We start from the raw sequence: 57,671 nt of genomic DNA on the forward strand, positions 1-57,671 counted from the left end.
GCTGCCCAAGGTCTGGCCGACGATCCACGCGATGCACGCCAACACGGTCGAGGTGCCGATCGCGTGGGAGCAGATCGAGCGGACCGAGGGGCAATTCGACTTTTCCTTCCTCGACCAGCTGCTCGCCGAGGCGCGGCAGAACAAGGTGCGCCTCGTCCTTTTGTGGTTCGCGACGTGGAAGAATACCTCGCCCAATTATGCGCCCGCCTGGGTCAAGCTCGACAACGCGCGGTTCCCGCGGATGACGAACGCCAAGGGCGAGACGCATTATGCGCTGTCGCCGCTTCATCGGTCGACGCTGGAGGCGGACAAGCGCGCCTTCGTCAAGCTGATGCAGCATCTGAAGGCCGCCGATCCGCAGAACACCGTCATCATGGTCCAGCCCGAGAACGAGGCCGGTACCTATGGCAGCGTCCGCGATTTCTCGCCGGTCGCGCAGAAGCTCTTCGACGGTCCGGTCCCGGCGGCGCTGCTCAAAAAATTCCGCAAGCCCGCGGGCAGCTGGAAACAGGTGTTCGGCGCCGATGCCGACGAGTATTTCCACGCCTGGTCGATCGCCCGCTACATCGAGGAGATCGCGGCGGCGGGCAAGGCGGTGAAGCCGGTGCCGATGTACGTCAATGCCGCGCTCGCCTCCGCCTTCGGACGGCAGGCGGCAACGACCTATTCGAGCGGTGGGCCGATCCATCACGTGATCGACGTGTACAAGGCCGCGGCGCCGTCGCTCGATCTGGTCGCGCCCGACATCTATGCGCGCGATCATGCCGCGTTTCTCGAATATCTGAAGCTCTACGGCCGTGCCGACAACGCCCTGCTGATCCCGGAGACGGGCAATGCGCCCGAGTTTGCACGATATTTCTATCCGGTGGTCGGCAAGGGCGGCCTCGGCTTCGCGCCGTTCGGGATGGACGATAGCGGCTATTACAACTTCCCGCTCGGTGCGAAGACGCTGGACGCGCCGACGATGGAGCTGTTCGCGCGCAACTACCGCGTGTTCGCGCCGATGATGCGGGAATGGGCAAAGCTGGCCTTTGCAGGCAAGACCTGGGGCGTGGCCGAGCCGACCGATCCGAAGGCCGAGCACAAGCAGATCATGGACCTCGGCAAGTACCGCGCCACCGCGACGTTCGGCCAGTATCAGTTCGGCACCGACAAGCCGACCGGCAACCCCCAACCGACCGGCGGTCTTGCTATCGCCGAGATCGGCCCCGACGAATATCTCGTGACCGGATTCGATACGCGCGTCTCGTTCGCGCTGGCGGATGCGAACAGCGGGCGTTCGATGCTCTACGATCGGGTCGAGGAGGGGCATTACGACGCGCAGGGGCACTGGGTGTTCGACCGTGTGCTGAACGGTGATCAGACCGACTACGGGATCAACTTCACCGATCGCGCGCAGGTGCTCCATGTCAAGCTTGGCAGCTACAAGGGCAATCCGGTCATCCCGGTCGGCAATCCGAATTAGGGCCCACCGCGGTCGTCAGATCGGGGCATGTTCGATGACCGGCCACGAGAGCCGTCATCTTATTGGAACCATGTCATAATCGTTGGATCGAAAGCTATCGTCGGCCAGATCGGTTGTTCAACATCCTGTTAACTGGCAACCATTGAGAACAGCCCAAATGGAGGGCTGTTTTATCATGATTTACCGTAAGATGACGAGCAGGGTTCTGGGCATTGCGGTCGGCATGATCGCGGTGTCTGGCGTGGCGACATCGGCAGACGCGCAAACCGCCAGCGGCACGATCGGCGTGTCCCTGAACATCCTCGCGGCCTGTGCGGTGAATGGCGGCAACAGCGCCGCGACCATGGGGCGGATCGGGACGATCGCCTTTGCCGATCAGTCGGGCGTCTTCGGCAACGCCGATGCGACGATGGTCGCGCAAGGCAGCACGAATGCGGTCACGGTGTTGTGCACACCAGGCCTCGCGCCGAAGGTCACGGTCGGGGCGGGCGCGAACGACGCGGGCAATGTCCGTCAGCTGGCCTATCTGGGGCAGACTGTCGCGTATCGGCTGTATACGGACGCGTCGCGGCAGGACGAAATCACCATCGGCAGGCAGATCAGCCTGGGTACCGCGGCCACCTCGGCGTTGACGCTGCCGATCTTTGCCCGCGCGTCGAGCAATGGCCTGGCACTGCCGGCGGGCACCTATACCGACACGGTACAGGTGACGCTCAGCTGGTAGCGGCGGTGCGCGCCGTCCGGGTTCTCTTCGCGCTATCGGCGATCGCAAGCTGTGCTTCCGGGAGCATGGCCGAGACCAGCCGCACGTTCAGGGTAGGGGCGGTCATCGCCAATGGTTGCGCGGTCAGCGCCGAGACGGGGGGCAGTTGGGGATCGATCGACCTCGGGTCGGTGAACGGGGTCGATGGGGGAGCCGCGCAAGGCAGCCTGGTCACCGCGGTTGCCGCCGGATTGCAGATCGACTGCACCCCGGGAATGAGCGTCACCCTCACCGCGGACAATGGCAGTCAGCCGTCCAACGGGGTGCGCCAACTCGTCCATGCAACCCGGCCTGCCGATCGCATGCCCTATCAGTTGTTCGCGAATGGCAGTCAGACGCCCTGGACGTCGCAGGCGATCGCGCTGGCATTCCCGCTCGGCACGTCGCGACTGTCCGTTCCCGTACAGGCCCGTGCCGTCGTCCAGCGCGGCGTGGCGGCGGGGCGATATTCCGATGTGGTTCGCATCACCGTCACCTGGTGATGCAGCAAGGACAAGTCATGAAGATCCTGCGTATGTTGACCGCCATCGTCTCGCCGCTCCTCCTGCTGCCAGGCACAAGTCGCGCCGCGGCGGTCATCATCTGGCCGGTCGATCCGAAAATCGCCGCCACCGAGCGTGCGACCGCGCTGTGGATCGAGAACAAGGGCAACGAGCCGATCACGATGCAGGTCCGGACTTTGCGCTGGTCGCAGGGTCCGCAGGGCGATCTGTACGACGATCAGGACGAGGTCGTCGCCAGCCCGCCGATCGCAGTCATCCCGGCGGGGGAACGGCAGATGATCCGTGTGCTGCGGCGCGAGCGACCTGCCGCCGCGGCGAACGACCAGTCTGGCCCGGGGGAGCGCAGCTACCGCCTGTTGATCGACGAAATCCCCACCGCCAACGCGCCGAATGCGAGCCGGTTGCCGGCGGCCGAGCTTGCGGTACAGATGCGCTATTCGGTGCCGCTCTTCACCTATGCGGGGTCCGTCAACGCGGCCACGCCCGAACTGACCGCGACGGTGGAACGGAGCGGCAGCGGTCGGATGCTGGCGATCCGCAATACCGGCATGCTGCATGCGCGCCTTGTCGATATCCGGACGGCGGACGACAAGAAGACCAGTCTTGCTTCGGGGCTCGCGGGCTATGTCCTGGCGGGTCAGACGATGCGCTGGCCGGTGCCGGAAGGCGTCCCGGACACCAGTCCGCTGGTGGCAAACGTCAATGGCGCCGATCAGCGCATTGCCGCGCGTTGATCCGTCCGACACGCCATGATCCGCGGTGCGCTCCTGCTGACGACCATGCTGGTCTGCCTGCCACAAATGGCACGCGCGGGTGACCCGGTGCAGCAGCTGTTCGTCGAGCTGGTCGTGAACGGCCGTGCTACCGGTGACCTGGTGCCGCTGCGGATCGTCGGCACACGCATGCTCGTGCCGGCCGAGGCGCTCAGCCGAAATGGCGTGACGCTCGAGGGGGAGGGCGGCGGGACGGAGCGCGACGTCGCGTCGCTGCCGCACACCCGCGCCCGCTATGACGCCGCGCTCCAGACGCTCCATCTCGAAACCGCGCTCGAATTTCTACCGACCACCCGGATCGCCGCGGGTGATAGGCCCCGCGCCGCCACGCTCGCCAGCTGGGGCGCGATGGTCAACTACCAGTTCTATGCGCAGCACGCCGACGGAGGCTCCTTTGCCTCCTTATGGTCCGAACAGCGGGTGTTCGGGCCGGTCGCGACGCTGTCCAATTCCGGCGTGATGCGGGTCGGGTCTCGCATCGGCGGCTATCTGCGCTACGATACGCATGCGAGATTCATCAACGAGGATCGCGCGTTGACCGTCACGGCGGGTGACCTGATCACGCGGTCCTTGCCCTGGAGCACGTCCGTCCGGCTGGGTGGCCTGCAGCTCACGCGCGATTTCAATACGCGGCCGGACCTGTTGACGATGCCGCTGCCGAGCTTTGCGGGCAAGGCGGCCGTGCCGTCGGCGGTGGACCTGTTCGTCGACGGCTATCGGCAGCAGGGCGCAGACGTCGCGCCCGGTCGGTTCGTGCTGCAGGATGTCCCGGTGATCAACGGCGCTGGCGAGGCCGTGATCGTCACGACGGACGCCGTGGGTCGACAGATCGCGACCACGATCCCCTTTTACGTCTCGTCGACACTGCTGCGCGCCGGGCTCACCGATTTTGCAGCCGAAGCCGGCGCCATCCGCCAAGGCTATGGCATCCGCAACTTCGATTACGGCACGCTCGCCGCCAATGGCTCGATTCGACGCGGCATGACGTCGTTCCTGACGCTCGAGGCGCATGCCGAGGCGACCGCTCGGCTTCGGCAGATCGGGGGCGGGCTTGTCGTGGCGCCGTGGCGATTTGGCACCATAGCGCTGTCGGTCAGTGCGTCGCGTTCGGGTCAGGCCGTGGGCCATCGTTGGTCGCTCGGCTACAGCTATACCGCGCGTCACTTTAGCGTTGCCGCACAATATGACGATCGCAGCAGGGGCTTTCGCGAGCTGGCAAGCTTCGACCTCGCAAATCCCGCGACACGGCGGCGGACCTATCGCGCGATCGCCAACGTCAATCTGGCGCGGCTGGGCACATTGGGGGCGGCGTATATTTCGGGGCGAACCTTGGGATCGGTCGACGAACTCACGCTACGTTCGCGCCTGCTGTCCTTGTCCTATGGTCGTCCGGTCGGATCGCGCGCGAACCTGTTCGTGACCGCGGATCGCGATTTCGAACGAGGCGCGACCAGTGCTCAGCTGCGCCTGTTCATCCCGTTCGGACGCAATGCGGCCAGCGGCGGGATCAGCCGTTCGGCCGGGCGCAATCTCTATCAGGTCGGTTATACCCGGGCGACGCCGACCGATGGCGGCCTCGGCATCGAGGCCGGGATAGCAGCGGCGAGCCGGGGGCCCGCATCGGGGCAGGTGACCGGGACATGGCGCGCGCCCTTCATCGAAGTGCAGGCCGGGGGCGCGACGGCCCAGGCGCGCAGCTCGGCCTGGGTTGGCGCATCGGGTTCGATCGTGGCGATGGACGGCGGCCTGTTCGTCGCCAACCAGGCGAGCGATGCCTTCGCGGTCGTCGAGACTGGCGTGGCGGGCGTTGGCGTCAGCTATGAAAACCAGCCGGTCGGCGTGACGAACCGCAAGGGCCATCTTCTCGTGCCCAATGTCGTGCCCTATCTTCCCGTCCGCTTCGCGATCGATACGCTGTCGCTGTCGGAGAACCACGTCGCGTCCGCGGTGGAGCAGCGGGTTGCCGTGCGACAGGGCAGTGGCGCCGTCGTGCGTCTGAACGTCCGCATGACGCGCAACATCCTCGCGGTGCTCGTCGACAGGACCGGGGCGGCGCTCAAGCCAGGCGGTCGCGTCCGGCGTGAAGGGCATCCCGACGTCGCCATCGGCTGGGACGGCATCGCGTATCTGGAGGATGTCGGCGAACAGGTGTCGCTCTCCGCGCTGACGTCGGACGGGACGGTGTGCCAGGCGACGTTCGGCGTCTCCGCAGACGTCGCGGCGCTGTCACGGATAGGACCGGTCTCGTGCCGGTGATCGTGTCGCTGCGGCTGTTCTTCGCACTGGTGGTTCTGAGCATCGTCGCGGGTCCCGCATTCGCCGCCTGCACGACATCGTCCGGGGCACTCACCTTCTCGCCGGTGTCGTCGTACGACGTGCGAGGGGGCACGGTGCCGCAGGTTGCCGGATCCGCCGGTCTTTCCTGCATGGGTTCGGTGCTGACCCTGATCGGCGGCAATTCGGCGCGTGCGACCATCACCAGCCTCAACCAGTTTCGCCTCGTCAAAGGTGCCGACGCGATCGCCTATCAGGTGTCGGCCGATGCCAGCGGCACCACGCCGTTCACGCAAGGATCGACCGTCAACTATATGAGCGGCAGCCTGCTGGCGCTGCAGGGCGGTGGCAGCAGTTTCACCACGCCGTTGTTCGCGCGATTGACCGCGTCTCCCAATATCCCTGCCGGCACCTATAGCGACACACTGACGGTGCAATGGGACTATAGCGTCTGCAACGGGGTGAACGTGCTCGGTGTCGTCTGTACGGGCTATGATAGCGGGAAGGTCGTCGTAACGCTTCAGGTGACGCTGGTGGTTGGCAACGACTGCAAGATCACCGCGCCCGACCTGTCCTTCGGCAGTGCGGCGCTCGTCACGCAGTTCGGTGCGGTGACCTCGGCCGTCCAGATCGATTGTACCCGCGACGCCGTCTACCGGATCGGCTTTACACCCGGCGGTGCCGGTACCGGTGCGGCGTGGCGGCAGATGACCAGCGGCGCGGGTGCGACGTTGCAGTATCAGATCTATCATGCGGATGGCGTCACCGTCTGGAACGAAGCCAACCCGCTTACCGGCGCAAGTCCCGGAACGGGCAGCCTGACCCCGGTCAGGACCTATCCCTATGTCGCCAGGATCAATCAGGCGCAGGTCACGCCGGCGGCGGGAAGCTACCAGGATACCGTCAGTGTGGTCGTGACATTCTGATCGATCAGCCACTGACCTTTGGCGGCAATCCTGCGATCGCGGCATCCTGCATCACGCGGGGCGGATGATCTCGCCGACACGAACGTCCGACAGGCCGAGCCATTGCGCCATCCGCTCCAACTCGACGTGCAGGCGGGGCAGCGTGTCGTCGGGCGCCCCCGGTTCGAGCGTTATGCGTTTTGCCAGCAGCACGCCCGCTTGCCGGTCCGCCTTGAGATCGACCCGCGCGACCAACGCCTCGTCCATCAGGAAGGGCAGCACATAATAGCCGTGGGTGCGTTGCGCCTGCGGCACATAGATCTCGATACGATACCGGAAGCCGAACAGGCGTTCGGTGCGGCCGCGTTCCCAGATCAGCGGATCGAAGGGCGCCAGCAAGGCAGCACCGCGCACCCGGCGGGGCACCGCGGCGTCGCGGTGCAGCCAGACCTTCTGGCTCCAGCCGTCCACGCGGACGGGCACCAAAACCTGATCCTCCACCAGACCGGTAATGGCATGATCCGCCTCGACGGGCTTCAGCCGGAAATAATCACGCAGCTCGGCAGCGGTCGCCATGCCGAGCGCGCGGGCGCTCCGTTCGATCAGCGCCCGCTGCGCCTCGGCAACGCTCGGTGTGGGCAGGGCGAGTACGGCAGGGGGCAGGACACGCTCGGGCAGGTCATAGACCCGCGCGAAACTGCCCCGCCGTGTCGCCGTGGTAATCCGGCCCGACCAGAACAGCCATTCGAGCGCGTGCTTGACGTCGCTCCATTCCCACCAGCCGCTGCGGCTCGTCCCGTTTTCGAAATCGGCGGCGGTCAGGGGGCCCTCGGCTGCGATGCGGGCCAATACGGCGTCGGCTTCGCTACAATGCTTTGTCGCAAAGCGGCGAAGCGCGGCGTAGCCGATCTCGCCTCGTTCAGCGCGGGCCATCCGCCATCGCAGCAGCGGATGAAGCTCGAGCGGCAGCAGCGACGCCTCATGCGCCCAATATTCGAAGAATTGGCGACGCGGCTTTGGACCCCAGGCGGCGCGCTCCAGCAGCGCCCGGTCGTAGCGGCCAAGCCGGGAAAACAGTGGCAGGTAATGCGCGCGGGCCAGCACGTTGACGCTGTCGATCTGGAGAAGGCCCGTCCGATCGGCGACCTTGCGGACATGCGCCGCGGTGACCCGAGACGGCAGTGGACGGTCGAACCCCTGAGCTGCAAGGGCAATGCGGCGCGCATCGGCCTGCGAGATGATCATGCAGTAATGATGGTCGCAAAGGACAGCGACGGTCAATGTTACTTGGCTGCCCGCGCCGGGCTACAGCGTACTCCGTGTGATCCGGGAGCCGCGGGGCGTGCAGGCAATCGCGGAACGCCGCGAGCGCCTTTGTCGCTACTGGTCAGCCACCTTGATCTCGGTGATTTCCGCGTTTGAAAGACCTGGTTTTTCCGTGCGGAGATAGTGAAGGAGCTCCCCAATCTCCCGCGCATCGAACCGGAGGTCGAGATCGTCCATATGGATGGCGACGGAACGTTGCCGCGCCTCCGACAGACCAGCGACGATATCGACACACGACTCCAGCGTTCCGCGTCCGATTTCCGTCGGTGTCGCGCCGGCGGACGATGCGTCAGCGAAGATCCGGGCCGGCTCGCTCAAGGGGTAGGTGGTCATGACTGTCGCGTCCGTCGTCTACGGGGCAGGACATCGCCCGCCGGGGTGAGCCGGCGGGCGAACGTTTCAGGCGTCTTCGGCGTCGATGTTGACGCTCGTCTCGGCGAGCTTCGTCATATATTCGTCGCCACCGTAAATGTCCTTCGTGGCCGCATTCAGCGCCTTGTGATCATCCTTGAGACCCAGCGCCTTGGCATAGGCTGCGGCTGTGCCGAATCCGGCGATCCCGTAATGCGTCATCCGCTGATATTGGGCGATGATCATGACATCGAGCAACGGGCCCTTTGCCGGACCCTCTTCGACGACATGCTTGGTGGCTTCGGCCACAAGCCCTTCCATGCCCTTGCAATGCTCCTTGGAAACCTTCTCGTCGTTCGACGCGATCAGCTCCTTGAGGAGATCGGTATGCTTCTCGATATCCGCCTGCGACTTGGTCAGCATGTCCTTCAGCGCGGCATCGCTGGCCTTCGACGTGATCTTCTTCAGAACCTTCTTCATCTGGTCGTTCGCCGACCACAGGTCCTTCAGCTCGTCGGTGTAGATGTCTTTCAGATCTTCGGGTGCAGACATGGGATGGTCCTTGCTGGACCACCGGATGAAACGTCCGGTGGCGTGGTTGACGTTGAATAAGGGTGTAGCGTGTCGTCCTGGCGTCAGCCGGCGCCGGGCTTTGCCTGTTCGTGCTCATAGCGTGCATCGGTGCCGACCTTGCCCGTCGCCTCGGCCTCGGCGATACCGGACGTCTCGACGACCTTGATCGTGCCATGCTCGGCCGCGATCGAGTGCGGGGTCCGATCGGCATCGGGGTCGGCCGCGATCGTCGTGCCGCCGCCGCCGTGCGAGCCGGCGACGGCGTTGCCGGCGCTGCCCCCGTCTTCACCCGCCTGACCGCCGCCATGATAGGCGATGTCCGTCTGGCCGCCCTGCGACGCGGAGCTGGTATCGGCGTCTGTCTTGCCTTCGTGCGGGTTGGGATAGGCGCCGCCCGCGCTCTCACCGCCGTCGCTGCGACCATGAACGCGGCCGTCGGTATCGCTGCGAGGCGACTCCGAGACGCCATCCGGTGCGCCCTTGCTCGCGGGATTGCCCGGGACGGGGGTATGAACCTTGTCGCTCATGAAAACTCCTCGTGACGGTCGTGGATAGGAAGCGGCCACCCCGATCGGCATGCCGAGCGGACCGGGGTGGGGCAGGGTTACGGCCGCAGCACGACCTTGATGACACCGTCCTGCTTGTCGCGGAACTTCTGGTACATTTCGGGCGCATCCTCGAGGCTTGCAGGATGCGTCACGACGAAGCTCGGGTCGATATCGCCGGCTTCGATGCGCGCCAGCAGCGGCTTGGTATAGGCCTGGACATGCGTCTGGCCGGTCTTGATCGTCAGCCCCTTGTTCATCATCGCGCCGATCGGGATCTTGTCGCCCATCCCGACATAGACGCCGGGGATCGAGACCGTGCCACCCATCCGGCAGCTCATGATCGCCTCGCGCAGGACATGCACGCGGTCGGTGGCAAGGAACGTCGCCGCCTTCACCTTGTCGATCACTGCATCCATCGCGCCATGACCCGAAGCCTCTGCACCGACGGCGTCGATGCAGCTGTCCGGACCGCGGCCCTTGGTGCGGAACTGGAGTTCGTCATAGACGCTGTCGACTTCGGCGAAGTTGATGGTCTCCGCACCGCCGGCCTCGGCCATCGCGAGACGCTCAGGCACTTCGTCGATCGCGATCACGCGGCCTGCGCCGAGCATCAGCGCCGATCGGATCGCGAACTGGCCGACCGGACCGCAGCCCCAGATCGCCACGGTGTCGCCCTCTTCGATGTTCGCATTCTCGGCGGCCATATAGCCCGTCGGGAAAATATCGGAGAGAAACAGCGCCTGATCGTCGGTGACGTTGTCGGGCACCTTGATCGGGCCAATATCGGCCATCGGCACGCGCAGATATTCCGCCTGGCCACCGCAATAGCCGCCGAGCATGTGGCTGAAGCCGAACAGGCCGGCAGGCGAATGGCCCATCGCCTTGATCGCCATTTCGGCATTCGGGTTGGTCCGCTCGCACGCCGAGAACAGGCCCTTGCGGCAGAAGAAGCAATCGCCGCAGCTGATCGTGAACGGCACGACGACGCGATCGCCGATCTTCAGGTTGGTGACCTCGGAGCCCAATGCGACGACAACGCCCATATTCTCATGACCGAGAATGTCCCCGGCCTGCATCGTCGGCTGATAGCCATCGAGCAGATGAAGATCGGAACCGCAGATCGCGCACGACGATACCTTGATGATCGCGTCGCGCGGATGCTTGATCTCTGGGTCCGCGACAGTATCGACCCGAACATCACCTTTTCCATGCCAAACCAGTGCGCGCATTAGAAAGTCTCCGTCTTGTAAGTGGCGTGCCGTACTTTCGAAATTACAATTTGCCTTAAGAACTCATCAGTCATCGGACCATCCTGACGAAGAATAGTAAGCAGAAACAATGACGAGATCGCCGGGCGGCGTCATCGCATCATGTGTCCTACCGTCAAGCGACGCGTCAGGCCCCGGATATTGATGGAGACATAGCGATCTGGATGTCCTCATCGTTCCTGACGATCTTGAATATTCGTCGGGAATATTTCGTATTGATCCTCATCAGTGTGGCTAAATGCCGGGGATCATTGGCAAACTGCCGAAAATGGCCGTCAGGTTGGGCTTCTCGCCGGCGAAAAATCACACCTTCAACCGTTTCACGGAGAATGCGCGCCCCGCCATGCTTGCCGTCGCCGGGGCCAATTCGGACAGCGGACCGTTGGGATGGCAGCAACCTTCGCCGACGCTCAGCGGCGCACCTGCGCGACGCTGGCATGCCGGCTGGCAAACGCGACTTCGATTCGGGAATTAGATATGCAGATCAAGGCCATCCTCTTCGACATCGACGGCACGCTGGTCGATACCAATGACATGCATGTTCTCGCCTGGGAGGAAGCCTTTGCAGTTGTCGGGGCGTCCTTCGACCGGCAGGTGATCCACGATCAGATCGGCAAGGGGACCGACATGCTCGTGCCGACCCTGTTGCCCGGTGCCGACGCGGAGGAGCAGGAGAAACTCGGCGATACGCACGGCGAGATCTTCAAGGCAAAATATCTCGAGACTGCCAAGCCGTTCGCTCGCGCGCATGATCTGCTGGCGCAGTCGCATAGCCTGGGGCAGCAGGTCGTGCTCGCCTCGTCGGCGTCGGGATCGGAGCTCGATCATTACATCGCGCTGCTCGAGGCGCGCGATCTGATCGGCGCAACGACGAGCAGCGACGACGTCGAGCGCACCAAACCCGCCCCGGACATTTTCGCCACCGCGCTGAAGGCGCTGCCGGGGATCGATCCTGCAGAGGTGATCGTCGTCGGCGATACGCCTTATGATATTGAGGCGGCCGCCAAGTGCGGGATCGCCGCGGTTGCGGTCCGATCGGGCAAGTTCAGCGACGAGCAACTGAACGGCGCGGGTGCGGTCGCGATCTATGACGATGTCGCGGCCTTGCTTGCCGATTACGCCCAGTCGCCACTGGGGCGCTGATCGCCATGGTCCTCACACTGAAACCCCTTCGCGATCAGGTCATCGTCGTTACGGGCGCGACCAGCGGCAACGGCCTCGCAATCGTCGAGGCCGCCGTGCAACGCGGTGCGGCCGTCGTCGCGACCGCGCGGAACGACGCCGCGCTCGAGGCCCTCCGCGCCCGTCTGTCGGCCGATGGCGGACGCATTGCGGTCTGCGTCGCCGACGTCAGCGACATGGCCGCGGTCGAGCGTGTCGCCGCCGTTGCGCTCACGGCGTTCGGCGGCTTCGACAGCTGGGTGAACAATGCCGCGACAGGCACGTACGGCACGCTCGATCAGGTGCCGGTCGCCGATCACCGGCAGGTGTTCGACGTCAATTATTTTGGCGTGCTGCACGGATCGCTGGTCGCGGCCCGCCATCTGCGCGAGCGAGGCGGCGCGATCGTCAACATCGGCTCGATCCTCAGCGACCGCGCGATCGTCGAGCAGGGGCCCTATGGCGCGACCAAGCATGCGGTGCAGGCGCTGACGGACACGTTGCGGATGGAGCTCGAGCAGGAGGGGGCCGGCATCTCGGTCACGCTGATCAAGCCCGGCGCGATCGACACGCCATTTCCCGAACATGCGCGCAATTTCATGGATCAGCCACCGCGCCTGCCACCGCCGCTCTACACCCCCTCCGTCGTCGCCGACGCGGTGCTGTTCGCTTGCGAGACGCCGCGGCGGACGCTGTATGCTGGCGGTGGCGGGCTGCTGGCCTCGCTTCTCTCGCGCTCCGCACCGCGGGTGAGCGACCGGATCATGGAACTGGTCGGCACGTTCGCGCAGCAGAAGCCCGGGGATCCCGGTGATCCGGCACGCCGCGACAATCTCTATGATCCGCGGGCCGATGCGCTGCGCGGGACCCAGCATGTCCACGCGCGCACATCGAGCAGCGTGCTGCAGGTGCAAAAGCTTCACCCCGCGGTTGTGATGCTGGGTGTTGTCGGCGCTGGTATCGTCGTCGCGCTCGGCCGACCAAAGGGTGGACGCCGGTAATATCAGGCACGGAAAGGGTAGGGAGCGTGCGCGGCGTCGACACGTGACCATCCTTCCGCGCCATTTTGAAGTCTATATCAACCGGACGCCGGCTGCGCGGAACTGCGCTTCAGCCACGTCGACTGTCGTTCCATCACCTGCCGGCATCGCGATCGCTCGCGTGTAGTCCGTCAGGATAGACGCTTCGAAGCCCTCGCGCCGCGCATCGAGTGCCGACCAGGCGACGCAGAAATCATAGGCCAGCCCAACGAACACGCACCGCCGGACCTGCTTGTCCCGCAGATACCCGGCCAGCCCCGTTCTCGTCGTCTTGTCGTTCTCGAAAAAGGCCGAATAGGAATCAATTTCCGAATTATACCCCTTACGAACGATGACGTGAGCGCGGCGGATGGTGCCCTGCACGTCGGGATGGAACTCGGAACCAGCGGTTCCCTGGACGCAGTGATCGGGCCATAGGACCTGCTCGCCATATGGCATCGGCACGGTATCGAACGGCTGCCGACCGGGGTGGCTGCTCGCGAAGGACTGGTGTCCCGCAGGATGCCAGTCCTGCGTTACGACGACATGCCGGAACCGCGGAGCGAGCCGTTCGATCCCGGCCATGATCTCGTTCCCGCCCGCAACGGCCAGCCGGCCGCCCGGGCAGAAGTCGATCTGCGGGTCGACGACGATGAGCGCGTCCGACCCCGTGATCGCTGCGTTGCCGGTGAACTGCTCGATATCCAACGTCATCTCCTGCAAAGCCGACAGGTCGCGTTAAAGGCGGCCGATGACAAGAATGATCCTATTGCCGAGCGCCTATTTGCGAACACTGGTCGACGGCTGGGCCAGGTCCGGGAAGCGATCGAGGATCGCGCTGGTCACGCCGTTGGTCCAGCCGAACCCGTCCTGGACCGGATATTCGCCGCCCCCGCCCGGTATGCGCTGTTCGATATTATACTTTTCGAGCATCTTGCCGGTGTCGGCATAGGCCGCGCCGACCGTCCCGAGCCAGCGTCTGGCGATGTCCTTGGCCAGCGCCGGTTCGCCGTTTCGCTCGAGCCCAGCGACAGCGACCCATTGCAGCGGTGCCCAGCCATTGGGTTCGTCCCATTGCTGTCCGGTGTTGAGCGTCGTCGTGCGCAGGCCCCCCTCGGCGACCAATGATTTGCGCACCGTCGCGGCGACGGCCTTCGCCTGGGCCGGCGACGCAAGCCCGACGAACAGCGGGTGCAGCATCGCCGCATTGATGCTGGTCGTGGGCATGCGCGTCGACAGGTCCCAGTCTGCGTAGCGCGCGGTCGTCGCCTGCCAGAGATAGCGGTCGATCGCGGTCTTGCGCTTGGTCGCCAGGGTCGTGAATTCGGTCACGCAGGGGGTGTCGCCGGCGGTCTGGCAGCGCGCGGCGATGCGGCGTTCCATCGCCCAGATCAGGCTGTTGAGATCGACGGGCACGATGTCGGTGGTGTGGATTGTGGCGAGCGACCGCGGATCGCGGAGCCAGCGCGAGCTGAAATCCCACCCGCTCTCCGCGCCCGCGCGCAGGTTGCGCTGCGTATCGGCGGCGGCGCGGGGTGCCGCCCTGGCCGCGGTCTCGACATCCTCGGCATAGGATTCGTCGCGCGGCGTATCGCGGTCGTCATAATAGCGGTTGAGCACGCTGCCGTCGGGCATCCGCACCACGCGGAGACAGGCCGGATTGCCGTCGAGACAAGTTCCGCCCTTCATCCAGAAGGCGTGCTCCGCGCGCAGCGCCGCCAGTCTACGCTTTGCGACAGCGGGATCGGTGTTGGTCGAGAGATCGAGCATCAGCGCATAATAAGGCGGCTGCGACCGGCTAAGATAATAGGTCCGTGTCCCGTTCGGGATATGCCCGTAGCGCTCGATCAGGCTGGTGAAATCGTCGAGCATCGCTTCGACGAGCGGCTGCTGGCCATCGACCTTCAGCCCGAGCATCGTGAAATAGCTGTCCCAGTAATAGATTTCGCGGAAGCGTCCGCCCGGCACGACATAGGGTGCCGGCAGCGGCAGTGCGGAGCTGCCTGCGACGGGGGCGACCGGCTGACGGGCGAGTTGCGGCCACAGGGCGCGGACATGCGACCGGAGATCGCTCGAGCCCCGGTCATTCTCGCCGGGAACCACGAAGTTGGCGAGCACGAACGCCTTCAGCGCAGGGCCGGCGGGTCTGGTCCGCGCATAGTCCGCCATGATCGCCGCGGCGGCGCGCTTGGGGACGGCATCGACGAACGTCTTGCCGTCCGCGAAGACGTGACCCTGCTGCACGGCCTGGAACAGCGGGCCGTAGATATCGGCTGGCGATTGGGCCTTCGCGGCAGAGAGTGCGGGAGAGGCGGTCGGTCGGGACGGAGCGGTCTGGGCAGGCGCCATCGCGGCGACCGAGGCCAGGGCGGCAAAACGGCAAAGGGTTTTCATGAAGATCGCAACCATTTCGCCAGGGTGATCGATCCCCCGACGGGGCGGGATCGATCACCCTGGGCTGTGTCAGAACTTGAACGCGGCGGCGAATCGGATCGAGCGACCCACGATCGGCCTTGCGAGGATCGTGCCGCTGCCCTGCGATCCGAGCGTGCGCGGATTGCCCTCGGTCAGCCCGATCTCGTCGGTCAGATTGTCACCGATCACCTGGAACTGCACCTGCCGGTTCAGATCGAGCGTGATGCCTGCGTCGAGCTTGTAAAAGCTCGGCAGCACCTGCGCGTTCTGGACGTCGGAGAACCGGTCGCCGATATAGCCGATCGTTGCATAGACGCCGGCCTTCGCATCGCCGCCGAGCTCGAGATCATAAGCGGGGGTCACGCGCCATTGCCATTTCGGCTGGCGCTGAACTCGGTTGCCGGTGAGATCGGTCCGGCCGCCATCGGTGAAGAAGTCGCGATAGGTCGCGTCGAGATAGGTCGCCGACCCGCTGAGCGTGAAGCCGCCGAACGGCCGCAACTGCCCCTCGAACTCGACGCCGGTCGCCTTGGCGCCGCCGACCGACGCGATCGGGGCGCCGCTGGTGATGACCGTCGTCGCAAGGCCGTCGAACGTGTTGTGGAACAGCGTCGCGTACAGGTTGGCGATACCGGTCGAGACCTTCACGCCGCCTTCATAGCTGTCGACCTGCGGTGCGACGTCGATCCCGTCGCGCAGATTGTCGAAGAACGGAAAGCTGTTGCCGCGGCTGTAGCGGACGAACGCACCGATCTGCCGGGTCAGGTCGTAATTGACGCCGCCGGTCCACGACCAGGCATCGCCGCGATAGCGGATCGTGCGGAAGGTGCCGTTCAGCTGCGCATCGCCATTGTCGTAGAGCGTCAGCGGATTGCCGTCCGTACCCGCCGCCGGAACTGTCGCCGCAAGGTTTTCGAGCGTGCCGTCGACCGAGTGATGCTGCCACCGGATGCCGCCGTCGATCCGCAGCTGGTCGGTGATCTGCAATTCGTCGACCGCATAGCCCGCGACGTCCTCGCCGGTGTAGCGCGCGTTGACCTTGAACGTCGATCCGCCCGAGAAGCCGTCCCGCGTGACGATCCGGCCATCCGCCAGCGTCAGATTCAGCCGCCGGGCGTTGGGTTCGGCGGTGAGCAGCATGCTGTTGCCCAGATTCCACCGGTCGCGCGACTTGTACCGCGTGTAATAGACGCCGCCGGTCAGCGTGTTGCTGCCCGTTTTCCATTCCAGCGCGAAATCGTTGACGAAGGCCTGGATGTGCTTCTCGACGCTCCAGAGGCCGGCCTCGACGACCGCCTGATTGGGCGAGGCCGCCGCACCGCCGGTCGCGAAGGTGAGCGATCCGATCGTCCCGCCCCGGCCGGCCGCATAGGCGGCGGCGGTGACCGGCGCGGCGCCGCCGGGGACGAGACCGATCGTGTTCGCATCGCCCTCCATCCAGCTGCCGCGATCGCGAACCGTGATCCCGCTGCCGAGTTCGTAATCGAAATTGCCGCCCAGATTGTAGATCTTCGCGCTGCGTCCGTCCGCCAGATCCACCCGGCTGCCGTCGTTGCGCACGCCGATCCGCGTGTCGCGCCCAACGAGCGTTCCGGTGCCTGCATCAAAGCCGGGATATTCGCGGATCTTGTCGCCGTCCTGGACGACCGGGATGGGCAGCAGCCACTGGCCGCGATCGTCGAGATAGCGACCGAAGAGCAGGATCGAGCCCTTGTCGAAGTCATGGCGGATATTGCCGGTGATCTGACCACCGCGCTCCGCCTCGAACTGCGCGTCGCGGATCCCGCGCGAGGTCGAGTAATAGCCGCCGAGCATATAGGTTGTGCTGTCGTCGATCGGCCCCGAGACATAGCTGTCGACGCGGAACTCGCCGAAATCGGTGCCGCTGAGTTTCAGCAACCCGGCCGGCGCCTGCTTCCCCTCGCGCTGGACGAGGTTGACGGTCAGGCCGGGCTGGCCGTTCGAGAACAGTGCGCCGGTGCCGCCGCGCACCGCTTCGACACGCTGGATCGTCTCGTCGATGCGGATCAGCTGCGTGTTTTCGAGGAACGACAGCGTCGGCGGCGGGAAGAAAGGCACGCCCTGCGTCTGGAAGGTGACATATTCCGCATCGCCCCCTGATGGATAGCCGCGCACGAAGATGTTCGCGCCGGTCTTGCCGCCCGAGCTTTCGGTGCTGACCCCCGGCACCGCACGAAGGACTTCGGCAGTGCTGGCAGTGCCGAGCCGCTGCGCCATGCTGCTGTCGATCGTGGTGACCGCAAACGCCGCATCCTGGCGCCGGGTGCCGGCGCCCGCCGTGCCGATCACGACGATATCGGGGGCGGTTTCCTCGGGCACCTGCGTCGCGGCGGGATCAGCGGCCGCCTGTGCCGGGGCGACCTGAACCGCCGCTGGCGTGGCTTCGGCCGCCTGAGCATGCGTGTCGATGATCAGATAGGCCCCGCTCGGCGTCAGTCGGTGGCCGAGCCCGGAGCCTTTCAGGATCGTCGTCAGCGCAGCGCCGACGTCCATCCGGCCGGCCACCGCGCGCGCGGTCTTGCCGCGGACGAGGGTGGGGGAAAACAGGATCTGCCTGCCGCTCTGGCGCGAGAAGGCGAGCAACGCGGTGCTCATGTCCTGCCGCGCAATGCGGATGCCGATAGCGGCCTGCGCGGTGACGCCGATCGGGATCCCGCCTGCGCCCAGCACCAATGCGGTCATCATTACGCCGCGTATCAGCACGGCCCTGCCTGTGGATGTCATGCAACCCTCCCTGTTCGTGCGATCCCTCTGCCGGGGTCGATCTGACAGTAAAGACGCGGGACGTTGGAAAACCCGAACCGGGTTTTGCCCTCGGGTCGATTATTTTTTCGAGGCGATCGTGATGCTGCCGTTCGGGTGCCGATCGACGCTGACGGGAAAGCCCAGTTCGAGCGCGTCGAGGAACGGCTGGACCTCGCCCGTCCGGAACGCGCCGCTGATCCGGACCCGGCCCGCCGCGGCGTCGACGATCGCGATCTGCTGGACGCTGTAGCGATTTATCTCGGCGACGGCCTGACTTAATGCCTCGTCCTCGAACACGAGCCGGCCTTCGCTCCAGCTTGCCAGCCGCTGAGCGCTGCCGGGCATGTGGCGAACCGACACGCCGCTGGCCGATGCGGTGAGGACGTCGTCCGGCACCATGGCGACGGGCTTGCCGGGCGCGCCCTTGCCGGCGACGCTGACGAGCCCTTCGAGCAGCGCGACGCGCACCGCGCTGGTTTCGAGCCGCACGTCGAACGCGGTGCCGTGCGCTGTCACCGCCTGCGCGCCGGCAGTGACGACGAACGGCCGGGCCTGATGCTTCGCGACCTCGAACAAGGCCTGTCCGCGTTCCAGCACCAATCGACGCTCGGTGCGCGTATAGGCCATCCGGACCCGCGTGTCGGTATCGAGAGTCAGCCGCGACCCGTCGGACAGCGTGACCATGAGGCGCTGACCCGTCGCCGTCCGGTACACGGGTGTTTCGGCGACCCGCACGGCGGGCGTATCATCCGCGAAGCGCCACAGCGCCAGCGGCGCGACCACCGTGGCACAGGCGGCGGCGGCCAGTATCCACGGCGCGACTCGTCGCGGCTCGCGGCGTAACGCAGCGCGCGCCACGGCCGCGTGCCGCAATGCCAGGAGGTCGGGATGGTCCGCCAGCGCTGTAGTCGCAGCCCGTGCTTGGGCGATCACCGCCCAGGCTGCAGCGTGATCCGGTCGCGCATGCCAGTCTTCGAACCGCGCACGCATTACGGCGCTCGGGTCGCGGTCGAGCCGTTCGGCCCATTCCGCGGCTTCGATCATGACCGGAGCGCTCACCGATGCCAGTCCTTCAGGCGTTCCGCGACATGCGCGAGCGCGCGTGCCTGGTGCTTCTCGGCGGCACGCGTCGAGATCGCCATGGCATGCGCGACATCGGCCATCTTCAATCCCTCCAGCATTCTGAGCACGAACACGTCACGTGTCCGTTCGGGCAGTTCGGCAAGCGCACGACGCAACGCGTCCGCGATGTACTTACTCGCCAAGACGCGGTCGGGCGCGAAATCCGAACCTTCAAGCGAAAGATCGTCGATGGGATCCGACAATCCCGCGCCTCGCGCCTGATTGCGCCGGGCCTGATCCTTCAGGACATTGGCTGCGGTGACGAAAATGAAGCTGTCGTGCTGGCGAATGCCGTTCGGGTCTTCCATCCGACTGAGTCGCAGGAAAACCTCCTGGACCAGATCGGGGACGTCGTGTGGCGCGGACACGCGCCGCGTGAAGTACCGGCTCAGCGGCCGGGTATAGGTCTCGACCAGCGTGCGAAGGATCGTTGTCCTTTCGCCAAGGCCGGACACTTGCTCCCCCTCCATCGCCATGACCGGTTTCTAATAGCCGGGTCTGTTACGTCAATGAGTCTCGCTGGTCGGTATTTGACGCGGTCAATCTTGCGGCATTCGAAATCTATATTGATGCAGGCGAACGCGCAGTGTTTTAGAAGCCGTGAACACGGTTTTCTGGACCGCTCCACGAGGCGTAGCTGGTCAGCGCTGCTTCTTTGTCGTCGTCGCGGTGAAATCAGGATCCTTCTTGGCGACCCAATCCACGAATTTGCGGACCGTGGGATCGGCGAGCAGCGCGTCGACATTCATGCCGTGGCGTTGCAGTTCGGAATTGGTGAAATTCGCCATCAGGGTCTGCTGGCAGATCGGATGCATCGGCACGACATCGCGACCGCCCCGGCTCTTGGGCACGGGATGATGCCAGACGATGGTCTTGCCGAGCGCGCGGCCGCAGAGCCAGCACGGCGCGACCGGTGCCGGACCTTCCTCGTCTTCGAGATCGGGCTCCTCATACGGGGCGTGTTTCGAATGTTTGCGGGCCATGTCGCTGTATAATCTCTCGGTGGATGTCTGCACGCTGTAGCGGCGCGCCCGGCACCACTACACCTGCGACAGGCAGAATGACCACAGTCACGGATGTCGGGATTGGGTCGGGTCGATCTGGAACGCCACGGCGGCGGAGAATGGCTCGCCGGGTTCGAGGAGCGGTTCATGCTGTTGCCCTGGCCGCGCGCATCGCGGTCGCGACGGTCTCGGACCAGACGCTGCGCATCGCACGGAGCAAACCCGCACGCGCGTTAAGACAGAGATCGTCGAGCGGCAGATCGGCCGTCGCGAACGCCTGGGAAACCGTTCGTTTAAACTTTCGTGGCTAAGACGACGCGATGCCGACGTCCTCCCCAGCGCCCATGACGGCACCATCCGACCATGGGCATAATGCACTGGCGCGTGCCGTCCGGAGCTGTCGACGGCATCTGGTCTTCGCCGGTCTGTTCTCCGGGCTGGTGAACATCCTGTACCTCGTACCGTCGATCTTCATGCTGCAGGTGTATGATCGCGTCGTGCCCACGCGGGGCGGGACGACGTTGCTGCTGCTGACGCTGATCCTGGTGCTCGCGCTGGTCGTGTTCGCCATCCTCGACGCGGTGCGCATGCGGTTGCTGTTGCGCGCCAGCATGCGGCTGGAGCGTCAGGCGGCGCCTGGCATCCTGCTGCGGATCTTCGGCACCGATGGCGCGACGACCGGGCAGCGCAGCCAGGCGATGCGCGATTTCGACACGGTGCGCGGGACGCTGACCGGGCCGACGATCATCGCGCTGTTCGATGCGCCCTGGGCGCCGATCTATATCGGCATCGCGTTCCTGCTCCATGTCTGGATCGGCGTGCTGGCGCTCGTGAGCGCGCTGCTGCTCGGGGGGATCGCGATCCTCAGCGACCGCGTGACCGCGGGGGCCGCGCGCGACACGCAGGCCCGCGCGGTTCTCGCGACGCGCGAACAGGACGTGTCGATCCATGGGTCGGAGGTCGCGCGGGTGATGGGGATGCGCAATGCGCTGATCACCCGGCATCTGCTGGAGCGCGCCGAACTCGTCCGCCGTCAGGCCGCGCTCGCCGGTACGTCGGGGCAGTTTCTCGCGATCACCAAGTTCCTTCGCCTGCTGCTCCAGTCCCTCGCGCTCGCGCTCGGCGCGCTGCTGGCGATCCGGCAGGATATTTCTGGCGGTGCGATCTTCGCGGCGTCGTTGCTGCTGGGGCGGGCGCTCCAGCCCGTCGAGCAGATCCTCGGGGCGATGAAGCCGCTCGCCGCGGCGCGCAACGCCTATCGCGATCTCGATGCCTTCTGCCGGATGCCGGGGCCCGCGATCGACGCGACGACGCTCCCCGCGCCGACCGGCCGGATCGACGTCCGCGGTATCACGGTGCGCGCGGAAGGCAGCGATCGCGCATTGCTGTCGGACATAAGTTTCGCGGTCGCGCCCGGCGAGATCGTCGCGCTGGTCGGCCCGAGCGGCGCGGGCAAGTCGACGCTGCTGCGCGTGTTGTCGGGTGCGCTGTCGCCGGATGCTGGCGAGGTGCGGATCGACGGTGCGAGTCTGACGGACTGGAACCGCGAGCAGCTCGGCCGGCACGTCGGTTACATGCCGCAATCCCCGTCGCTGTTTCCGACCACGGTGCACACCAACATCTCGCGGTTCCAGTCGGTGCTGGCGGGCGAGAGCGAACAGCTCGACGCCGCAGTGGTCGAGGCGGCACAGGCGGCGGGTGCGCATGAGGTGATCCTCGGCCTGCCCAATGGCTATGCGACGATGCTGAGCATGGCGGACGGGGCGGGGCTGTCGGCGGGGCAGAACCAGTCGGTCGCGCTGGCGCGCGCGCTGTTCGGTACGCCGACGATCCTGTTCCTCGACGAGCCCAACGCGCATCTCGACAGCGATGGGGAGGTGCGGCTGGTGACGACGCTTTCGGCACTTCGCGCGCGTGGCGCGACGGTGATCGTGTCGACGCATCGGACCGGGCTTCTGCAGGCGGTCGACAAGATCATGGTGCTGCGCAACGGCACGATCCAGCTGTTCGACGACCGCACCAAGGTGTTGCGCCCGGCCAGCGCGGGGCCCGTCGCCGCGACCGGAGGCGCCCGATGATCCCCGCCGAACTGGCCAGCCCGGTCCCCGCCGCCGGCGGCCCAAGCCTCGCGGATCGCCTCCGCCTCGACGACTCCCCGCGGCATGCGATCCTGGTCGGCGGGCTGGTCGCGATTCTGTTCTTCGTCGTGGGGCTCGGCTGGGCGGCGTTCGCGCGGCTCGATGCGGCGGCGGCGGGCGAGGGGCAGGTGGTCGTCGCGGGCAATCGGCAGACCGTCCAGCACCGCGAGGGCGGGATCGTCGCGGCGATGGCGGTGCGCGACGGCCAGCACGTCCGTGCGGGCGACGTCCTGTTCCGGCTCGAAGGCGCCGAGGTCACCGCAGCCGAGCGTGCGCTGGCCGCCAGCGTCATCGACCTCCAGGCGCAACGGGCCCGGCTCGAAGCGGATGTTCGCGGCGGCGCGGTCGTCTGGCCCGCGGATTTCGCGTCCGCACAGGGCGACGACCTTCGTCTTGTCGAGCGGGCGAAGTCGCTCCAGCTTGCGCAGCGCACGGCACGCTCGGCCGCGCTCGCCGCCAATGGCGCGGTCCTCCGCCAGCAGGAGGCGACCGTTGCGCAGCAGACGACCGGCTTCAATGCGCAGGCGCAGGCGACCGCCCGGCAGCGCGCCTCGCTCCGGCAACAGCTCGACAGCACGCGGGCCCTTGCCGACCAGGGCTATGTATCGCGCAACACGGTCCGTGCGATCGAACGCTCGATCCAGCAGCTCGAAGGGACCGACGCCGACTATGTCTCACGCTCGGCGGCCGCGCGCGAACAGATCGGCCAGACGCGTGCGGAAGGCGTTCAGACCCGCCGGAAATATGTTGAGGAGAGCGCGACTTTGCTGCGCGACACGCAGTTCCAGCTGAACGAGGTCTTGCCCAAGCTGGCCGCGGCGCGCGAACAGCTGGCGCGCACGATCATCCGCGCGCCGGTGGCGGGCCGCGTGGTCGGGCTGCGCGTCTTCTCCGTGGGGGGCGTGATCCAGCCGGGCCAGGCGATCCTCGACATCGTTCCCGACGCCGCGCCGCTGGTGGTTCGGGCGAACTTCACGCCGGGCGACATCGACGGGGTGTTTGCCGGGCGCGAGGCGGAGGTGAAATTCCTGTCGCTGCACGAACGCGACCTGCCGATCCTGCTCGGCACGGTCCGCACGGTCTCCGCGGATTCGCTCCGCGACGAGCAGACCGGTCGCAGCTATTTCAGTGCGGAGGTCACCGTGCCGCGTGCTCAGATCGCCAAGATCGAGGCGGTGCGCGGTCGCGACACGGGCATCCGCGCGGGCGTGCCGGTCACCGTCCTCGTCAAGCTGCGGTCGCGGACTGCACTCGACTATCTCCTCGATCCGTTGACCGAGGCCTTTTCACGGTCGCTTCATGAACGCTGAGAGGATCTGCCTCGCCGTCGCAATGCTGCTGGTGCCTGCCATGCCCGCGCGCGCGCAGACGGCACAGGAGGCAGCAACCGCAGCGCCCGAGACGCTGGGGCAGGCGATCGCCGATGCCTATCGCAGCAATCCGTCGCTGGAGGGACAGCGCGCCCAGCTTCGCGCGCTCGACGAGCAGATCGTCCAGGCGGGGGCCGCGTACCGGCTGACCGCGGGCATCAACATGACGCTGCAATATCAGTCGCAGGACCAGCGCGGGCTGCTCGGCGATTTCGATACGGCGCGGGGGCGGACCCTGGGGGCGTCGCTGACCGCGTCGCAGATCCTGCTGAACGGCGGGCGGACCGCCGCTCAGGTGTCGGCGGCCGAGGCGACCGTGCTTGCCGGGCGCGAACGCCTGCGCGAGGCGGAGAACGCAATCCTGCTCGAAGTCGTCGACGCGTTCGTGTCGGTGCGGCGCGACCAGGCGCTGGTGGCGATCCAGCAGCGCTCGCTCGACTCCTATGGGCGGCAGGTGACCCAGGCGATCGCGCGCGAACGGGGTGGCGACCTGACCCGCACCGACATCGCGCAGGCCGAGGCGCAGCGCGAGATCATCCGCGCGCAGCTGGCGGAGGCGACGGTCAATCTCCAGGCAAGCCGCGGCCGGTTCGCGGCGGTCGTCGGGCGTAATCCGGGCACGCTGCTCGTGCCGCCGACGCTGCCCGGCCTGCCGCGCTCGCTCGATGCCGCGTTCGCCGTGGTGGAGAAGGAGAGCCCGAGCCTGTGGCAGGCGATCCTCGCCACCAAGGCGGGGGACGCGCGGATCGCGGCGCAGCGCGCCGAACGTGCGCCGATCGTCGCGCTGTCGGGAAGCTATGGCTATGGAAGCCCCTATTCCTATCGCCTGCGCGATGCGGGTGCGCAGGCGACCGGCGGGGTCACGGTGACGATGCCGTTGTTGACTGGCGGCGTGATCGGTTCACGCGTCCGCGCCGCGGTGGCCGAACGTCAGCAGCTTGGGTTCGAGGTCGAGACGGCGCGGCGCGCCGCACTCGCCAATGCGCAGAACGCGTGGAACCAGGCGGTGGCGGGTGGCGAGCAGATGGCGGCGGGGCAGCGCGCGACCGAGGCGGCGGAGTCGGCGCTGACCGGGGTTCAGCGCGGCTTCGCGGAAGGATTTCGCTCGAATTTCGAGGTGCTGGATTCGGAACAGCGCCTGCTGACCGCGCAACTCGTCTTCGTCAACGCGACCTATGGAGCCTATGCCGCCGAGGCGCGGCTTTTGGCGACGCTGGGGCGACTGCAGGCTGTGGCGATCGATCAGGCGGTGCCGGCCTATGATCCGGCGCGGAACACGCGGGTGGTGCGGGCCAGGACATTCGGACCGTTCGATCCGGTGCTCGCGCCGATCGACCGTGCGCAGAAGCCCGCTGGCACCGCCCCGGCTGCACCCGTAATCGCGCCCGCCACCGACGCGCGGATCAGGCCGGCGGCCGTCCAGGCCTTGCCAGGGCCGATCGGCAATGTGCTGCCGATCACGCCGGTTCCGGTACTTGCGGGTCCGGTCGCGGCCGATCTGAGCGATGCGGTGGTCACGAGCGGGAGATGATCCGATCCGGCCCACTCGCGTCGGCTACCGCTGGATCAAGGTTTCGTAGAGTTTCGCATAGGCCCCGATGATCGTGTCGTGATCATAGTCGCGGCGGACGCGTTCGCGCATGGTTTCGCCCATTGCCGATCGCATTGCCGGATCGCCCGCGATCGCGAGGATCCCCGCCGCGGTCGCTGCCGGATTGACCAGCGGCGTGACGATGCCGCCATGGCCTAAGTCCGCCCCGCCGCGTCCCTCGATCATCTCGCGGCAGCTGCCGACGTCGGGCGCGACGACCGGAATCCCGCAGGCGCCGCCTTCCAGGATCACCAGCGGTTGCGCTTCGGAAAGGCTGGTGAGCACGAGCAGATCGATCTTTGCCATCCAGTCCTCGATCCGCACGCGCCCGGCGAAGTGGAAGACCGGCGACAGGCCCAGATCCTCGACCAGTCGCGAGCATTCCGCGGCATATTCCGGGTCCTCGTCCTCGGGGCCGAGCACGACGAAGCGGATGTCGGGGCGTTCGGCATTCGCGATCGCGGCGGCGCGGATGAACGTCTTCACGTCCTTGATCGGGACCACGCGGCCGAGCAGCGCGACCAGCGGGTGTGCCGGATCGCGCTGGTCGGGGAGTGCGGCGAACCGCTTCGAATCGATCCCGTTGGGAATGACGCGGACCCGGTCGGCGGCGGCACCCAGCCGGCGCTGGACCGCCGTATTCTCGCCGTACAGCGCGACAATCGGATCGCAGCTGTCATAGCAGGCGGTCGCATAGCTGGTGAAGGCCCGGACCCAGAGGTCGCGCAGATCGCGCACGCTGCGTTCGAGCTCGAGCCCGGTGTCGACCTGATCGCCGATCCAGTCCGCCATCATCACCTCGATCTGGCGTTCGAGCAGGTAGATGCCGTGTTCGGTGATGAACGCCGGGCGCCCGGTCTCGCGCGCGGCGCGGGCGGCGAGCAGGCCTGCGAAGCCGGTCGAGATCGTGTGATAGGCCTTGGCGCGCGGCAGGGGCGCGGTCAGCACCGCGAGCAACCCGCCGAGCAGCACGCGCATCGCCCAGAAATAATGGTGGAACGAGGCCTTCGGCAGCATCGCCTGATAATGGCGCCTGAGCCGCGCGAAGACGGCCGGGTGCGACAGTATGTCACCGGGGGCAAGCGGTCGCGCGATACCGCCGATCACGTCGATCAGCGTCGCTAGCCGCTCCGCGCCACCGGTCGCGACGAACGCGACCAGCGCGTCGGCGATCGGCACCGCGATCCGATCCGGGATCGCGCGCGGCATCGCCGGCGCGGGCGCCAGGCCGATTTCGACCACCGCGACGACGTTGGGCGGTGGGGCGAGCTGGAACGCGAGCAGCCCTGCACCCGGCTTGATCGCGGCGATCACGAACCGGACGTCGGGCAGATGCGTGATCAGATCCTGCAGCCAGCCGGATACGCCGCCGATCACATAGGGATAGGCGCCCTCGACGATCAGGCACATGTCGGCGTCCGGAACGTCGAGCGGCGCGTGCCGGGACGTCTCGGTCAGGGCGGACAGCGGGATCATGCCACCGCGCCCGTCAGCCACCAGTTCGCCAGCGTCGATGCGCCGCGGTCGTTCGCGCCGGTCGGACCATCGGCCCGGTCCGTCGACGCCTGGATCGCGGTCGCCATCCAGTCGATCGCGTCATAATCGCCCGCAGCCCAGAACGCCTCGATCATCAACGCATCGCGCGTGTCCGCATGCCGTTCGTCCGCCCCGTCAGATACTGCAGCGGCCATCGTCGCAACCGCGTCCTCGCGCAGGTGGAGGCGCTGCGAGTCGGACAGCAGCACGTCCGAACGCGCGTGATCCCCGAGCAGCCGCGCCAGATTGGTCGCAGCGTCCGGATCGCCGCCATCGGCAACGCGGGCCGACAGCCGTGCACGGGCGAGCACCAGATTTTCCGCGACCCGCGCCGACGCGGCCGCCGCAAGCGCGCGGATCGTCTGGTCGCTATCGGTCAGCGCCAACGCGATGAGCGGCGACAGCGCGGGCTCGAAGGACCGCACCACGGTCTCCAGTGCGCGCCGCCGCTCGGCGACCGCGCCGTGACGCATGATCGTGACGAGCGAGCTCAGCGTATCGGGGGTGGCGTGATGAACCCGCCCGTCGAGCATGCGTGCGACCGCGAGACGCGCGCCGCGCTGTGCGGAACGCCCGGCAACAGGGCCGAACATCTCGTCGTCGCTCCGGTAGGCGGCGGGTCTGACGAAGCGAGCAAGGGGCAGGGCAACAAGCAGGCCAAGCGGGCCCATCACACTGAGCATCGCCGCCGCAAAACCAGCCACCGCACCGCTGCGGAGCCACAAAGTGAGCCCAATTCCGCTAGCCACGGCATGGACTGCGAGCGCCCAGCCGGCCGCAAGTTCGGAAAGCCAGCACGCCGTCAGGACGACCATCTCCAGCAGCGCGAGCGCAGTGAGGCGGCGGATCACGCGACCAGCCCGGCGGCCCTGACCGGCCGCTGGGTCGCGTGCAGCGTATCGGCGAGCAGCGGCGTCAGCCAGGCGGCGATCTCGGTCAGTTCGGCGGTACGGCTGGCGTTCAGCGTCTCGAACGGCAGCGCGTGGAGGACCAGGCACCCGACAAGCTTGCCGGTCTTCGGATCGGGCAGGGCGATCGCGGCGACGCCGATACCATCGAGCACGATCCTATCGGTGCGCCTCGCGACGTGCAGCATCCCCTGCGACCGTGCCATCCGCTCCATCAGGGGAGCTGGCAGGGTGTCGCGCCGTCCCGCGGTGACCGGTCCGCGGATCCATGCGCGCGCCTCGTCACCGGTCATGCGGTAACAGGTGAAGTCGGGGGTCCGCGCGGCAAGCGCGATCAATTCGCCGATCGCGCCACGTCGTTCAGCCAGGTCCTGCGAACAGAGTCGCGCGGCCGTCTCGATCGCATGGCCGACGGTATGCGCCTCGGTCGCGATCTGCACCTGCAACAGCCGGTTGGTCCGCGACAGCGCCGCAAACGCCTCGGTCAGCCGCGCCAGGTTCCGCGCCGCGACCCCGCCGCGCTTTTCCAGCCGATCGTGCCGTGCGGTCCGCATGATCGTCACTTCGCCGATGACTCCGGCAGCGACGAACCACATCAACGGCTGGAGTGAGAGATGGAACAGATGGTCGAGATAGTCGCGCGCGCCCGTGTCGTCGTGTACATGCGCGAGCCATAGCCCCGACGCGATGGCGGCGGCGAGGACGCCGGGGCCGGTGCCATAGGCGAGCGCCATGACCAGCACCGGCAGCCAATAGGGGTTGGGCTGGGCGCGCGTGAACCCGGTTTCGCCCGTCAGCCACCAGTCGAACGCAGCCAGCACGGCGAAGGTGAGGGTGATCTCCAGCGCGATGCGCACGGGGCGTCGCCACCGGGTCTGCCATTTTGGCGCAGAGTCGTCGTGCGTCACTGCGTATCCCCGAGGCTGCGTGTCAGCAGCGCGCGCGCATAGAGCTGGCGGCCGGCAAAGCCCTGCCGTGCGATCGACGTGATGCCGCCGCTGCCCTCGACCCGCCACGCGACCGCGATCGGGGCGGCGAGACCCAGGCTGGCGGTGGGGCCATCGCCGCCGAACCGATCGACGGTCCAGCCGACCAGCGCAGTCATCTGCACCGCGCCGACCGCGCCGCTGGCAAGGCCCTGGATGGTGTGGTTCTCGCGGGTGGCCAGCGGAATGACGGCAAGACGGTCTGCGCCAAGCTGCATACGCTGAACATATTCCGCGTCGAAGCGGTAGGTCAGCCCGAGCGCCGGGAACTGGCGGCGAATGAGATAATCCACCCCGGCGCTCGCGACGATGGTGTCGCTTGCACCGCTACCGGTTGCGAGGCCGTACCGGTAGGCGCCGAAATCTCCTTGCGCGACCACGCCCGGCGTCAGGCGGTAGGTGACGCCGACCAGCGCGCGCGAGAGATATCCTCCCGCCAGCACCTGCGCCGGGGTCGAATAGTCCGGCATGTGGCGGCTCAAGGTCGCGCGGAACTGAGCGTCGGCGGCCCCTGCCGTAATCCTGGCACCGCCACCCGTCACCGCATCGTCGAGCGCGGCGGAGGCGAAGAGCTGGATGCGGACCGCGCCGTCGAACGCTGCGGCCAGCGAGGCGTCGACGACGGTGTCGCCGGATCGCACGGTCGGCGCGGCGGTGGCGACGTTGCTGACGAGATGGCGAACGCCGCCTCCCCCGTCGAGCGTGCCGCCGACCGCTGTGTCGATCCGCGCGGCAAACTCTGTCTGCGCGAGGTCGCTGCCGTCACGCGCGGTGACGCCGATGCTGGCGGTCCCCGCCGCGGCGGCGATCGTACGCCGTGCGGTCAGGTCGTCCGCCGCTAGCGCGCGGTACGCGCGGGCCGCGCCGCGCACGTCGCCCTGGGCGAGACGCGTCTCGGCCAGCAGACGGGCGGCGCGTCGGTCGGCCGGATAGCGATGTGCGAGCCTGGTCGCCGCGCGCAGGGCCGATCCCGGATAGCCGGCAGCCACGTCCGCCTCGATTGCGGCCAGTGCGGCGTCGGACGCGCTGTCGTCGGCGGCTTCGAGCAGCGCGCCGTCCGCGGGCGGAGAGAAGGCGAGTGCGACGACCGGGCCCGTCTGCCGCCAGCGCATCGTCCATCCCGCCGCGGGACGGAGGACCAGGCTGTCGTCGTTCCAGCGCAGATCGCCGATCGCGTCGCCCGCCGCCTCGCGGAACGCGGCGAGCCGCGCCGGCGCGATCGGTCGATCGAACCGCGCGACCAGTTCTCCGTCACGATCCTCGATCCGGACGACGGCATCGTCGGGCCAGGCGAGCCGGGACTCGGGCGTGACGATCCGGCCATCCGCAAAGACGGTCCGGGGTATGGTCAGCACCGGCGCATCCGCGAGGCAGAAAAACAGGATGATCACTGCGCCAGCACCGTCCGCGCCCGGCCCGGCTGGCCTTGCGTGATCAGCAGCCGGGCGTGGAGCGCGGCGAGCGATCGGTCCTGCGGCGTTTCGGATCGCAGCGTCTCGACCAATCTTACTGCCTCGTCCCGCCGACCGAGCTTCTCGAGCACTTCCGCGCGTGCCCTGCTGTCGGCGGGCGACTGGGCGAGCGCGCGTTCAAGCCAGGGGCGTGCGCCACGCACGCCACCGATCCGCGCCTGCACGTCGGCCATCAAGCGCAGCGCGGGCAGATCGGTCGGGGCGGTCGCGAGATGCGCGTCGAGCCATTGTCCCGCAGCCTTCGCATCGCCCGCGTTCCACGCTGCCCAGGCGAGATCGAGCTGATCGCGCGGCGCAGCAATCCCGGCCGCGACACGGCGTTTCGTGATCGTCGCCGCCTGTGCCGGATCAATCCGCGCGGGCGCCGCAGCGGACACGGCGCGGACCTGATCGGGGGATAGCGCGCGGCCGTCGAGCAACGCGGTCAGCACCGTTCGACCGGCGGCGTCATTGCCAGTCGTGCGCGCCAGCGACAGCCGCATCAGCATCACATCGGTCTCGTCCGCGAGCGGATGCCGGGACAGGAACACCAGCGCAGCGCCCGGTTGATCGCGTTCGGCATAGCTGGCCAGCCAGCTGCGCTGCCGGGTCGCGCTGCCTTGCAGGCTCTGCTGTTTCAGCCAGGCGAGATCGTCGGATCCGGGACGCGGACCCATCAGGTACAGCAGGCGCTGCGCGGCCGGCGCGGTCGGTGCGAGCCCGGCCGCCGCACGCCGCAGCACCGCCGTCGCATCCCCGCGATACCCGGCCGCGACCAGCCGCTCCGCAATCTGCTCGAGCGGCGCACCGGGCGCGGCCGCATCTGCGAGCAACTCGGTCCGCAGACCGGCGCGGTCGCCCGCTTCGGTCAGGATGGCCTCGCGCGCCGCCTGACGCTGCTCAACCGGAAGATAGCCGGCTGCCCGCAAGCCTGCGGCGGTATCCTTGGAACGCGCCGCCACCCGGATGGCGAGCCAGGGGTCTGCGGCGCGCCAGTTCGCGGTCGTCGCGGTGTCGAGCAGCGCGATAAGGTCGCGCCGTCCCGCCTTGTCGGCCCGCCGCGCGAGATCGAGCGCCAGCGCGGTATCGGGCGGCGGGATAACGTGGTTCGCCGCCGCCACGATCACCAAGTCTGGCCGATCGATCGCATAGGCCGCCGCGACGATGTCCGCGGCGGGCAGGGCGCCTTGCTTCTCCGCCGCCCGCGCGACCAGCGCGGCGGCGTTCGCATCGCGTCCGGTCCGGTGAAGCAGGTCGATGCGGAGCCGCCACGTCGCTGCGGTCGCACCATCCGGCCGGGCCGCAAGATAGTCGAGCGCGACCTCCGGTCGCTTCGCAGCGACCAGATCATAGGCGACCTGCAGCGTGGACACCGGCTGGCCCTCTGCGATCAGCCGCGTCGTGAGCGCGGCGAGCGTCGCTGCGTCCGCGGTCGCGATCTGCGCCGTGATCGACGGATGCGCAGGCGGCAGCACCGGCGATGCTGGCGCCGGCATCGAACTGCGCGTGGCCAAAAAAGGCACCGGCTGCGCCCGACGAAGGGCGGGAAGGATCTCGCGCTCCTTCGGCAACAGCATCAGCCCGCCCGCGAGCAGACCGATCCCGGTCAGCGCAGGCAGGAGGAGCGCAAGCCGTGCGCGGTGGCGGTCGATCCTCACCCGGCAGGTTCCGGCATGAGGCGGTCGAGCGCAAGGGTCGCGACATAGGGGCTGAACCCCGCCGCCCGCTCGCGCGCATACAGCGCCGCGACCTGTTTCGTATCCGCCGGATCCCAGTAATCCAGCGTCATCAGCGACAGCGCCGGGTTCCGCGCCTGTGCGGTGCGCAGGCGACCCGCTTGCCAGGACCAGTCCGAATCGCTCAGCAACTCATAGTGTTTGGCAGCAAAATTCCACCGCGACGCCATCGCCTCGCCGAGCAGATAGTCGATCTTCGGCGCGACGTCGGGCAGCAGCGCATAGCCGCGGTTGAGCATGATGCGGATCTTGGGGAAGCGGGCGCGCACGGCGGCGATCAGCGATACGCCTGCCGCTACCATGCCCTTGTTGGCCACCGGATCCTGTTGTTCCATCGCCTCGGCATTATCCATCGTATCGATGAAGATTCCGTCATAGCCGAGCGCGAGGATCGCGGGGACGAGCCGGTCGAGCACCGCTGCCCGCCACGCCGGATGACGCAGGTCGGCGAGCCGCGCATCGGGCCAGTTGGGGTTGGCGGCTTTGAGCGCGCCGGCCTTGTCCAGCCCGGCGAAATAAGGTCGGTTGCGTTCGACTTCCCCGAAGCTGACATAGCCGAGCAGCGTGCTGCCAAGGCCACGAAGCGGCGCGATCGGGCGCGCATGATGCGGCTCGAGGACCAGCAGCGCGCAGCCGCGTGCCAGCACGGGATCAGTCGCGGCACCGTAATCGACGCCCCAGCGCACCGCAGCGTTCGCGGACGGTCCGGGCGCAGCGTCCGACTGGTGGCGGCCGCCCAATGCCCAGCCGGCTGCGCCGAGCGCGAGGAGCCTCTGGACCACCCCGCGGCGGCGCATATCCGTAAATCCCGTCACAACAGACGTCCTCCATGCCCCACGACGGAGGGATTGTTGCCGACGAACAGCAGATAGGTGAGGTTGACCGTGGCTTCAGCGACCAGCGCGAGGCCGACTGACGCCCCGACGACGGCGCCGGCCATATAGCCCCAGCCGAACGCTGCGAACCCCGTGTCCCATTGGAGAAGTGTCGCAAGTCCGCTGCCAATCGCGAAAGCGGTCCAGGTCACGAGGATCCGCCCGAACAGGTCATAATAGGCGAGCACGACCGTGGCCGCGATCACCACGAGGTGGAAGACGGTGCCGAGCGCGGTCTGGCGAAACGCGAAGACCGCGCGTGCGTCCGCGCCGATCAGCTCGAACAGCGGCACCGCGAACACCCAGGCGAGCGCCGCGACGAGGGCCTGTACGAGCAACATGATCCGCAGCCCGTCGAACATCGTCCGCGCGAGGTCACTGCGCGCCTCCTCGATACGCTGCAGCGTCGAGGTGCCGGTACACCGGACGATCATGTCGCCGAATGCGCGATCGAACCGCGTCTCGGCGACGATCAGCAACAGCGTCAGGCCCGGCACCATCGTCAGCAGCCCCAGAAAACTGCCCTGATCGTTGATCGGGTTCAGCCGGAGCAGCCCGATCGCGCGAATGCTCTGCGGCCCCGTCCACAGGAGCCATTTGTCGATCCAGATCGCGGCGACCCCGGCAATGCCCGCCGCGGCGACGATCCATGCGAGGCGCGGCGCCATCGCGTCCCGCAACGGCAAGACGGGCGTGGCGGAGAAATGTCGGCGGATCACCGCCAGGATCGCGGCGAGCGCCAGGCCAACGCCCCCGGCAATGACTGCAAGCACGGCAGAGACGTCGGGCCTTGGCAGGAGCGCCAAGAGCAGCGTCGCGACGCCGATGCCGAGCAGATAGGTCAGCGGAATCGCACGGTACCGGCGCAGCGCGGTAAGCAAGGGCGCGGCGATCCAGACCTGTGTCAGCCAGGCGAGGATCAGCGTCGCGAGCGCGGCCTCGCCAATTGGAAGTCCGGCAAGGGTTCCGAACACGATCGCCCCGATCGCCAGCGCGATCCCGCCGCCGGCCGCGAGCGCGACCAGCATGATGCCCGATACGCCGCCTGCGTCCCGCGCGAAGATCCGATCCGCGGCCATCCGCGTCGCGAGTATGCCGACCGGCGCCGCGGCCAGCGCGGACAGGCTGAACGCATAGACAAGGATCGTCTGGACGGTCCGCGCGCCGCGCGCGCCGAGATGCGTGCCCAACCAGTGGGTGAGCAACGCCATCGCGACCGCGGTGATCAACCACGGTCCCGCGCTGATCACCGCACCGAATGCAGCGGCGCCGACGATTCCGCCGACACCGCCCTCGCGCGCGGTTTTCGCTAACTGGAAGCCTATGCCCGCCATAACTTCGCCGGCCTATGGCCCAGCTTACATGAAGAAATCGTTCGCGGTCAGCACGTGTTGACCGGCCAGCGCGATCGAGAAATCAGCGCCCGCACCGCTGTCGATATTGCCCTCGACCACGGTGAATTCCTTCCCGCCGATCATCTGGTAGCTGTAGCGCAACTGCCCCGGCGCGGTGAAGCGCGCGCTCGTGCCGATGAAGCTGAACGCCTGATCGCCGCGCGCGAACAGCGACGTGTTGGCGTCGATCATCGACAGGTCGATCTTGTCCTGCCCGACGGTGAAGTCGGTGATCACGTCGCGCGACGCCGATGCTAGGCTGTCGCCCCTGGCCTCGAACCGGAAGATGTCCGCGCCGGCACCGCCGGTCATCATGTCCAAGTCGTCGCCACCGATCAGGATGTCGTTGCCGTCGCCGCCGCTCAGGATATCCCTGCCATTGCCGCCGATCAGCGTGTCATTGCCCGCGCCGCCGTTGAGCGTGTCGTTGCCGAGCCCGCCAATGAGCCGGTCGTTGCCGCCGAGCCCGTTGAGCACGTCATTGCCCCAGCTGCCGTCAAGCACATCCTGCTCGCTGGTGCCGTTGATCGTCTCGGAGAAAATCGTCCCGGTCTTCGTGATGCCGACCACGTCCGTCACGCCGATCGTCAGCGTCTGCGTATCGATCGCGCCGCGTGCGTCGGTCGCGACCACCGTCACGCCGTATATATTGTCGCGATTGGCATCGGTCGGTGCCTCGAAATCGGGCGCGTTGACGAACTTGAGCACACCGGTCGTCGCGTCGATCGAGAAATTCGCGCCGTCGCCGCCCGCACCGATCGAATATTTGATCGAATCGCCCCAGACGATGTTGGCGTCGGTCGCGGTGATCGTGGTCAGTGCCGTGCCGTTCTCGGCGATCGACAGCGATCCCGTCGTCCCGCCACCGAACGACGTCAGTACCGGATCGACATTGGCCTGATGACCGATCTTCACATCGTGAACGCCGATCGCGCCGAGGTCGATGGTCAGGATCTCGCCGATCTGGCTGGCGATCGTCCCGCCGCTCACCGTCGTCCAGTCGGTGCCGGGCGCCTTCAGATCGACGGTGACTTTGCCCTCGCCCTCGACCGTGAACGCCAGGTCGCGTCCGTCGCCGCTCAGTGTCGTCAGCGTCGCGCGCATCGGCAGCGCGGTGATGTGGGTCACGTCGTCCGCCACCGCGCCCATCGTGATCGCATAGGTCCCGCCCGCCTTGGGCAGGAACACGGTGTCCGCGTCATAGGCGTACCAGCCCGCGACACCCTTGATCACTTGGCCGCTGCTCTGGCCGTCGACGTCGAGCGAGAAGCTGCCCGTCGTCGCGCCGACCGTCGCGGTGATCGTGTTGCCGACGACGGTCGAGGTGATCGTCGTATTCTGGAACGCGCTGACCCGGCCTGCCAGATCGGCAAGCGTCACGAACTCCACCCCCGCCGCCGCGGCCTGCGCGATGAAGGTGGTGAACATCTGCTTGGTGTACGGGCTGGTCGCGCCGTCGCTCGACCACATGGTCGGGCCGTAATCATGCCACGGCCACACCACGACCGGCGCATCGCCACCGGCGGTCAGCGCGGCGAATTCCTTGGCCCAGATGGCGCTGGCTTCGGCAACGGTCTTCTTCTGGAACTCGATCAGCGAGAAGTCGAACGACGTGTTCGGCGCGATATAAACCTTGTCGTCCGCGGCATTCTGCGGGGTCATGTACCCGACCGCGTTGGGATAACCCGCACCGACGCCCGAATAGCCGCCGCTGAGATAGGTCACGTATTTCAGGATTTCCTGGCTCGTCGCGATCTGCTCGGGCGCGCCCGGTACCGCGGCACCGCCGACCGTCACGGTCTTGCCGAGATACGCGCTCAGCTGCTTTTCCAGCTCGGCACGCGACTGGCCGAACTCGAACGCGATCTGCGCATCGGTCAGCAGATTGGTGTTCTCGGGATGCGTGTAGCTGTGCGAGCCGACCTCGTTGCCGGCATCGAGCAACGCCTTGTAGACGGGCAGCGAGACCGCCCAGTCGGTCGACTGACCGTTCGCGGCATCGTTGCCGACATTGACGTAATAGCTGCCGACGAAATTATAGTCGGTCTTCCATTCGGTGAGGATCGGCAGCAGCTTGTCGTAGATGCCGGGCGCGGTACCCGCCGGATTGACCTCTTCGCGCTCCTGGCTCTGATCCATATCGACGCGCGACGCGAACAGGCCGCTCTGCCGCGTCATCTGCAACCCGACCGACAGACCGTTGCCATGGACCGAATAATCGATCGCCTTCTGGAGCAGATTGTCGTCGGCCATCACCGCTTCGCTCGAGAACAGCACGTTGCGCCCGCCGGTCTGCGTCGCGATCGCCGCCGCATAGGTCTGGCCGTTGACCGTCTCGGTTGCGATCGTCGTGCCGGTTCCGCTGACGCTGGTGAACGCATTCCAGCCGATGCCGGTATATTGGCGGATGACCTGCCCGTCGGCATAGCCGTCGAGCACCAGCTGTGACGTATCGCTCGCCTTGACCGTCACGTCGGCCGGAAAGCCGCCGGTCACGCGCGTCGCGTCGAACAACAGCTTCATCCGCGAATAGGAGTCACCGGCCAGCGCGGCATTGTCCGCGCCGTTGGTCATGAACTCGCCTGCCGCGACCAGGCCGATGCCGAACTGCGTGGTCGCCTGTTCCAGCGTCTGCGCGATCTGGTCGGCCTTGCCCGCCTCGACGTTGCGGAACGACGGGAAGACGATCGTGTCGTATTTCGCGAGCGTCGCCAGGTTGGTGAGATCGCCTTCGGTCAGGATGTCGAACGGCACGCCCGCCTGCATCGCCTGGCTCTGCGCCGCCATGAACAGCTGCGAATAAGCGGTCTTGCTGAAATAGGCGTTGGCGGTCGTATCGGACCAGACGATCGCGATGCGGTGCGAGGGATCGGCAACCACGCCGGTGTCGTTGAACACGGTGAACGCGGGGTTCGAATAGCTGCCGGGCAGGAATGCGGTGTCGTTGACGTCGTATATCGTGTCGATCGCGTTCGGATTGCCGATCGCCGCCTTTGGGACCTTGAATTCGACGGTGGTGCGATCCGCCGACCACGCCGCCTGCAGGCCGCTGGCGATCAGCGTCTGCCCCGCCGCGCCGCTGTACAGCGAGACCGTGCCGTCGGCGGCGAAATTGACGTTGAATTCGGCACCGCCTGCGAACCCGAACACCTGATAGCCGTTGGCGGCGTTGCGATCGGTGTTGAGCCACGCGGTGGTGTTTGCGCCGATCGCGGTCGGCGCGGTCATCGCAAAGGCAAAATCCGCGCCGTCGCTGCGGGCATAGATCGCGTAGCCCGCATCGAGGCCACGGTCGATCCGGTCGCCGGCGGTCCAGTCGTTCAGAGTGCCATCAACGGTCACCGGAGTTGCGTTCGCCATTCTTTGTCCCCGCTTCGGTCACGGGCTTCATGCGAGGGCCAGGCCGCTCGTCATCAAGCTCGAGCGTCAACTAGCGAAGACCGTCGGTCTTTCGAACAACTTAGATGAATGGTTAACGTCGAACTTGTATCACGATGGTACGCGATTACTGGTGGTATACCGGAGCGTCGGGGCGGCGGCGTCATGCGGGCGAAACCGGAAGAATGGCAAAGCGGTGTCAATGGTAACGAACATTGATCACGTGCGCCTATCGGGTCAGGTTAACCCAGTTTAGTCGAGGTGAACTCAATCCGCTGCATGCGAATGACTGGCCACGCCTTGTCGGCCTTGTCCTTGGCCGGTGCGTATCGATAATGCTTTATCATCGAAGAACAGGCGCCGGTATCGAATGGCGCAGAGCCGCTCGACGTTATAACCGAACAGCGTCGGATCGCGCCGTCTTCCCCGACCAGATAGGCCAGGGTGACAGCAACGGACCTCTGCCCCGCCGGCAGCTTCGCGACTTCCAGCACGATGTCTGCCGGCACCTTGGGTGTAGGGGTAGAAGCATCGAAGAAGAGCTCCATGTGCCACCGAACCCGCATCCGGTAGACACCGTACATGGGCGACCCGGTCTCGTCCGTAGCGGGTGCATATTTACCCCGCAGCACCCCGGCTGCACACGCCTTCAGGTCCAGATCCTTGGATCCGCTGGTCGAGACAAGGCCGCACGTCTGAGGTTTTCCAGTCGGATCGATCAGGATCTCGACCACCGTGTAGCCGCTCTTGCCCGTACCGACTGCGCGCGAGACGTAATCGTCGGACGTGAGCATCTCACTCGCGTTGCGGACGATCACGGGCGTCAGCGTGCCCTGTCCCCCCAGCACGAGCATCACCAGCCAGAACATTCGCCTCTCCCCGTTGCGGATAGTGCTTCTTTGTAGCTGGAACCCCGGGCTGTTGACGCTTGCCTCGCTGGTAGGGTCGCCCACCCGACCCGATGCCCGCAGGTGATATTCTTCCCGGCATCGCACCCAACGGCGATCAGGGTTCCGGCAACTGAAGCATGATCATCTGACCCTGCCGCGACCCCGTGGCTCCGCCGGACGAACCGATCGCATTCAAAGGGGGGCCCGTCAGGCGCGGGCGGCATGGTGCGGCGTCCCGTAGCGGCGGAAGACATGGCTCTGTGCGACCCGAGACCGGCGGCTACAGACGCCCCGCTATTGGCGTTTAGGCCCAACGGCACGTCATGGGGCCGGATGACCGTGCGCCATCATGACGTCGAGCTTGCTCTTGGGCATATTGATCAAGAGCCCGTTCTTGTTTTTTGCAAAGGACGGAAAGTCCACCTCGACGCTGCCGATTGCGCTCGACACGACCGCAAAGCCTTTACCGACGGTCTCGATCTTGCCGACGACGAGTCCCTTTGCGTCATGAACTTCCAGCCCCTGCATGATGTCCTTGGGTCCGGCCGGGACCGGCCGCATCGTCAATCGATTGGTGTCGGTAACGCTGACTGCGAAATCCCGGAAATTTTGCTGACGGTTGAATTCCCCCGTACCGCTGTCGTTCGCCCCGACTCCCTGCGCCGAAGGAAATTGTTGTCCCTGGGCTCCGGTTGCCGATGCGAGAACAGATGCGATCATGCCAAGCAAAAGCCCCCGCATTTCATCCCCCCATTATCTTATGCCATCAACTTATCCTGATTTCATACCGCGGACAATAAATCGAGTCGGTTTGGTAGTAATAAGAAGTAGGGCATTCAATACAAAAAAACTGGCAGATTATAACGGCAATCAACTATCGAAATAGGGTTGGGATGGCGAAGTATTTGAATTGGCAAATGAACCGGGAATTGCTGAGACGTCCTGGCAGCGGCCGACCTTTGGCTTAGCGCCGGTGGCGGGAGAAGAACGCCCACATTGCCTCATTGTTGACGACCGACCAGCTATGCGGCCCGCCGCGCGTCACACGCGCCGCGACGCTCGTGCCGTGCTGACAGCGGGCATAGCCCTGTTCGTAAACCGTCGCGCCGAGGTTGCGGGCATAGGGATCCGAGCAGCCGTTCAGCACAGCCCAGCGTTGCAGCGCGGCGGCCTGTGAATATTGCCAATAAGGAGCGCCGCCGCCGGTGATGGGGTTGGTGGTGTCGGCATCGCCGGCGAAGGCGAGAACGGGCAGCGGCGCTGTCGAGCGACACGTCGCGGGATCGGCGAGTGACACATCGGATGCGAGGGGGCGTCCGGCACGCAGTCCGACCACCGGCGCGATCGCGGCGAAACGTCGTGCGCCGACGCAGCCGAGCCAGGACGTCATCCGTCCACCACCCGACAAGCCGGTCGCGTACACCCGCGCGCCGTCGACGCAACCGGTTGCGACAAGCCGGTCGATCAGCCCCGTCAGATACCGGACATCGTCGCGTGCGTCGCGTGCGGGCATGCTGCCCGTGACGGTCGGGACGCCGGGGATGTTCCAGACAAAGCCACGATCCGCGACGATACCGCCATCGGGCGCCGCGACGACGAAGCCGTGGCGATCCGCCGTGTCTGCAAGGTGGCTGTCGCGCAGCATCTCCGCGCCCGTGCCGGTGCTGCCGTGGAGCAGGATCACGAGCGGCACGGGCCCGGTCATGCCCGCGGCAGGAAGGTGAAGCATCGCGCGTTCAGGCAGGGCGTCGATGCTGCCAGGACGGCACTCGGCGCGCGCGACACCCGCAACGAAGCAGAGGGCAAAGGTAATAAGCAGACGAAATACCACCATGTGTCCAATCTCCGACATCAGCCGTTCGCGCTGAAAAGTCCCTGTAATAGCAAGGGACGCGTGTCCAACGCGCATCACCTCCTACGTCGTCGGTGGAGCGAGACCCCAGCGCTAGGATTGCGGCAGGTTGGCGAGGCGGCGTTCCACGCCGTTCCAGAACCGCTCGAGCCGATCGAGCGCGTGTCGCTTGATACGGTTGACCTCGTCGTCGGTCATGACCTGTACCCCGGTTGCGTGAAGGCTGCCGAAATCCTCTAGCATGCGATGCGCCGTAGCCTGACAGGCCCTGACCGGATCAGCGTCGCTGGCGAGCAGCAAGGCATACAGGTTTTCCAGCACGAAGCCCTGTGCAGCCAGAGCGCCGGCCACGGCTTCGGCAAATTCGTCGTCCACTGGGTATCTCCGTCCGCCGTGCCGCGGTGTGTAGCGAAGCGCTAAGCGTTCGGAAACCGCGCAGATCGAGTGTGTTGCAGCGATGACGTCGTCGTCACGACCGCCGCGGAGGATCAGGCGGCTGATGTGGGCGGTGGCAAAGGGCAGGGGGCCTTCTCAGATCGGGTGTTCCGGTGACATCGCGCCGCTAATCATCACCCGCGCGGCTGACCAGCATCCGGCAGAATGGCTCGACCGTGCGCACGACCCGCACCACGGGTTCGTCGCAACCCCGCGCTACCCAGTCGCGCGCCACCGCGAGCAGCCCGTGCATGGCGCCGGCACGGCACAGCGGCTCGATCGAGCCGGGGACATGGGTCGGCACCAGCGTGCCGGCGATCAGGTCGGCGAAGCTGGCCATCGAGCGTTCGAACAGCTCGTCGACGTGCGGGTCGATGCCGGACAATTCCGACAGGAAGACGCGCGCGCTGGCCGGTTCGTCGCGCAGCAGGTCGTAATAGGCGGTCAGCAGCGCGATCAGCCGATCCTGCGGCGTCCCCCCCGCCGCATCGGCCGCCGCGGCGACCCGTTGCGTCACGAACTGCGTGACCTCGCCGAATGTCGCTAGAAGCAGCGCCTCGCTATTAGCGAAGGCTTCGTAGAAATAGCGCGGGGTCAGCCCAGCCGCGCGGCAGACCGCGGTCACCGTCGTGTGCCGATAGCCCTGCTCGCCATACAGCGCGATCGCGGCGCGGATCAGCCGGCTGCGCCGTTCGAGGCGCCGCTCGCTTGCCGATGCACCGCCATAGCGCCGTCCGCCCTGGCTTGCCGCCCTCGATTTCAAGTGATAACTCCTGTTTCCAGATAACGGCGGTTGCTGTCGCACCCTTCTATCGGAGCACTCCGGCATGGCAATTGAGACTGCGTCCATCCCCTCCGGCTCCGGGACCGCGGAAGAGCTCGACATCGTGATCGTCGGTGCGGGTCTGTCGGGGATCGACGCGGGTTATCGCTTCCAGACCGAATGCCCGGGCAAGAGCTACGCGATCCTCGAGGCGCGCGATGCGATCGGCGGCACCTGGGACCTGTTCCGCTATCCCGGCATCCGTTCAGATTCGGACATGTACACGCTCGGCTTCCCCTTCCGCCCCTGGCCGAGCGACCAGGCGATCGCCGGCGGCGACGCGATCCGCGACTATATCGCCGACACGGCGCGCGCATTCGGGATCGATGCGCATATCCGCTTCGGCCGCCGCGTCGTTCGCGCCGCCTGGTCGTCCGCCGATGCGCGCTGGACGGTCGAGATCGAGCGGGACGGCGCGGCGCCCGAGCGGATCGTCTGCCGCTTCCTGTACATGGGCAGCGGCTATTATGATTATGACGCCGGCTTCACGCCGCCCTTCGAGGGGGTCGAGGACTACGCGGGGCAGCTCGTCCATCCGCAGCACTGGCCCGCCGACCTCGACTGGACCGGCAAGCGCGTGGTGGTGATCGGCAGCGGTGCGACTGCGGTGACGCTGGTGCCGTCGCTCGCCGAAAAGGCCGCGCACGTCACGATGCTGCAGCGCTCGCCGACCTATATCGTCTCGCGCCCGTCACAGGACGGCTTTGCGCGGTGGACGCACCGGGTGCTGCCCAAAAGCATTGCCGACAGCGCGACCAAATGGAAGAGCGTCGGACTCGGCATCGCCACCTACGCCTATGCGCGTAAGCGCCCCGATCACATGAAGGCGCTGATCCTGAAGGGCGTCCGCGCGCAGTTGCCCGAGAATTACGAGGTCGAGCGCGATTTCGAACCGCGCTACGATCCGTGGGACCAGCGCATCTGCCTCGTCCCCGATGCCGACCTGTTCGAGGCGATGCGCGGCGGCAAGGCGGAGATCGTGACCGATCACGTCGCCCGCTTCACACCGACCGGCATCGCGCTTCGATCGGGCCGCGAACTGCGCGCCGATATCGTCGTTACCGCCACGGGCCTCGTCCTGCGCCTGCTGGGCGGCGTCGAGCTCGTCGTCGACGGGCAGGTCGTGAACCCCGCCGACCGGTTGATCTACAAGGGTATGATGGTGAGCGACGTGCCGAACCTGGCGCTTGCCTTCGGCTATACCAATGCATCCTGGACGCTGAAATGCGATCTGTCGGCCCGCTACGCCTGCCGCTTGCTGCGGCACATGGACGCGAACGGCTATGATATGTGCACGCCCACGCACGACGACCCCTCGGTGACACCCGAGCCGATGCTCGGCTTCACCTCGGGCTATGTCCAACGCGCCAACGCCATCCTGCCACATCAGGGGTCCAAGGCGCCGTGGAAGGTGCATCAGAACTATGCGCTGGATCTCGCCGCGCTCAAATTCGGCAAACTGGAGGACGGAACGATGCGGTTCGACAAGGCGCGCGGTGCCGCCACTCCGGTGCCGGCCGCGACGCCGCGCTCTGCCGTTTCGATCGGCGCGGTGACGGCCGCGGCGGCGATCGCGGCGGTCGGCGGTCTTGCGCTGTTCGCGAAGCTGAGCCAGCGGCGGACCGAGCGAATGATACCCGCCGACGGCGCCTTCATCGACGTCGATGGCCGCCGGATGCACTATCTCGATCGCGGCACCGGACCGACGATCGTGATGATCCATGGCCTGGCCGGGCAGATGCGCAACTTCAGCTATGCGCTGCTCGACCGCCTCGCGACGGATTACCGCGTTATCCTGGTCGACCGGCCCGGCTCCGGCTATTCGGCGCCCGGCGAGACCGCGAATATCCGCGCGCAAGCCGCCCAGATCGCGCGCTTCATCGCGGCGCTGGAACTCGAGAAGCCACTGGTTGTCGGCCATTCGCTTGGCGGCGCGGTGGCGCTCGCGCTGGCGATCGATCACCCGGAAGCGGTCGGTGGCTTGGCGCTGATCGCGCCGCTCACCCAGCCGCAGGACAGCGCGCCGAGCGCGTTCGCGGCGCTCGCGATCGTCTCCCCCGCCGCGCGCAAGGCGGTGGCCTGGACGCTCGCCACACCCGCCGCCATCCTGGGGGGTGAAAAGGGCGCGGTGGCGGCGTTCGCGCCCGAGCCCGTACCCGCCGATTTCGCGACGCGCGGCGGCGGCGCGCTGGTGTCGCGGCCGGCAAATTTCGAGGCCGCCTCGGCCGACCTCGTCGCCGCGAATGACGACCTGCCCGACATGGTCGCGCGCTATCACGGCCTCTGGCTCCCGGTCGCGATCCTCTATGGCCGCGACGACCGGATCCTCGATCCCGAGGTGCATGGCGCCCGCTTCGCCGACATGGTCCCCCACGCCGCGCTGACGCTGATTGACGGCGGCCACATGATCCCGGTGACGCGGCCCGACGAGACCGCGGCGTGGATCAGGACGCAGGCCGATCGTCTCGGCTGATCGAACCAGTCGAGGACTCGCTTCGACCTCAGAACAGACCGTCGCAGTCGTCGTCTTCCTCTGACATCGCAGCGACCTCGGCTTCGGGCTGGTGCTGGGATGGCGAAAAGCGGGCATGCACCTGGCGTTCGCGTGCCATCGTGTAGAGTGCGTTGATCGCGTGAAAAAGCTGCTCGCCGGTGGTCGAGATGCTCTGGCTCGCTTCGACCAGCGGCATTGCCAGTGCATCCAGTTTCGCGTTGATGCGCGCCAGCGGCTCGGCAAAGGCGGTTTCACAGTCCAGCGTGCTGGTCATCTCCGCGACGATGTCGTGGATCGCCCCCGCATCACGGTCGAGGCCGGACATGCCCTGACGCGTGAGCAACGCCCCCGCGCGAATGACCGCGAGCGCTTCGGGCAACGACCCTGCCGTCGCTTCGTCGCCATCGGGGGGCGAGCCGATCGCGTCGGCGGCGTCGCTCAGCTGTTCGAAGGCGCTGGCGATCGATGCCGAGACAGCCTCTAGGGTGTTGACGGCACAGCGGATCTCGGTCGCGATACGGGCCAGCCCGTCGCCCTCGCGACCCATGCGGAACGAGCGCAGATCGGAATTCCACGCCATGATCCGCACGCCGCTCGTGACCCGGTGGATCGTCGTCAGCCGGTCGCCCAGGCGTCTGACGGTGGAGGAGGCTTCCGATCCCAATTGCGTCGACCGCATGTCGGCGTCGCGCAACTGCGCGGTGACCGCATCGACATCGGCGACGCTTTGCTCGAGCAGTTGCAGGAACGCGCCATCGCTCGTCCGCTCGACGCCGCTCGATTCATGCGGTGCCACCATCGTCGCGACCTGCGTTGCGATCGCGCGGAAATTGCCGCCCAACAGACGCGATTCCTTCTGGAGATCCGCGGCCGCGTCGGCGACCTGTGCCGCGAGCATCGCCATCACTTGGCCTTCGAGCGCGCTGGCGGCAGCCGGGTCGCCCGCGCGATTGAGATCGTCGACCGCCGCACCGAGCAGGCTGCAGGCCTGAGCAACATGTTCGAGCCGCTGCCGGGTGATGTCGCCGATCTGCAACGCGCCGTGCGCTGCAGACAGCTTGCTGCGAATGTCGCGGGCAATCGTTGCGATCGTCTCGGCACGCCGCGCGGCCTCGATCTGGTTCTGCTGGAGTCCGATCGCGTCCGCGGCGAGTTTGTCGGGAACATGCGGGCACAGGCGCGCGCATTCGGACGCCAGCACGCGGTTCACCTCGACGACGCAGGGAACCGTCGATGCGAGCTGCCCGACCTCCTTGCTGATCTCGTGGATTTCGCGTTCGCTGACGTCCAGTTCGGCGACCATCGCGTCGGCGAACTCGGCAAAACCATGCGCGCCAGCGGCCGCGACTTTCAGATACTGCCCGCAGATCTTCAGCAGATCGAGCGTCCGGTCGACCCGCCCGATTTCCGTCTGCACCGTTCCGCTCGCCTGCTGAAGGATGTCGAGCGAATGCTGCCGCGTCCTCTGTCGTGCGGGCAGGCTGGCGAGCTGGTCGGCATTGGCCTGCATCGTCGCAACCGCGCGGTCGGCGGCGTCCCGGTCGAGCGCATTGGTGACGCTTTCGAGGCTGCCGATCAGGTTTCCGACCGTGTCATAGGCCCGTTCCAGCGACCGCCCGGCATCGACGAAGCGCTGGTCGAGCCCGCTCGCCACGCTCTCGAGCTCGGTTGCCAGCACGCTCCAGGCCGGCATTTCGTCGCCGTCCCGATCGGACTCGACAGCCTTGTGTTCGACCCGTGTCATCGTCCTAGCCCCTATTGTGCCGTTGCGTGCAAGACGTCGCGGGCGATGTGATGCAACGGGACGACCCGATCGACGCCGCCCAGCGCGATCGCTTCCTTGGGCATGCCGAAGACGATCGACGTCGCCTCGTCCTGCGCGAAGGTGCGGCCGCCCGCCTGTTTCATCTCGAGCATCCCGCGCGCGCCATCGTCGCCCATGCCGGTCATGATGACGCCGATCGCGTTCGTGCCCGCAGCGGTCGCTGCCGAGCGGAACAGGACATCGACCGACGGCCTGTGGCGCGAGACCAGCGGCCCGTCGCGGACCGCGACGAAATAGCGGGTCCCGCGCCGCTCGATCATCATGTGTTTGCCGCCGGGTGCGATCAGGACCGTGCCGGGCAGGACGGGATCGCCGTCCTCGGCTTCCTTGACGGTCACGACGCACAGCGTGTTCAGCCGATTGGCAAAAGCGCGCGTGAAGTTTTCCGGCATGTGCTGGACCACGACGACACCGGGCGTGGTCGCGGGCAGCGCCGTGAGGACCTCGCGCAGGGCCTCGGTTCCCCCGGTCGACGCGCCGAGGCATACCACGCGCTCGGTCGCGCGGTTCATCACGCGACCGCTCGGGGGCGGCAGGACCGCATCCGCGGTGAGCTTCTGCTCGAGCCGGCCGGGCCGGCTGCCATTGGACGACCGCAGCGAGACCCGCACGCGCGCCGCCGCCTTGATCACGTCGCGGATCTGGAGATTGTGATCGGCGAGGTGCTCGGCGAGCCCGGCACGGGGCTTCACGATGACGTCGACCGCGCCCGCCTCCAATGCCTGCAGCATCGCGTCGGAGCCCTTTTCGGTGACCGACGAGCACATCACCACGGGAAGCGGGCATTGTGCCATCAGCTTCTTCAGGAACGTGATCCCGTCCATGCGCGGCATCTCGACGTCGAGCATCATCACGTCGGGCACTTCGTCCTGGATGCGGCGGGCCGCACTGAACGGGTCGGCGGCGGTGCCCATGACGGTGATCTCTGGGTCCTCCTCGAGGATCGCCGCGAGGGCATGCCGCGCGACCGCGGAATCGTCGACGATGAGCACACGGATTTTTCCGGAGACGGCCATGGATCAGCTCCGCTGGAAAACGGTGTGGGCGACGGGCACGAGCGGCAGGTCGTGCCCCGTGATCGATTCCGAATGACCGAGGAACAGGTAGCCACCCGGCGCGAGCCTGCTGACGAGCTTCGAGACGACCTCATGCTGGGTCTGCTTGTCGAAATAGATGAGGACGTTGCGGCAGAAGATCAGGTGCATCGGCTCGCCCACCGGATAGACCTCGTCCATCAGGTTCAGCCGGGCGAACGCGATCGCCCGGCGCAACTCGGGTATCACGCGGACTTCGCGACGCGCCGGATCACGCGATTCCATCAGATATTTGCGCCGCAGCGCCGCCGGAACGGGCTCGACGAGATCGGCGGGATAGATGCCGCGCCGGGCGATCTCGAGCACCTCGGTGTCCAGATCGGTCGCCAATACGCTGTAGGCGATCCCGCGGCGCGTGGCGGCAAACTGATCGAGCAGCATCGCGATCGTGTAGGGCTCCGGCCCGGTCGAGCAGGCGACGCTCCAGGCACGGATCGTCCGCAGATAGGTCGCTTCCAGGCCGGGGAGGGCGACGTCGCGCAGAAAGTCGAAATGGACCGGTTCGCGGAAGAAGTCCGTCTTGTTGGTCGTCACCGCATTGATCAGGTGGATGCCTTCCTGATCGAGATTATTGTCCGTCAGGACATGGCGACAATAGGCCTCGAGCGTATCGAACCCCAGCGCGCGTTGCCGGCGCCGCAACCGCCCTTCGAGCATCGTCCGCTTGCTCGCCGGCATCCGGATCCCGGCATAGTCGAAGATATAGTCGGCGAGCTGCGCGAACTCGCGCGGGCCGATCTGGTCCGAGGCGCTCGGCGTAGCTTTGACGATCGGGGAGATGAAGGACACGGGAACCAGCTCCAGGATAACGATGGACCGTTCGAGGCGGCACCATGAGGATTGGGTGTCAGGGGTAGTGACGCGACCCCGTCATGCGGCGCTGGCGTGCAGGGCATTGACCTCGGCGCTGGAGAAGATCTGCGCGACATCGACCAGCACGACGAACCCCTCGGTCCGCTTGACCACCCCCGCAATATAGCGCGACGGCCAGCGGACGCCGATATCGGGCGCCGCGCCGATCTGGCCGCGGTCAAAGGTGCTGACCTCCAGCACCCGGTCGACGACGAGCCCTAGGACCAGGTTGCGCCCGTCGACGGGGACATCGATCACGAGGATCCGCGTGCTCGGCGTTGGCGCGACCGGCGGCAGGCCGAGGCGACGCCGCAGATCAATCGTCGTCACGCCCTCGCCGCGCAGATCGGTCAGCCCCAGCAGATAATCGGGGCCGTTCGGGATGTGAAAGGTCTCGCTCCAGTCGAGGATCTCGCGGACCAGCGTGACGGGCACCGCGAAGGTTTCGGCACCCAGCCCGAAGGTCACGGCCTGCAGCTCTCCGGCGACGCTCATGCCGCGTACCCAGCACAGGCAGCGGAGCGGGGGCGTGCCGCACCACCCGGCCGGGACCGATCAGTGGCTATCGCCGAGCATCGTTCGATTGACCCGTACATAACGGTCCTTCCAGCGTCAGAGGAGTGCCGATGCGAGCACGGCGGGGGTGGCGCGGCCACCGAGCAGCGGGTCGAAGATCCGCGCGATATTGGCGAGGACGATGACGCCCTGCGGCGTCCGCACCAGCTCGCGGATGAAATCGCGGCGCCAGCGCAGCCCGACCGTGGGCGGGGTCTCGCTGGCGTCGCGGTGCAGGGTCGTCACCTCGTGTACCTTGTCGGTGCGGATGCCGATCTGGGTCGGGACACCGTCGACGTCGAGCTCGACCACCACGATCCGGCTGTCCATCGTCGATTCCGCCGAGGGGAGGCCGAACGCCAGGCGCAGGTCGGCGATCGGGATGATCTTGCCCCGAAAGTTCGCGACGCTCGCGACCAGCCGGTCCGCACCCGGCACGACCGTTTCGGGCAGCAGGTCCAGGATCTCCCGGACGAGGACCGCCTCGACCGCGAACTTCTCGGCTTGCAGATCGAACGTCAGCACCTCGAGCCGGCCGTCTTCGTCCCACTGGGTTTCCGTCGTGTCTTCCATGGTCATGCAACGGCGCGAAGCCGCTCCTCCTGGTGCTGGCCCAGCGCGACGAGCTGGACGACGTCGAGGATCAGCGCGACGCCGCCATCGCCGAGGATCGTCGCGCCGGCGAAAGTCGGGACGTTGCAGTGCACCGCCGACATCGGCTTGATCACGGTCTGGTGGCTGCCGATGATCTGGTCGACCACCAGCCCGACCCGCTCGGTGCCGGTCGCGATGATAACTATCTTCTGGTGGACGCTGGGCTTCGTCCCCGTCGCGAACATCTCGCGCAGCCGGACGAACGGCACGAGCCGGTCGCGTAGCGTGATGAAGCTGCGCCCCCGCGAACGAAGGTCTTCCTCGAGGCTGAGTTCGATGCATTCCTCGACCACGGCGAGCGGGATGACGTAGCGACCGTCGCCGACCCGGATCAGCAGCCCGTCGATGATCGCGAGCGTCAGCGGGATGCGCAGCGACATCGCCGATCCCTGGCCCGATACGCTCGCGACCTCGATCGTGCCGCGCAGGCTCTCGATCGTGCGCTTGACCACGTCCATCCCGACGCCGCGGCCCGACAGGCTGGTGATCTGTGGCGCGGTCGAGAAGCCGGGATGGAAGATCATCTGGAGCAACTCCTGGTCGCTCACGACCTGTCCCGGCTGGAGCAGCCCGTGTGCCTCGGCCTTGGCGCGCACGCGCTCGCGGTCGATCCCGTGGCCGTCGTCGCGGATCGTGATGACGACCTCGCCGCCCTCCTGACGCGCGGACAGCCGCACCTGCCCGACCTCGGGCTTCCCTGCGGCAAGCCGCCGCTCGGGCGGTTCGATCCCGTGATCGCAGGCGTTGCGGATCAGGTGGATCAGCGGATCGGCGAGCCGTTCGATCACCGTCTTGTCGACCTCGGTCGTCTCGCCGTCGGTCGACAGCTCGATCGTCTTGCCGGTATCGCGCGCGATGTCGTGGACGAGGCGGCGGAAGCGGCCGAACAGCGTGGCGACGGGCACCATGCGGAGCACCATCACCGTGTCGCGCAATTCGCTCGCCAGCCGCTCGATCTCCTCGGAGATGGAGCGAAGCGCAACGTCCGTCGCATTGCTGCCGCTGCTATGCGCGAGCTGCGACAGCCGGCTCTGGACGATGACGAGTTCGCCCACCCGGTCCATCAGCAGGTCGAGGCGTTCGGCCGGTACCCGAACGCTTTCGCCGGTCTTGGGCGCGCCCCGGCCGTTCTGGGTGGTGGCCGGGTCGCGATCCTGCACCGGTGGCATCGTGTCGACCCGTGCGGGCGGGAGCGCAGACGGCGTCGTGCCCGCGTCGGACGGCGGCGCGGCATCATCCACAGCGTCGCACGACGTGTCGCCGATCGCCTTGATCTGAAGGTCCAGGTCGTCGAGCACGAAGATGAAGACATCCTCGAGGTCATCCCGCGACACCGCGCCGCGCACTTCGATATCCCAGCCGACATGGCATTCGATTGGGACCAGCTCGGCAAGCGGCGGCACCTGGTCGGTCCGCGCGACGATCCGGCAGTCGCCGAGCGTGCGCAACTCGTCGAGCAGCGCGAGCGGGTTGATGCCATTCTGCATCGCTTCGGGGGGCAGGCGGAGCGACAGCCGCCACCCCTGCAAAACGGGCGGCGCCTCCGGCGTCGGCGCGGGTGCGCCGTCCAGCGCCGCCTGCAGCTTTGCCAGGATCGCGTCACCCTCCGCCTTGCGGTCAGTCGCGTCGCCCTCGATCAGCGCGCGCATGTGATCCTGCGCGGACAGGATGACCGCGATCAGCTGTGGCGTGGCGGGGGTCAGGTTCTTGCGGACGCGGTCGAAGGCGGTCTCGCAGTGATGCGTGAAGCTGGCCAGTGCGTCAAAGCCGAACATCGCGCCCGAGCCCTTGAGCGTGTGCAGCCCGCGGAACACTGCGTCGATCAGCTCATGATCGTCCAGCCGGTGACCGAGGTCGAGCAGGCCCTGCTCGACCTGTTCGAGGACTTCGCCCGCCTCGACGCGGAATGCGGCGACGGGGTCGTTCTGGCTCACCGTCCGAGGACCTTGCGCACGACCCGGATCAGCTGTTCGGGAACGAACGGCTTGACCAGCCAGCCGGTCGCGCCGGCGGCCTTGGCCTGCTGCTTCATCGCATCCTCGGATTCGGTGGTGAGGAACAGGATCGGGGTACCGCATTGCGCGGGGTTCTTGCGCAGCGCGCGGATCATCGACAGCCCGTCCATGTTGGGCATGTTGAGATCGGTGATGATCATGTCGAAGCGGCTGCCATTGGCCTTGCTCAGGCCCTGCGCGCCGTCGGCGGCCTCGCTGACGGTGTAGCCAGCCCCGGTCAGCGCCATGCGGATGGCGACGCGTATTCTGGTGGAATCATCGACGATAAGGATGGATGCGCTCATCGCGGCAGGTCTCCGTGAAACCAGAAATTCTGATCGGCTGATGGGATATCGGTGAGGAAGCCCGCGCGCTCGAGCAGTGCCGCCAGCACGTCGTGCACCGGCATTGCAAGGCGCAGCGACTTGCCGTCGCGTTCGGCCTGACGGCGCGCCGCGCAGACGAGCTGCAACAGGCTGACATCGGCTTCGGCAACGGCGGAGAGATCGAGTTCGATCGCGTCATGCTGCTCGAGCTGCGACGCGAGGTCCGCGGCGAAGGGCACCACCGAGCTGGTCGTGACGGTGGCCGGTACAAGGATGATTTGCGCCATGCGTTCCCCCATTCTCTCCGACCGGCAGCGTCGCGCGGCCGGGTCCGCTGGTTCATTATAGACGGCGGCCAAGAGGTCCGTTCCGGGCCCATCGCTTATTTTCGACTAGGTCGTCATTAACGCCGCAAGGCGACCGCGCCCGACGGCGCGATCGCCTCACCACAGCGTCAGCGGTTGCGTCTGATTACCGGCTAGGCCGCCCGTCTCAGCAATCCGCGGTCAGGCCGCCTGGGCGCCGAAAGCATCGTCGTCGGCGTCGGTGCCACCCTTGATCAGATCGAGCGCGAAGCCGTTCACGCGGGCCTGCTGGTCGGCGATCGAATTGGGCTTTGGCCGCTTGGCCTTGGCGCTTGGCCGTGCGGCGATCGGGCTGCGCGCGCTCACCTTGCGCTGCACCGCCGGGGCCGGCCGGCGATGGCCGATATCCGCGCCGCCGCCGGTCCGGAAATAGGCGATGCTGGCCTGGAGTTCCTCGGCCTGCGAGGCGAGCTCTTCCGACGTCGCGGTGATCTGTTCGGACGCACCGGCATTCTGCTGGCTGATCAGGTCGAGCTGCTGGATCGCCTCGTTGATCTGTGCCGCGCCGATATCCTGTTCGCGGCATGCGGCGCTGATCTCGGCGACGAGTTCGGCGGTGCGGCTGATGTCGGGCACCAGCTTGGTCAACATGTCGCCGGCTTCGGTCGCCGCTGCGACGGTCTGCGACGAGACCGATCCGATCTCTGCCGCCGCGACCTGACTGCGTTCCGCGAGCTTGCGGACTTCCGACGCGACGACGGCAAAGCCGCGGCCATGTTCGCCGGCGCGCGCAGCCTCGACGGCGGCGTTCAGTGCTAGCAGATCGGTCTGCCGGGCAATCTCCTGGACGATGCCGATCTTCTCGGCGATCGTGCGCATAGCGTTGACCGCGCGCTGGACCGCAATCCCGCTGAGTTCCGCGTCCTTCGCGGACTGGCGGGCGATCTTTTCGGTCTGCGCGGCATTGTCCGCGCTCTGCTTGATGTTGGCGGCAATCTCTTCCATCGCCGAAGACGCCTCTTCGGCAGCCGCCGCCTGCTCGGTCGCGCCTTGCGAGACCTGCTCGGAACTGGCCGACAGCTCCTGGCTTCCGGCCGAGACGTTGTCGGCGGCGCCGCTGGCCTTGCCGACGACGTTGCGCAATTGCTCGATCATCCGCACGAGCGCCTGGCCGAGGACATCCTTGTCGGACATGGGCTGGTGCGACACCGCCAGATCGCCATCGGCAATCTTGTCGGCCAGGTCGGCGCTTACCCGAAGATTGTCGACCATCCGCACGATCGCCTGTCCAAGCGTATCCTGGTCGGACAATGGCTGATGTGCAAAGCTCAGATCACCGTCGGCGATCTTGTCGGCGAGACTGGCGCTCACCCGCAGATTGTCCACCAGCACGTTGATCGAATCCTTCATGCGGCGGTGGTCGCCCTGGCAAGGGATCTCGACCATCTCGCGCAGGTCGCCGACGCTGGCGAGGTTCAGGACGCGATTGCCCTCCTCGATTGGCAGCAGCGTCGCGTCGAGCATCGCGTTGATCCCGCAGACCAGTCCGGCGAAATCCCCGACGAAGCGCGTCTCGTCACCGCGCTGGCCGAGCTCGCCCGCCGTCGATGCCTTGATCAGCCGTTCCACCTCGCCGATGATATCGCGCAGGTTGCGACGCAGCGTCTCGACGGTGTCGTTGATGAACGCCTTCTTGCCGGGAAAGGCTTCGAGCGGCGCGTCGAAATTGCCTTCGCCAAACGCCTTGATGCAGGCCATCGCCTTCTTCTTCACGGCGATATGGTTGGCGACCATGGTATTGACGCCGCGCGCCATGGTGACGAAGTCGCCCTTGAACCGGTCGGCTGCGACGATGACGTCGATGTCGCCCTTGTCGTGCTCGGAGGACATGTGGTTCAGTTCGCTGATCAGGCCCTGCAGATTTGCGCGCAGCGTCTCGATCGTTTCGTTGATGAACGCCTTCTTGCCGGGGAAACGCTCCAGCGGGGCGGCGAAATTACCCTCGCTGAATTCCCTGACGCAGGCCATCGCGGTTCTTTTGACCGCGATGTGGCTGCCGACCAGAAGGTTGAGCCGCTTGGCCATGACCGCGAAGGTCCCGTGAAACTCGTCGACCGGCAGGATGGCGTCGATATCGCCCTTGTCATGCGCAGCGCTCCAGTCGTCGATCCGGGCGCTCAACTGGCCAACCGGGCGCAGCGCGCGATCGAGCATCTGGTTGATCGCGCAAAGCACCGTCTGGGTCTGGCCGTTGGCGAGCGACGTATTCGCCCGTTGCGAAAAGTCACCATCGGCAAACATGCTCTCGAGGCGCGCCAATTCGGACGTGAGGACGTCTGACGAGACGCCGCCGAGGATCTTTGCCAACATCAACGGATTCCTTTGTGCTGCATCATGTAAATCAATAGCTCAAACAACACGGCGGCCATTTGCCGTCGTCTCAATCTCACACGTCACGCCGATCTGGCCGACAAGCGCGGAATCGGGGGACCGCCCATCAAGGTCAGCTTGATTATAGAGTGGTCAGGGCAGGGACGGTTTGGAGCGTACGACAATTTTCGCGATTGCGATGCGGTGCGCCGGTTGTCTGCCACCCGCACGTCGATGCGTGCCGGATCATCAATGTGGTCTGCGCCTGTAAATCCTGACCGGTTCTGCTAGTGGACGGCGATGCTCAAAATACGAACCAAGCGCCAGGGGATGGTAACGGCGCGCGCGCTCGATCGCCTCGTGGCCGTCGAGGCCTCGGTGAATGCTCTTGGCGACGAGGATCTGCTCGACCTCGCGGACATTTTCGCTGCGGGCGAGGCGACCCCGCTGCGCGAGATGGCGCAGGCCGAGATGCGCCGCCGCGCGCTCAGCCTGTGAAACGATTCCCTTCACGCTTCCGGCGCCTCGATGGTGCGCTCGCCGATCTCGCCGTCGAGGAACCGATGTTGCTCACCGAGCTCGACGGCTTCCTCACCGGGCTGCTGATCTCCCCGGAGGCGATCGCGCCGGGCGAGTGGATGACGGTGATCTGGGGAAGCGAGACCGACGGCACGCCGCCCTTCGAGGATCCGCTCGACGTGCAATGGTTCGCCGATGCGGTGGCGGCACGACGTGATGAGATCGCGCGCGACCTTGCCCGCGGCAAGCTTCAGCCGATCTTCGACGTCGACGAGCGTGATGGCGAAGTTCTGTGGGAATATTGGATCGACGGCCTGACCGATGCGGTCGCGCTGCGCCCCGAGGCCTGGAACGCGCTGGCCGACGACCCCGCAAGGGCGGCCCCGTGGTCGCAGCTGGCAACGCTGATCGCGGTCGCGGGCAATGAGAGCGACCTCGACAGCGTGGAGATCAACGCGCTTCAGGACCGGGCGCCGGCCGAACTGACCGACGCCGTCCAGCGCCTGTACGCCGCGCAGGTGAGCGTCGCCGGCCCGTCGTCACCCGACGCATCGGCGACGGCGGCATCGAAAGTCGGCCGCAACGATCCGTGCCCTTGCGGGTCGGGGAAAAAGCACAAGCGCTGCTGTGGCTGATCGGGGACGAGGGCGGCACGATGTGTGCCTGCCCCGCGTCCCCTCGGTCACCTCAGACGCTCTGCCGGATTACGAGAGTTCGATCTTCCCGTTAATGCCGGGCCAGTCCGAATAGCCGACGGCGCCGCCGCCATACCAATATTGCTTGGGCGCCTCGGCCAGCGGCGCGCCGGTGCGCAGCCGGTCGACGAGATCGGGATTGGCGAGGAAGGGGCGACCAAAGCTGAACAGGTCGGCATTGCCCTCTGCCAGCGTCTTTTCGGCAAGCTCCAGCGTATACTGGTTGTTGGCGATGTACGCGCCCGAGAAGCGCTTGCGCAGCGCCTGGAAGTCGACGCCGTCCGGCACGTCGCGCGTCTGCTGGGTCACGCCTTCGATATCGTGGATGTACAGCAGCCCGATCTCCGACAGGGCATCGACGAACGTGTCGAAGGTCCGCCCGACCTGGCTGTCGAGCGGGGTCTTGCCGGGCTCGGTCGTCGCGGGCGAGATGCGGATCCCGACGCGGTTTGCACCCCAGACATCGACCACGGCGCGAACGACGTCGAGCGGGAAGCGCAGCCGGTTCTCGATCGAGCCGCCATAGATGTCGGTGCGCTGGTTGGTGCTGTCGCGGATGAACTGTTCGAGCAGATAATTGTTCGCGGCATGGACCTCGACGCCGTCAAACCCCGCGGCCTTCGCCTGTTCGGCAGCGCGGCGGTAATCCTCGACGATCGCGGGGATCTCGTCCGTCTCCAGCGCGCGCGGGGTGACGAAATCCTTCATCCCGTCGTTCGTGAAGGCCTGGCCCTCCGCCTTGATCGCGGACGGCGCGACGGGGAGCGCACCGTCATGGAGATCGGGGTGCGAGATGCGGCCGGTGTGCCACAGCTGAAGGAAGATCGCTCCGCCACGCCGGTGGACGGCCTCGACGATCGGCGTCCATGCGGCGACCTGCGCGTCCGACCAGATGCCGGGCGTCATCGCATAGCCGCGCGCCTGCGACGAGATGTTGGTCGCTTCGCTGATGATGAGGCCGGCATCGGCACGCTGCGCATAATAGTCGGCGGCAAAGTCGGGCGGGACACCGTCGTCATTCGAGCGGCTGCGCGTCAGCGGCGCCATGACGATACGGTTCTGCAGTCGCAGATCGCCGATCTTGACGGGCTGCAGGACGGGGCTGTCGGTCTGGTCGGACATAATGAGATCTTCCGTTGGCGTGGGGGAGGAGGAGGGCAGCAAGCTGTAACGCGCGAGCAGCCGCTAGATCCCGGCACGGCGGTAAGGAGGGGCGTTGTCGCGGCAGAATATGACGACGTTCCGAATCCGGTAGCGAGACACGGGCGCGGGCGATCCATGCACCCGTCGCCGGTGCGCCGTTGTTCGCACGGGGGCGTTCGGTGCCGCAAACGGTTCGAAACGCGGCGGGGGGACCGCACAGCCCCGGTCGGCGACTGCCCGACCGGCGCGTGTTGCGCGTCCCCTAAAGGGCCACCCTATAGCAGCTTGTCGAGGGTGATCGGCAGATCGCGGACGCGCTTGCCGGTGGCGTTGTAGACCGCATTGGCGACCGCCGCCGCGACGCCGGTGATGCCGATCTCGCCGATCCCGTGCGCACCCATCGGTGTGTGGGGATCGGCGATATCGGTCCAGATGACGTCGATCTCCGGAACGTCGAGGTGCACGGGGATGTGGTATTCGGCGAGGCTGGGGTTCATGATCCGACCGTTGCGTTCGTCGAACTGCGTCTCCTCCATCAGCGCCATGCCGAGCCCCATGATGATCCCGCCGCGGAACTGGCTCTTCGCCGTCTTGGGGTTGAGGATCCGGCCGCAATCGAACGATCCGAGGATCCGTCTGACCCGTGTCTCACCGGTAACCGCATTGACCCGCACCTCGCAGAAGATCGCGCTGTGCGAGTGCATCGACCAGTGCATCAGTTCGAGCGGTTGCGACGCCGCCGCGGTGACGGTGACGCTGTCGCGCTGCGCGCGCGTCAGGATCGATGCGTAGCTTTCACGCTGTGTCGGATCGTCGATCTTCGCCAGCCCGGCATCCTCACTGCCGACCGTATCCGCTGACAGCCCCGCGAGGGGTGAGTCGTTGCCGGCCAGTTTGAGCAGTTCGACGACCAGCGCGTTATGCGCCGCGATGACGGCCGCACCGATCGCCGCGGTCTGCTGCGATCCCCCCGCCATGATCGCGCCCGGAATCGAGGAGTCGCCATAGCCGACCTCGACCTGATCGAGCGATAGACCGAGACGCTCCGCGCCGACGATCGCGGTGGTGGTCGATGTCCCCATGCCCATTTCCGCCGCCGCGACCTCGATCAACGCGCGCACGGCATCGCCGTCGCGTGTGAGGGTAATGCGCGCCTGTGCGCCGGGCATCCGGTAATAGGGATAGGTCCCGGTCGCGCAGCCCATGCCGATCTGCCATTCGCCATCGCGGCGCGTGGCCGGTTCAG

General features: G+C 66.7%; 49 protein-coding genes (2 of these 49 only partly in view). 14 read left to right on the forward strand and 35 right to left on the reverse strand.

The window, feature by feature from the left end; all coding sequences use genetic code 11:
• From GV027_RS10370 to GV027_RS10395, 6 genes are all read left to right on the forward strand, one after another.
• Positions 1–1,465, forward strand: partial view of a DUF5597 domain-containing protein gene (locus GV027_RS10370; protein WP_159511814.1) — the 3' portion only. The gene continues 197 nt to the left of window position 1, outside the view; only the last 1,465 of its 1,662 coding nucleotides appear in the window; its start codon lies beyond the left edge, outside the window; it ends in the stop codon at positions 1,463–1,465.
• Between the two features lie 175 nt (positions 1,466–1,640).
• The gene (locus tag GV027_RS10375; RefSeq protein ID WP_236559159.1) at positions 1,641–2,189 is read left to right on the forward strand and encodes a Csu type fimbrial protein; all 549 of its coding nucleotides are present in this window, start codon (positions 1,641–1,643) and stop codon (positions 2,187–2,189) included.
• Positions 2,190–2,254: 65 nt separating this feature from the next.
• The gene (locus GV027_RS10380; protein WP_159511816.1) at positions 2,255–2,710 is read left to right on the forward strand and encodes a spore coat protein U domain-containing protein; all 456 of its coding nucleotides are present in this window, start codon (positions 2,255–2,257) and stop codon (positions 2,708–2,710) included.
• Positions 2,711–2,727: 17 nt separating this feature from the next.
• Positions 2,728–3,465, forward strand: a complete 738-nt coding sequence (locus GV027_RS10385; protein ID WP_159511817.1) for a fimbrial biogenesis chaperone — start codon at positions 2,728–2,730, stop codon at positions 3,463–3,465.
• 15 nt (positions 3,466–3,480) lie between these two features.
• A complete protein-coding gene (locus GV027_RS10390; protein WP_159511818.1) occupies positions 3,481–5,760 on the forward strand; it encodes a fimbria/pilus outer membrane usher protein in 2,280 nt (759 codons plus the stop codon).
• Positions 5,751–6,704 (forward strand): Csu type fimbrial protein, encoded by a 954-nt coding sequence (locus GV027_RS10395; RefSeq protein ID WP_159511819.1) that lies wholly within the window; start codon positions 5,751–5,753, stop codon positions 6,702–6,704. Before GV027_RS10390 ends, GV027_RS10395 begins: the two co-directional genes overlap by 10 nt.
• Positions 6,705–6,755: 51 nt before the next feature.
• On the opposite strand, the gene GV027_RS10400 is transcribed toward GV027_RS10395, so the two are convergent.
• The 5 genes from GV027_RS10400 to GV027_RS10420 form a co-directional block, all read right to left on the reverse strand.
• Entirely contained in the window at positions 6,756–7,928 is a 1,173-nt protein-coding gene (locus tag GV027_RS10400) for a winged helix-turn-helix domain-containing protein (RefSeq protein WP_159511820.1), read from the reverse strand.
• Positions 7,929–8,063: 135 nt separating this feature from the next.
• A complete protein-coding gene (locus GV027_RS10405) occupies positions 8,064–8,342 on the reverse strand; it encodes a hypothetical protein (protein WP_159511821.1) in 279 nt (92 codons plus the stop codon).
• Between the two features lie 66 nt (positions 8,343–8,408).
• A complete protein-coding gene (locus GV027_RS10410; protein ID WP_031439927.1) occupies positions 8,409–8,912 on the reverse strand; it encodes a ferritin-like domain-containing protein in 504 nt (167 codons plus the stop codon).
• A gap of 83 nt (positions 8,913–8,995) precedes the next feature.
• Positions 8,996–9,460, reverse strand: a complete 465-nt coding sequence (locus GV027_RS10415) for a hypothetical protein (RefSeq protein ID WP_159511822.1) — start codon at positions 9,458–9,460, stop codon at positions 8,996–8,998.
• Positions 9,461–9,537: 77 nt separating this feature from the next.
• Positions 9,538–10,710, reverse strand: a complete 1,173-nt coding sequence (locus tag GV027_RS10420; protein WP_031395504.1) for a zinc-dependent alcohol dehydrogenase — start codon at positions 10,708–10,710, stop codon at positions 9,538–9,540.
• A 516-nt stretch (positions 10,711–11,226) separates the two neighbouring features.
• Between GV027_RS10420 and GV027_RS10425 the strand changes: the two genes are divergently transcribed.
• Entirely contained in the window at positions 11,227–11,892 is a 666-nt protein-coding gene (locus GV027_RS10425) for an HAD family hydrolase (RefSeq protein WP_159511823.1), read from the forward strand.
• A 5-nt stretch (positions 11,893–11,897) separates the two neighbouring features.
• The gene (locus GV027_RS10430; RefSeq protein ID WP_159511824.1) at positions 11,898–12,911 is read left to right on the forward strand and encodes an SDR family oxidoreductase; all 1,014 of its coding nucleotides are present in this window, start codon (positions 11,898–11,900) and stop codon (positions 12,909–12,911) included.
• A 72-nt stretch (positions 12,912–12,983) separates the two neighbouring features.
• Here the strand turns inward: GV027_RS10430 and GV027_RS10435 are convergent, their stop codons facing one another.
• From GV027_RS10435 to GV027_RS10460, 6 genes are all read right to left on the reverse strand, one after another.
• A complete protein-coding gene (locus GV027_RS10435) occupies positions 12,984–13,637 on the reverse strand; it encodes a nicotinamidase (RefSeq protein ID WP_236559160.1) in 654 nt (217 codons plus the stop codon).
• Positions 13,638–13,709: 72 nt separating this feature from the next.
• Entirely contained in the window at positions 13,710–15,323 is a 1,614-nt protein-coding gene (gene treF, locus GV027_RS10440; RefSeq protein ID WP_236559161.1) for an alpha,alpha-trehalase TreF, read from the reverse strand.
• Positions 15,324–15,392: 69 nt separating this feature from the next.
• On the reverse strand, positions 15,393–18,089 hold the full coding sequence (locus tag GV027_RS10445; RefSeq protein WP_236559162.1) for a TonB-dependent receptor: 2,697 nt from the start codon (positions 18,087–18,089) through the stop codon (positions 15,393–15,395).
• Between the two features lie 99 nt (positions 18,090–18,188).
• On the reverse strand, positions 18,189–19,169 hold the full coding sequence (locus GV027_RS10450) for a FecR family protein (protein ID WP_159511826.1): 981 nt from the start codon (positions 19,167–19,169) through the stop codon (positions 18,189–18,191).
• Positions 19,166–19,687 (reverse strand): RNA polymerase sigma factor, encoded by a 522-nt coding sequence (locus GV027_RS10455; RefSeq protein WP_236559163.1) that lies wholly within the window; start codon positions 19,685–19,687, stop codon positions 19,166–19,168. Before GV027_RS10455 ends, GV027_RS10450 begins: the two co-directional genes overlap by 4 nt.
• A gap of 186 nt (positions 19,688–19,873) precedes the next feature.
• A complete protein-coding gene (locus GV027_RS10460) occupies positions 19,874–20,215 on the reverse strand; it encodes a hypothetical protein (RefSeq protein ID WP_159511827.1) in 342 nt (113 codons plus the stop codon).
• A gap of 365 nt (positions 20,216–20,580) precedes the next feature.
• On the opposite strand from GV027_RS10460, the gene GV027_RS10465 reads away from it, so the two are divergent.
• The 3 genes from GV027_RS10465 to GV027_RS10475 are packed head-to-tail and all read left to right on the forward strand — an operon-like array spanning position 20,581 to position 25,275.
• The gene (locus GV027_RS10465; protein WP_159511828.1) at positions 20,581–22,314 is read left to right on the forward strand and encodes a type I secretion system permease/ATPase; all 1,734 of its coding nucleotides are present in this window, start codon (positions 20,581–20,583) and stop codon (positions 22,312–22,314) included.
• Positions 22,311–23,684 carry an HlyD family type I secretion periplasmic adaptor subunit gene (locus GV027_RS10470; RefSeq protein ID WP_159511829.1) on the forward strand — a complete coding sequence of 458 codons (1,374 nt, stop codon included), beginning with the start codon at positions 22,311–22,313 and terminating at the stop codon, positions 23,682–23,684. The genes GV027_RS10465 and GV027_RS10470 overlap by 4 nt, the downstream gene beginning before the upstream one ends.
• Entirely contained in the window at positions 23,674–25,275 is a 1,602-nt protein-coding gene (locus GV027_RS10475) for a TolC family protein (RefSeq protein WP_159511830.1), read from the forward strand. The genes GV027_RS10470 and GV027_RS10475 overlap by 11 nt, the downstream gene beginning before the upstream one ends.
• A 24-nt stretch (positions 25,276–25,299) precedes the next feature.
• On the opposite strand, the gene pelF is transcribed toward GV027_RS10475, so the two are convergent.
• From pelF to GV027_RS10540, 13 genes are all read right to left on the reverse strand, one after another.
• Positions 25,300–26,811 (reverse strand): GT4 family glycosyltransferase PelF, encoded by a 1,512-nt coding sequence (gene pelF, locus GV027_RS10480; protein ID WP_159511831.1) that lies wholly within the window; start codon positions 26,809–26,811, stop codon positions 25,300–25,302.
• Positions 26,808–27,722 (reverse strand): hypothetical protein, encoded by a 915-nt coding sequence (locus GV027_RS10485; protein WP_159511832.1) that lies wholly within the window; start codon positions 27,720–27,722, stop codon positions 26,808–26,810. Before GV027_RS10485 ends, pelF begins: the two co-directional genes overlap by 4 nt.
• Positions 27,719–28,636, reverse strand: coding sequence for a hypothetical protein (locus tag GV027_RS10490; RefSeq protein ID WP_159511833.1), 918 nt, complete (start codon positions 28,634–28,636; stop codon positions 27,719–27,721). Before GV027_RS10490 ends, GV027_RS10485 begins: the two co-directional genes overlap by 4 nt.
• Before the next feature lie 47 nt (positions 28,637–28,683).
• On the reverse strand, positions 28,684–30,156 hold the full coding sequence (locus GV027_RS10495; protein WP_159511834.1) for a hypothetical protein: 1,473 nt from the start codon (positions 30,154–30,156) through the stop codon (positions 28,684–28,686).
• Entirely contained in the window at positions 30,153–31,874 is a 1,722-nt protein-coding gene (locus GV027_RS10500; protein WP_159511835.1) for a tetratricopeptide repeat protein, read from the reverse strand. Before GV027_RS10500 ends, GV027_RS10495 begins: the two co-directional genes overlap by 4 nt.
• Positions 31,871–32,767, reverse strand: a complete 897-nt coding sequence (locus GV027_RS10505; RefSeq protein ID WP_236559164.1) for an endo alpha-1,4 polygalactosaminidase — start codon at positions 32,765–32,767, stop codon at positions 31,871–31,873. The genes GV027_RS10500 and GV027_RS10505 overlap by 4 nt, the downstream gene beginning before the upstream one ends.
• Positions 32,764–34,161, reverse strand: a complete 1,398-nt coding sequence (gene pelG, locus GV027_RS10510) for an exopolysaccharide Pel transporter PelG (protein ID WP_159511836.1) — start codon at positions 34,159–34,161, stop codon at positions 32,764–32,766. Before pelG ends, GV027_RS10505 begins: the two co-directional genes overlap by 4 nt.
• A 24-nt stretch (positions 34,162–34,185) precedes the next feature.
• The gene (locus GV027_RS10515; RefSeq protein ID WP_159511837.1) at positions 34,186–37,581 is read right to left on the reverse strand and encodes a M10 family metallopeptidase C-terminal domain-containing protein; all 3,396 of its coding nucleotides are present in this window, start codon (positions 37,579–37,581) and stop codon (positions 34,186–34,188) included.
• 260 nt (positions 37,582–37,841) lie between these two features.
• Positions 37,842–38,468 (reverse strand): energy transducer TonB, encoded by a 627-nt coding sequence (locus GV027_RS10520; RefSeq protein ID WP_056408565.1) that lies wholly within the window; start codon positions 38,466–38,468, stop codon positions 37,842–37,844.
• A gap of 342 nt (positions 38,469–38,810) precedes the next feature.
• On the reverse strand, positions 38,811–39,230 hold the full coding sequence (locus GV027_RS10525) for a hypothetical protein (protein WP_159511838.1): 420 nt from the start codon (positions 39,228–39,230) through the stop codon (positions 38,811–38,813).
• A 223-nt stretch (positions 39,231–39,453) separates the two neighbouring features.
• Positions 39,454–40,323: an alpha/beta hydrolase family esterase gene (locus tag GV027_RS10530; protein WP_159511839.1), complete on the reverse strand. Its 870-nt coding sequence runs from the start codon at positions 40,321–40,323 to the stop codon at positions 39,454–39,456.
• Between the two features lie 111 nt (positions 40,324–40,434).
• Positions 40,435–40,716, reverse strand: coding sequence for a hypothetical protein (locus tag GV027_RS10535; RefSeq protein ID WP_159511840.1), 282 nt, complete (start codon positions 40,714–40,716; stop codon positions 40,435–40,437).
• Between the two features lie 187 nt (positions 40,717–40,903).
• A complete protein-coding gene (locus tag GV027_RS10540; RefSeq protein ID WP_159511841.1) occupies positions 40,904–41,539 on the reverse strand; it encodes a TetR/AcrR family transcriptional regulator in 636 nt (211 codons plus the stop codon).
• Positions 41,540–41,603: 64 nt separating this feature from the next.
• On the opposite strand from GV027_RS10540, the gene GV027_RS21805 reads away from it, so the two are divergent.
• Positions 41,604–44,072, forward strand: a complete 2,469-nt coding sequence (locus tag GV027_RS21805; RefSeq protein WP_159511842.1) for an alpha/beta fold hydrolase — start codon at positions 41,604–41,606, stop codon at positions 44,070–44,072.
• A 28-nt stretch (positions 44,073–44,100) separates the two neighbouring features.
• On the opposite strand, the gene GV027_RS10550 is transcribed toward GV027_RS21805, so the two are convergent.
• The 9 genes from GV027_RS10550 to GV027_RS10590 form a co-directional block, all read right to left on the reverse strand.
• Complete coding sequence (locus tag GV027_RS10550; RefSeq protein ID WP_159511843.1) at positions 44,101–45,837, reverse strand: hypothetical protein; 1,737 nt, start codon at positions 45,835–45,837, stop codon at positions 44,101–44,103.
• Between the two features lie 11 nt (positions 45,838–45,848).
• Complete coding sequence (locus tag GV027_RS10555; protein ID WP_159511844.1) at positions 45,849–46,934, reverse strand: protein-glutamate methylesterase/protein-glutamine glutaminase; 1,086 nt, start codon at positions 46,932–46,934, stop codon at positions 45,849–45,851.
• A 3-nt stretch (positions 46,935–46,937) separates the two neighbouring features.
• Positions 46,938–47,792: a CheR family methyltransferase gene (locus GV027_RS10560; RefSeq protein ID WP_443029554.1), complete on the reverse strand. Its 855-nt coding sequence runs from the start codon at positions 47,790–47,792 to the stop codon at positions 46,938–46,940.
• Between the two features lie 90 nt (positions 47,793–47,882).
• Positions 47,883–48,359 carry a chemotaxis protein CheW gene (locus GV027_RS10565; protein ID WP_031439691.1) on the reverse strand — a complete coding sequence of 159 codons (477 nt, stop codon included), beginning with the start codon at positions 48,357–48,359 and terminating at the stop codon, positions 47,883–47,885.
• 117 nt (positions 48,360–48,476) lie between these two features.
• A complete protein-coding gene (locus tag GV027_RS10570) occupies positions 48,477–48,992 on the reverse strand; it encodes a chemotaxis protein CheW (protein ID WP_159512860.1) in 516 nt (171 codons plus the stop codon).
• 2 nt (positions 48,993–48,994) lie between these two features.
• Positions 48,995–51,007, reverse strand: a complete 2,013-nt coding sequence (locus GV027_RS10575) for a chemotaxis protein CheA (protein ID WP_159511845.1) — start codon at positions 51,005–51,007, stop codon at positions 48,995–48,997.
• Positions 51,004–51,372: a response regulator gene (locus GV027_RS10580; protein ID WP_159511846.1), complete on the reverse strand. Its 369-nt coding sequence runs from the start codon at positions 51,370–51,372 to the stop codon at positions 51,004–51,006. The genes GV027_RS10575 and GV027_RS10580 overlap by 4 nt, the downstream gene beginning before the upstream one ends.
• Positions 51,369–51,680 (reverse strand): STAS domain-containing protein, encoded by a 312-nt coding sequence (locus GV027_RS10585; RefSeq protein ID WP_159511847.1) that lies wholly within the window; start codon positions 51,678–51,680, stop codon positions 51,369–51,371. The genes GV027_RS10580 and GV027_RS10585 overlap by 4 nt, the downstream gene beginning before the upstream one ends.
• Before the next feature lie 219 nt (positions 51,681–51,899).
• Positions 51,900–54,068 carry a methyl-accepting chemotaxis protein gene (locus GV027_RS10590; RefSeq protein ID WP_159511848.1) on the reverse strand — a complete coding sequence of 723 codons (2,169 nt, stop codon included), beginning with the start codon at positions 54,066–54,068 and terminating at the stop codon, positions 51,900–51,902.
• A 300-nt stretch (positions 54,069–54,368) separates the two neighbouring features.
• Between GV027_RS10590 and GV027_RS10595 the strand changes: the two genes are divergently transcribed.
• A complete protein-coding gene (locus GV027_RS10595) occupies positions 54,369–54,566 on the forward strand; it encodes a hypothetical protein (protein WP_043157026.1) in 198 nt (65 codons plus the stop codon).
• Positions 54,563–55,222 carry a UPF0149 family protein gene (locus GV027_RS10600; protein WP_159511849.1) on the forward strand — a complete coding sequence of 220 codons (660 nt, stop codon included), beginning with the start codon at positions 54,563–54,565 and terminating at the stop codon, positions 55,220–55,222. The genes GV027_RS10595 and GV027_RS10600 overlap by 4 nt, the downstream gene beginning before the upstream one ends.
• 69 nt (positions 55,223–55,291) lie before the next feature.
• On the opposite strand, the gene GV027_RS10605 is transcribed toward GV027_RS10600, so the two are convergent.
• Both GV027_RS10605 and GV027_RS10610 read right to left on the reverse strand, forming a co-directional pair.
• Entirely contained in the window at positions 55,292–56,404 is a 1,113-nt protein-coding gene (locus tag GV027_RS10605; RefSeq protein ID WP_159511850.1) for an alkene reductase, read from the reverse strand.
• Between the two features lie 296 nt (positions 56,405–56,700).
• A protein-coding gene (locus GV027_RS10610) for a xanthine dehydrogenase family protein molybdopterin-binding subunit (RefSeq protein ID WP_159511851.1) crosses the window boundary here: on the reverse strand, positions 56,701–57,671 show its 3' end. Its footprint extends 1,372 nt past the window's final position; the window shows 971 of its 2,343 coding nt (coding positions 1,373–2,343); its start codon lies beyond the right edge, outside the window; it ends in the stop codon at positions 56,701–56,703.

It is taken from the genome of Sphingomonas sp. T1 (assembly GCF_902506585.1).
Lineage (GTDB): Bacteria > Pseudomonadota > Alphaproteobacteria > Sphingomonadales > Sphingomonadaceae > Sphingomonas > Sphingomonas aerolata.

What these genes read in the sequence shown, in the direction of transcription:
- GV027_RS10375 (WP_236559159.1), top strand. Translation starts at nt 1,641, where the DNA reads ATGATTTACCGTAAGATGACGAGCAGGGTTCTGGGCATTGCGGTCGGC.
- GV027_RS10380 (WP_159511816.1), top strand. Translation starts at nt 2,255, where the DNA reads ATGGCCGAGACCAGCCGCACGTTCAGGGTAGGGGCGGTCATCGCCAAT.
- GV027_RS10385 (WP_159511817.1), top strand. Translation starts at nt 2,728, where the DNA reads ATGAAGATCCTGCGTATGTTGACCGCCATCGTCTCGCCGCTCCTCCTG.
- GV027_RS10390 (WP_159511818.1), top strand. Translation starts at nt 3,481, where the DNA reads ATGATCCGCGGTGCGCTCCTGCTGACGACCATGCTGGTCTGCCTGCCA.
- GV027_RS10400 (WP_159511820.1), bottom strand. Translation starts at nt 7,928, where the DNA reads ATGATCATCTCGCAGGCCGATGCGCGCCGCATTGCCCTTGCAGCTCAG.
- GV027_RS10405 (WP_159511821.1), bottom strand. Translation starts at nt 8,342, where the DNA reads ATGACCACCTACCCCTTGAGCGAGCCGGCCCGGATCTTCGCTGACGCA.
- GV027_RS10410 (WP_031439927.1), bottom strand. Translation starts at nt 8,912, where the DNA reads ATGTCTGCACCCGAAGATCTGAAAGACATCTACACCGACGAGCTGAAG.
- GV027_RS10415 (WP_159511822.1), bottom strand. Translation starts at nt 9,460, where the DNA reads ATGAGCGACAAGGTTCATACCCCCGTCCCGGGCAATCCCGCGAGCAAG.
- GV027_RS10420 (WP_031395504.1), bottom strand. Translation starts at nt 10,710, where the DNA reads ATGCGCGCACTGGTTTGGCATGGAAAAGGTGATGTTCGGGTCGATACT.
- GV027_RS10425 (WP_159511823.1), top strand. Translation starts at nt 11,227, where the DNA reads ATGCAGATCAAGGCCATCCTCTTCGACATCGACGGCACGCTGGTCGAT.
- GV027_RS10430 (WP_159511824.1), top strand. Translation starts at nt 11,898, where the DNA reads ATGGTCCTCACACTGAAACCCCTTCGCGATCAGGTCATCGTCGTTACG.
- treF (WP_236559161.1), bottom strand. Translation starts at nt 15,323, where the DNA reads ATGAAAACCCTTTGCCGTTTTGCCGCCCTGGCCTCGGTCGCCGCGATG.
- GV027_RS10445 (WP_236559162.1), bottom strand. Translation starts at nt 18,089, where the DNA reads ATGACATCCACAGGCAGGGCCGTGCTGATACGCGGCGTAATGATGACC.
- GV027_RS10460 (WP_159511827.1), bottom strand. Translation starts at nt 20,215, where the DNA reads ATGGCCCGCAAACATTCGAAACACGCCCCGTATGAGGAGCCCGATCTC.
- GV027_RS10465 (WP_159511828.1), top strand. Translation starts at nt 20,581, where the DNA reads ATGACGGCACCATCCGACCATGGGCATAATGCACTGGCGCGTGCCGTC.
- GV027_RS10470 (WP_159511829.1), top strand. Translation starts at nt 22,311, where the DNA reads ATGATCCCCGCCGAACTGGCCAGCCCGGTCCCCGCCGCCGGCGGCCCA.
- GV027_RS10475 (WP_159511830.1), top strand. Translation starts at nt 23,674, where the DNA reads ATGAACGCTGAGAGGATCTGCCTCGCCGTCGCAATGCTGCTGGTGCCT.
- pelF (WP_159511831.1), bottom strand. Translation starts at nt 26,811, where the DNA reads ATGATCCCGCTGTCCGCCCTGACCGAGACGTCCCGGCACGCGCCGCTC.
- pelG (WP_159511836.1), bottom strand. Translation starts at nt 34,161, where the DNA reads ATGGCGGGCATAGGCTTCCAGTTAGCGAAAACCGCGCGCGAGGGCGGT.
- GV027_RS10515 (WP_159511837.1), bottom strand. Translation starts at nt 37,581, where the DNA reads ATGGCGAACGCAACTCCGGTGACCGTTGATGGCACTCTGAACGACTGG.
- GV027_RS10520 (WP_056408565.1), bottom strand. Translation starts at nt 38,468, where the DNA reads ATGTTCTGGCTGGTGATGCTCGTGCTGGGGGGACAGGGCACGCTGACG.
- GV027_RS10525 (WP_159511838.1), bottom strand. Translation starts at nt 39,230, where the DNA reads ATGCGGGGGCTTTTGCTTGGCATGATCGCATCTGTTCTCGCATCGGCA.
- GV027_RS10530 (WP_159511839.1), bottom strand. Translation starts at nt 40,323, where the DNA reads ATGGTGGTATTTCGTCTGCTTATTACCTTTGCCCTCTGCTTCGTTGCG.
- GV027_RS21805 (WP_159511842.1), top strand. Translation starts at nt 41,604, where the DNA reads ATGGCAATTGAGACTGCGTCCATCCCCTCCGGCTCCGGGACCGCGGAA.
- GV027_RS10550 (WP_159511843.1), bottom strand. Translation starts at nt 45,837, where the DNA reads ATGACACGGGTCGAACACAAGGCTGTCGAGTCCGATCGGGACGGCGAC.
- GV027_RS10555 (WP_159511844.1), bottom strand. Translation starts at nt 46,934, where the DNA reads ATGGCCGTCTCCGGAAAAATCCGTGTGCTCATCGTCGACGATTCCGCG.
- GV027_RS10565 (WP_031439691.1), bottom strand. Translation starts at nt 48,359, where the DNA reads ATGAGCGTCGCCGGAGAGCTGCAGGCCGTGACCTTCGGGCTGGGTGCC.
- GV027_RS10570 (WP_159512860.1), bottom strand. Translation starts at nt 48,992, where the DNA reads ATGGAAGACACGACGGAAACCCAGTGGGACGAAGACGGCCGGCTCGAG.
- GV027_RS10580 (WP_159511846.1), bottom strand. Translation starts at nt 51,372, where the DNA reads ATGAGCGCATCCATCCTTATCGTCGATGATTCCACCAGAATACGCGTC.
- GV027_RS10585 (WP_159511847.1), bottom strand. Translation starts at nt 51,680, where the DNA reads ATGGCGCAAATCATCCTTGTACCGGCCACCGTCACGACCAGCTCGGTG.
- GV027_RS10590 (WP_159511848.1), bottom strand. Translation starts at nt 54,068, where the DNA reads ATGTTGGCAAAGATCCTCGGCGGCGTCTCGTCAGACGTCCTCACGTCC.
- GV027_RS10595 (WP_043157026.1), top strand. Translation starts at nt 54,369, where the DNA reads ATGCTCAAAATACGAACCAAGCGCCAGGGGATGGTAACGGCGCGCGCG.
- GV027_RS10605 (WP_159511850.1), bottom strand. Translation starts at nt 56,404, where the DNA reads ATGTCCGACCAGACCGACAGCCCCGTCCTGCAGCCCGTCAAGATCGGC.